61 protein-coding genes (2 of these 61 cut by a window edge) are annotated in these 55,612 nt (G+C 61.1%); 23 read left to right on the top strand and 38 right to left on the bottom strand.

Annotated features, from left to right (window positions below; all coding sequences use genetic code 11):
- The 3 genes from V0U79_RS04415 to rpmE all read left to right on the top strand — a co-directional run.
- On the top strand, positions 1-109 hold the 3' portion of the coding sequence (locus tag V0U79_RS04415; RefSeq protein ID WP_330198260.1) for a hypothetical protein. It extends 884 nt beyond the left edge of the window; only the last 109 of its 993 coding nucleotides appear in the window; its start codon lies beyond the left edge, outside the window; the stop codon is at positions 107-109.
- Positions 110-112: 3 nt separating this feature from the next.
- Positions 113-1,126, top strand: coding sequence for a peptidoglycan -binding protein (locus tag V0U79_RS04420; protein ID WP_330198261.1), 1,014 nt, complete (start codon positions 113-115; stop codon positions 1,124-1,126).
- Between the two features lie 96 nt (positions 1,127-1,222).
- On the top strand, positions 1,223-1,441 hold the full coding sequence (rpmE, locus tag V0U79_RS04425; RefSeq protein WP_330198262.1) for a 50S ribosomal protein L31: 219 nt from the start codon (positions 1,223-1,225) through the stop codon (positions 1,439-1,441).
- A gap of 72 nt (positions 1,442-1,513) precedes the next feature.
- On the opposite strand, the gene rcdA is transcribed toward rpmE, so the two are convergent.
- Together rcdA and V0U79_RS04435 are read right to left on the bottom strand one after the other, a co-directional pair.
- Complete coding sequence (gene rcdA / locus V0U79_RS04430; protein ID WP_330198263.1) at positions 1,514-2,038, bottom strand: protease adaptor protein RcdA; 525 nt, start codon at positions 2,036-2,038, stop codon at positions 1,514-1,516.
- A 54-nt stretch (positions 2,039-2,092) separates the two neighbouring features.
- Positions 2,093-2,287: a DUF1192 domain-containing protein gene (locus V0U79_RS04435; RefSeq protein ID WP_330198264.1), complete on the bottom strand. Its 195-nt coding sequence runs from the start codon at positions 2,285-2,287 to the stop codon at positions 2,093-2,095.
- A gap of 75 nt (positions 2,288-2,362) precedes the next feature.
- On the opposite strand from V0U79_RS04435, the gene V0U79_RS04440 reads away from it, so the two are divergent.
- Entirely contained in the window at positions 2,363-3,349 is a 987-nt protein-coding gene (locus tag V0U79_RS04440; RefSeq protein WP_330198265.1) for an NAD(P)H-quinone oxidoreductase, read from the top strand.
- 148 nt (positions 3,350-3,497) lie between these two features.
- Positions 3,498-4,178 carry a DUF1013 domain-containing protein gene (locus tag V0U79_RS04445; protein WP_330198266.1) on the top strand — a complete coding sequence of 227 codons (681 nt, stop codon included), beginning with the start codon at positions 3,498-3,500 and terminating at the stop codon, positions 4,176-4,178.
- Here V0U79_RS04445 and V0U79_RS04450 read toward each other — a convergent pair.
- From V0U79_RS04450 to V0U79_RS04460, 3 genes are all read right to left on the bottom strand, one after another.
- Positions 4,154-4,963 (bottom strand): SDR family NAD(P)-dependent oxidoreductase, encoded by an 810-nt coding sequence (locus V0U79_RS04450; protein WP_330198267.1) that lies wholly within the window; start codon positions 4,961-4,963, stop codon positions 4,154-4,156. The genes V0U79_RS04445 and V0U79_RS04450 overlap by 25 nt on opposite strands.
- A gap of 14 nt (positions 4,964-4,977) precedes the next feature.
- Positions 4,978-5,844, bottom strand: a complete 867-nt coding sequence (locus V0U79_RS04455) for a tetratricopeptide repeat protein (RefSeq protein WP_330198268.1) — start codon at positions 5,842-5,844, stop codon at positions 4,978-4,980.
- Positions 5,845-5,931: 87 nt separating this feature from the next.
- Entirely contained in the window at positions 5,932-6,102 is a 171-nt protein-coding gene (locus V0U79_RS04460; protein ID WP_330198269.1) for a YdcH family protein, read from the bottom strand.
- Between the two features lie 91 nt (positions 6,103-6,193).
- Here V0U79_RS04460 and V0U79_RS04465 point away from each other — a divergent pair, with 91 nt between their 5' ends.
- Genes V0U79_RS04465 through V0U79_RS04475 form a run of 3 tightly spaced genes read left to right on the top strand, consistent with a single transcriptional unit; the run spans position 6,194 to position 7,532 of the window.
- Positions 6,194-6,796 carry a UbiX family flavin prenyltransferase gene (locus tag V0U79_RS04465; RefSeq protein ID WP_330198270.1) on the top strand — a complete coding sequence of 201 codons (603 nt, stop codon included), beginning with the start codon at positions 6,194-6,196 and terminating at the stop codon, positions 6,794-6,796.
- On the top strand, positions 6,793-7,257 hold the full coding sequence (locus V0U79_RS04470) for a TIGR02444 family protein (RefSeq protein ID WP_330198271.1): 465 nt from the start codon (positions 6,793-6,795) through the stop codon (positions 7,255-7,257). The genes V0U79_RS04465 and V0U79_RS04470 overlap by 4 nt, the downstream gene beginning before the upstream one ends.
- A gap of 59 nt (positions 7,258-7,316) precedes the next feature.
- Positions 7,317-7,532, top strand: a complete 216-nt coding sequence (locus V0U79_RS04475) for a YdcH family protein (protein WP_330198272.1) — start codon at positions 7,317-7,319, stop codon at positions 7,530-7,532.
- A 2-nt stretch (positions 7,533-7,534) separates the two neighbouring features.
- On the opposite strand, the gene V0U79_RS04480 is transcribed toward V0U79_RS04475, so the two are convergent.
- A complete protein-coding gene (locus V0U79_RS04480; protein WP_330198273.1) occupies positions 7,535-8,272 on the bottom strand; it encodes a GGDEF domain-containing protein in 738 nt (245 codons plus the stop codon).
- Between the two features lie 186 nt (positions 8,273-8,458).
- On the opposite strand from V0U79_RS04480, the gene purE reads away from it, so the two are divergent.
- The 3 genes from purE to prpE are packed head-to-tail and all read left to right on the top strand — an operon-like array spanning position 8,459 to position 10,824.
- Positions 8,459-8,917, top strand: a complete 459-nt coding sequence (gene purE / locus V0U79_RS04485; protein ID WP_330198345.1) for a 5-(carboxyamino)imidazole ribonucleotide mutase — start codon at positions 8,459-8,461, stop codon at positions 8,915-8,917.
- Between the two features lie 6 nt (positions 8,918-8,923).
- Entirely contained in the window at positions 8,924-10,000 is a 1,077-nt protein-coding gene (locus tag V0U79_RS04490; protein ID WP_330198274.1) for a 5-(carboxyamino)imidazole ribonucleotide synthase, read from the top strand.
- A 41-nt stretch (positions 10,001-10,041) separates the two neighbouring features.
- Positions 10,042-10,824, top strand: coding sequence for a bis(5'-nucleosyl)-tetraphosphatase PrpE (prpE, locus tag V0U79_RS04495; RefSeq protein WP_330198275.1), 783 nt, complete (start codon positions 10,042-10,044; stop codon positions 10,822-10,824).
- Here prpE and V0U79_RS04500 read toward each other — a convergent pair.
- Positions 10,821-11,477, bottom strand: coding sequence for a COQ9 family protein (locus V0U79_RS04500; RefSeq protein WP_330198276.1), 657 nt, complete (start codon positions 11,475-11,477; stop codon positions 10,821-10,823). The genes prpE and V0U79_RS04500 overlap by 4 nt on opposite strands.
- Positions 11,478-11,593: 116 nt before the next feature.
- Here V0U79_RS04500 and rpsU point away from each other — a divergent pair, with 116 nt between their 5' ends.
- Positions 11,594-11,887 carry a 30S ribosomal protein S21 gene (rpsU, locus tag V0U79_RS04505; protein WP_373696441.1) on the top strand — a complete coding sequence of 98 codons (294 nt, stop codon included), beginning with the start codon at positions 11,594-11,596 and terminating at the stop codon, positions 11,885-11,887.
- A gap of 67 nt (positions 11,888-11,954) precedes the next feature.
- On the opposite strand, the gene V0U79_RS04510 is transcribed toward rpsU, so the two are convergent.
- The 3 genes from V0U79_RS04510 to V0U79_RS04520 all read right to left on the bottom strand — a co-directional run bounded on the left by V0U79_RS04510 (position 11,955) and on the right by V0U79_RS04520 (position 14,948).
- On the bottom strand, positions 11,955-13,436 hold the full coding sequence (locus V0U79_RS04510) for an ABC transporter permease (protein ID WP_330198277.1): 1,482 nt from the start codon (positions 13,434-13,436) through the stop codon (positions 11,955-11,957).
- Positions 13,436-14,368, bottom strand: coding sequence for an ABC transporter ATP-binding protein (locus V0U79_RS04515; protein WP_330198278.1), 933 nt, complete (start codon positions 14,366-14,368; stop codon positions 13,436-13,438). The genes V0U79_RS04510 and V0U79_RS04515 overlap by 1 nt, the downstream gene beginning before the upstream one ends.
- Positions 14,369-14,453: 85 nt before the next feature.
- Entirely contained in the window at positions 14,454-14,948 is a 495-nt protein-coding gene (locus V0U79_RS04520; protein WP_330198279.1) for a DinB family protein, read from the bottom strand.
- A gap of 80 nt (positions 14,949-15,028) precedes the next feature.
- On the opposite strand from V0U79_RS04520, the gene V0U79_RS04525 reads away from it, so the two are divergent.
- Both V0U79_RS04525 and V0U79_RS04530 read left to right on the top strand, forming a co-directional pair.
- Positions 15,029-15,604 (top strand): YceI family protein, encoded by a 576-nt coding sequence (locus tag V0U79_RS04525; protein ID WP_330198280.1) that lies wholly within the window; start codon positions 15,029-15,031, stop codon positions 15,602-15,604.
- A gap of 33 nt (positions 15,605-15,637) precedes the next feature.
- Positions 15,638-15,967, top strand: coding sequence for a TraR/DksA family transcriptional regulator (locus tag V0U79_RS04530; protein WP_330198281.1), 330 nt, complete (start codon positions 15,638-15,640; stop codon positions 15,965-15,967).
- Here the strand turns inward: V0U79_RS04530 and V0U79_RS04535 are convergent.
- The 11 genes from V0U79_RS04535 to V0U79_RS04585 form a co-directional block, all read right to left on the bottom strand.
- Entirely contained in the window at positions 15,964-16,584 is a 621-nt protein-coding gene (locus tag V0U79_RS04535; RefSeq protein WP_330198282.1) for a class I SAM-dependent methyltransferase, read from the bottom strand. The two genes, V0U79_RS04530 and V0U79_RS04535, sit on opposite strands and share 4 nt — an antisense overlap.
- Before the next feature lie 9 nt (positions 16,585-16,593).
- A complete protein-coding gene (locus tag V0U79_RS04540; RefSeq protein ID WP_330198283.1) occupies positions 16,594-16,878 on the bottom strand; it encodes a 7(1) septoil knot domain-containing protein in 285 nt (94 codons plus the stop codon).
- 58 nt (positions 16,879-16,936) lie between these two features.
- A complete protein-coding gene (locus tag V0U79_RS04545) occupies positions 16,937-17,737 on the bottom strand; it encodes an inositol monophosphatase family protein (RefSeq protein WP_330198284.1) in 801 nt (266 codons plus the stop codon).
- Positions 17,738-17,739: 2 nt separating this feature from the next.
- Positions 17,740-18,306 carry an elongation factor P gene (gene efp, locus V0U79_RS04550; RefSeq protein ID WP_330198285.1) on the bottom strand — a complete coding sequence of 189 codons (567 nt, stop codon included), beginning with the start codon at positions 18,304-18,306 and terminating at the stop codon, positions 17,740-17,742.
- A 117-nt stretch (positions 18,307-18,423) separates the two neighbouring features.
- On the bottom strand, positions 18,424-18,909 hold the full coding sequence (locus tag V0U79_RS04555; RefSeq protein WP_330198286.1) for a hypothetical protein: 486 nt from the start codon (positions 18,907-18,909) through the stop codon (positions 18,424-18,426).
- Positions 18,906-19,496 carry a glycoside hydrolase family 108 protein gene (locus V0U79_RS04560; RefSeq protein ID WP_330198287.1) on the bottom strand — a complete coding sequence of 197 codons (591 nt, stop codon included), beginning with the start codon at positions 19,494-19,496 and terminating at the stop codon, positions 18,906-18,908. Before V0U79_RS04560 ends, V0U79_RS04555 begins: the two co-directional genes overlap by 4 nt.
- A 75-nt stretch (positions 19,497-19,571) precedes the next feature.
- Complete coding sequence (locus V0U79_RS04565; RefSeq protein ID WP_330198288.1) at positions 19,572-20,771, bottom strand: tetratricopeptide repeat protein; 1,200 nt, start codon at positions 20,769-20,771, stop codon at positions 19,572-19,574.
- A 12-nt stretch (positions 20,772-20,783) separates the two neighbouring features.
- A complete protein-coding gene (thiE, locus tag V0U79_RS04570; RefSeq protein WP_330198289.1) occupies positions 20,784-21,404 on the bottom strand; it encodes a thiamine phosphate synthase in 621 nt (206 codons plus the stop codon).
- 42 nt (positions 21,405-21,446) lie between these two features.
- Positions 21,447-22,031 (bottom strand): hypothetical protein, encoded by a 585-nt coding sequence (locus V0U79_RS04575; protein WP_330198290.1) that lies wholly within the window; start codon positions 22,029-22,031, stop codon positions 21,447-21,449.
- Positions 22,032-22,055: 24 nt separating this feature from the next.
- The gene (locus tag V0U79_RS04580) at positions 22,056-22,265 is read right to left on the bottom strand and encodes a hypothetical protein (RefSeq protein WP_330198291.1); all 210 of its coding nucleotides are present in this window, start codon (positions 22,263-22,265) and stop codon (positions 22,056-22,058) included.
- 12 nt (positions 22,266-22,277) lie between these two features.
- Positions 22,278-23,048, bottom strand: coding sequence for a hypothetical protein (locus tag V0U79_RS04585; protein WP_330198292.1), 771 nt, complete (start codon positions 23,046-23,048; stop codon positions 22,278-22,280).
- A gap of 169 nt (positions 23,049-23,217) precedes the next feature.
- Between V0U79_RS04585 and V0U79_RS04590 the strand changes: the two genes are divergently transcribed.
- Positions 23,218-23,613, top strand: coding sequence for a hypothetical protein (locus V0U79_RS04590; RefSeq protein ID WP_330198293.1), 396 nt, complete (start codon positions 23,218-23,220; stop codon positions 23,611-23,613).
- Between the two features lie 58 nt (positions 23,614-23,671).
- On the opposite strand, the gene V0U79_RS04595 is transcribed toward V0U79_RS04590, so the two are convergent.
- The 3 genes from V0U79_RS04595 to V0U79_RS04605 all read right to left on the bottom strand — a co-directional run bounded on the left by V0U79_RS04595 (position 23,672) and on the right by V0U79_RS04605 (position 26,930).
- Positions 23,672-24,391, bottom strand: coding sequence for a hypothetical protein (locus tag V0U79_RS04595; RefSeq protein WP_330198294.1), 720 nt, complete (start codon positions 24,389-24,391; stop codon positions 23,672-23,674).
- Positions 24,392-24,589: 198 nt separating this feature from the next.
- Positions 24,590-25,954: a membrane-bound lytic murein transglycosylase MltF gene (gene mltF / locus V0U79_RS04600; protein WP_330198295.1), complete on the bottom strand. Its 1,365-nt coding sequence runs from the start codon at positions 25,952-25,954 to the stop codon at positions 24,590-24,592.
- Between the two features lie 73 nt (positions 25,955-26,027).
- The gene (locus tag V0U79_RS04605; protein ID WP_330198296.1) at positions 26,028-26,930 is read right to left on the bottom strand and encodes a LysR substrate-binding domain-containing protein; all 903 of its coding nucleotides are present in this window, start codon (positions 26,928-26,930) and stop codon (positions 26,028-26,030) included.
- 111 nt (positions 26,931-27,041) lie between these two features.
- Here V0U79_RS04605 and V0U79_RS04610 point away from each other — a divergent pair, with 111 nt between their 5' ends.
- Together V0U79_RS04610 and V0U79_RS04615 are read left to right on the top strand one after the other, a co-directional pair.
- Positions 27,042-27,917, top strand: a complete 876-nt coding sequence (locus V0U79_RS04610; RefSeq protein WP_330198297.1) for a pirin family protein — start codon at positions 27,042-27,044, stop codon at positions 27,915-27,917.
- A 52-nt stretch (positions 27,918-27,969) separates the two neighbouring features.
- Entirely contained in the window at positions 27,970-28,590 is a 621-nt protein-coding gene (locus tag V0U79_RS04615) for an isochorismatase family protein (protein WP_330198298.1), read from the top strand.
- 486 nt (positions 28,591-29,076) lie between these two features.
- On the opposite strand, the gene V0U79_RS04620 is transcribed toward V0U79_RS04615, so the two are convergent.
- The 5 genes from V0U79_RS04620 to rfbC form a co-directional block, all read right to left on the bottom strand.
- Positions 29,077-30,105, bottom strand: coding sequence for a class I fructose-bisphosphate aldolase (locus V0U79_RS04620; RefSeq protein ID WP_330198299.1), 1,029 nt, complete (start codon positions 30,103-30,105; stop codon positions 29,077-29,079).
- A gap of 39 nt (positions 30,106-30,144) precedes the next feature.
- A complete protein-coding gene (locus V0U79_RS04625) occupies positions 30,145-31,335 on the bottom strand; it encodes a phosphoglycerate kinase (protein ID WP_373696442.1) in 1,191 nt (396 codons plus the stop codon).
- Positions 31,336-31,359: 24 nt separating this feature from the next.
- Positions 31,360-32,373 (bottom strand): type I glyceraldehyde-3-phosphate dehydrogenase, encoded by a 1,014-nt coding sequence (gene gap, locus V0U79_RS04630; RefSeq protein ID WP_330198301.1) that lies wholly within the window; start codon positions 32,371-32,373, stop codon positions 31,360-31,362.
- 77 nt (positions 32,374-32,450) lie between these two features.
- Positions 32,451-33,317: a dTDP-4-dehydrorhamnose reductase gene (gene rfbD, locus V0U79_RS04635; protein WP_330198302.1), complete on the bottom strand. Its 867-nt coding sequence runs from the start codon at positions 33,315-33,317 to the stop codon at positions 32,451-32,453.
- Positions 33,314-33,886 carry a dTDP-4-dehydrorhamnose 3,5-epimerase gene (gene rfbC, locus V0U79_RS04640; protein WP_330198303.1) on the bottom strand — a complete coding sequence of 191 codons (573 nt, stop codon included), beginning with the start codon at positions 33,884-33,886 and terminating at the stop codon, positions 33,314-33,316. Before rfbC ends, rfbD begins: the two co-directional genes overlap by 4 nt.
- 128 nt (positions 33,887-34,014) lie before the next feature.
- Between rfbC and V0U79_RS04645 the strand changes: the two genes are divergently transcribed.
- On the top strand, positions 34,015-35,220 hold the full coding sequence (locus V0U79_RS04645) for an NAD-dependent epimerase/dehydratase family protein (RefSeq protein WP_330198304.1): 1,206 nt from the start codon (positions 34,015-34,017) through the stop codon (positions 35,218-35,220).
- A gap of 39 nt (positions 35,221-35,259) precedes the next feature.
- Here V0U79_RS04645 and argE read toward each other — a convergent pair whose 3' ends face one another.
- The gene (gene argE / locus V0U79_RS04650; protein WP_330198305.1) at positions 35,260-36,426 is read right to left on the bottom strand and encodes an acetylornithine deacetylase; all 1,167 of its coding nucleotides are present in this window, start codon (positions 36,424-36,426) and stop codon (positions 35,260-35,262) included.
- Between the two features lie 127 nt (positions 36,427-36,553).
- Here argE and V0U79_RS04655 point away from each other — a divergent pair, with 127 nt between their 5' ends.
- Positions 36,554-38,041: a TadE/TadG family type IV pilus assembly protein gene (locus tag V0U79_RS04655; protein WP_330198306.1), complete on the top strand. Its 1,488-nt coding sequence runs from the start codon at positions 36,554-36,556 to the stop codon at positions 38,039-38,041.
- Positions 38,042-38,138: 97 nt separating this feature from the next.
- Entirely contained in the window at positions 38,139-39,752 is a 1,614-nt protein-coding gene (locus V0U79_RS04660; protein ID WP_330198307.1) for a pilus assembly protein TadG-related protein, read from the top strand.
- Here the strand turns inward: V0U79_RS04660 and V0U79_RS04665 are convergent.
- The 4 genes from V0U79_RS04665 to V0U79_RS04680 all read right to left on the bottom strand — a co-directional run bounded on the left by V0U79_RS04665 (position 39,749) and on the right by V0U79_RS04680 (position 45,839).
- Positions 39,749-40,372, bottom strand: coding sequence for an FKBP-type peptidyl-prolyl cis-trans isomerase (locus V0U79_RS04665; RefSeq protein WP_330198308.1), 624 nt, complete (start codon positions 40,370-40,372; stop codon positions 39,749-39,751). The two genes, V0U79_RS04660 and V0U79_RS04665, sit on opposite strands and share 4 nt — an antisense overlap.
- A 34-nt stretch (positions 40,373-40,406) precedes the next feature.
- Entirely contained in the window at positions 40,407-40,916 is a 510-nt protein-coding gene (locus V0U79_RS04670) for an SRPBCC family protein (protein WP_330198309.1), read from the bottom strand.
- Between the two features lie 99 nt (positions 40,917-41,015).
- Positions 41,016-43,895 (bottom strand): M16 family metallopeptidase, encoded by a 2,880-nt coding sequence (locus V0U79_RS04675; protein ID WP_330198310.1) that lies wholly within the window; start codon positions 43,893-43,895, stop codon positions 41,016-41,018.
- An 84-nt stretch (positions 43,896-43,979) separates the two neighbouring features.
- Positions 43,980-45,839 carry an ABC transporter ATP-binding protein gene (locus V0U79_RS04680; RefSeq protein ID WP_330198311.1) on the bottom strand — a complete coding sequence of 620 codons (1,860 nt, stop codon included), beginning with the start codon at positions 45,837-45,839 and terminating at the stop codon, positions 43,980-43,982.
- 146 nt (positions 45,840-45,985) lie between these two features.
- On the opposite strand from V0U79_RS04680, the gene V0U79_RS04685 reads away from it, so the two are divergent.
- Positions 45,986-47,881, top strand: coding sequence for a PAS domain-containing sensor histidine kinase (locus V0U79_RS04685; protein ID WP_330198312.1), 1,896 nt, complete (start codon positions 45,986-45,988; stop codon positions 47,879-47,881).
- On the opposite strand, the gene V0U79_RS04690 is transcribed toward V0U79_RS04685, so the two are convergent.
- From V0U79_RS04690 to V0U79_RS04705, 4 genes are all read right to left on the bottom strand, one after another.
- Positions 47,878-48,810, bottom strand: a complete 933-nt coding sequence (locus V0U79_RS04690) for an acyl-CoA desaturase (protein ID WP_330198313.1) — start codon at positions 48,808-48,810, stop codon at positions 47,878-47,880. The genes V0U79_RS04685 and V0U79_RS04690 overlap by 4 nt on opposite strands.
- A gap of 137 nt (positions 48,811-48,947) precedes the next feature.
- Positions 48,948-50,846 (bottom strand): polysaccharide biosynthesis protein, encoded by a 1,899-nt coding sequence (locus tag V0U79_RS04695; protein WP_330198314.1) that lies wholly within the window; start codon positions 50,844-50,846, stop codon positions 48,948-48,950.
- An 84-nt stretch (positions 50,847-50,930) separates the two neighbouring features.
- A complete protein-coding gene (locus V0U79_RS04700) occupies positions 50,931-51,458 on the bottom strand; it encodes a DsrE family protein (RefSeq protein ID WP_330198315.1) in 528 nt (175 codons plus the stop codon).
- Complete coding sequence (locus V0U79_RS04705; RefSeq protein ID WP_330198316.1) at positions 51,455-52,825, bottom strand: spinster family MFS transporter; 1,371 nt, start codon at positions 52,823-52,825, stop codon at positions 51,455-51,457. Before V0U79_RS04705 ends, V0U79_RS04700 begins: the two co-directional genes overlap by 4 nt.
- Positions 52,826-53,090: 265 nt before the next feature.
- On the opposite strand from V0U79_RS04705, the gene V0U79_RS04710 reads away from it, so the two are divergent.
- A complete protein-coding gene (locus tag V0U79_RS04710; RefSeq protein WP_330198317.1) occupies positions 53,091-54,797 on the top strand; it encodes an autotransporter assembly complex protein TamA in 1,707 nt (568 codons plus the stop codon).
- Positions 54,794-55,612 carry the beginning of a translocation/assembly module TamB domain-containing protein gene (locus V0U79_RS04715; RefSeq protein ID WP_330198318.1) on the top strand. The gene runs 3,108 nt beyond the window's last position, so only the first 819 of its 3,927 coding nucleotides appear in the window; the start codon lies at positions 54,794-54,796; its stop codon lies off the right edge, out of view. Before V0U79_RS04710 ends, V0U79_RS04715 begins: the two co-directional genes overlap by 4 nt.

The following is a 55,612-nucleotide window of genomic DNA, read 5'->3' on the forward strand; positions in this document are numbered from 1 at the left end:
CGCCGAGGAAGGCGCTTCGGGACAGCAGGAGGCCGCCCGCGCCCTGCGCGAGGAAATCCGCGTCCTGGTCCGCGCCATCGAAGCGCAGAACCGCAACCGGGGCGGCTAGACCATGTCGATCGCCCCGCGGCTATCGCGTTTTGCTGAACAGGATTCCGGCGATCACTGGCCGGGATTCGTTGATGCGCTGGCGACACTGCTTCTGGTCATCGTCTTTCTTCTGTCGATTTTCGTGGCGGGCCAGTTCGCCCTCAGCCGCGCCCTGACCGGCCGCGATGAGCAATTGGCCGCCCTGAACCAGCAGCTTGCCACCCTGACCGACGAGCTGGCCCTGGCCGAAGGCGAGAACCAGCGCCTGGAAGAGGAAATGGTCACGCTGCGTGCCACCCTGTCAGACGTGCAGAATGAGCGTGATCAGCTTTCCGACCAGCTGGTCATCGTGATGGGCCAGATGGAAGATGTTCAGTCCCGCCTGCTGCTGGAAGAGGAAGTCACTGGCCAGCAGCTCGACCAGATCACCGCGCTGAACCTGCAAATGCAGGCCCTGCGTGACCAGATCGCCGAGCTCAGCGGCCTTCTGGATGCCGCCGAGGCGCGCGAGGAAGAACTCGAAAGCCAGATCTACAATCTCGGTGAACGCCTCAATGCCGCTCTCGCCAGCCGGGCCGCCGAACTGGCGCGCTATCGTTCCGACTTCTTCGGCCGCCTGCGGGAAATTCTGGGCAACCGGTCCGGTGTCAGCGTCGTTGGCGACCGCTTTGTCTTTGAAACCGATGTGCTTTTTGCCTCCGGTTCGGCGGCGCTGTCGAATGACGGCCGGGAAAGCCTGCGTCCCATTGCGGCCGCCATCGTCCAGCTGACGCAGGAAATTCCCGACGATATCGACTGGATCATCCGCATTGACGGGCACACCGACCCTCGCCCGATCCGCACCACCTATCCGTCCAACTGGCACCTTTCTGCGGCCCGGGCCATCTCTGTGGTCAACTGGTTCGAGGATCTCGGCGTACCCTCCAACCGTCTGGTCGCGGCCGGTTTCGGAGAGTTCCAGCCGATCGCCGAAGGCAGCACGGAAGAGGCCTATGCCCGCAACCGCCGCATCGAGCTGAAACTGACGAGCCGCTAGGCACAAAGCGGCTTGCCCTTTGCAAACCGCTCGGTTATAAGCCGCGGCTCATTTGGCGGGGATGCCCGCGAGACGCCTGAATTGCCGGAGCGCACAATGCAAAAAGACATTCACCCGGACTATCACTTCATCACCGTGAAGATGAATGATGGCACGACGTTCCAGACGCGTTCCACCTATGGCAAGGAAGGCGATACGCTGACCCTGGATATCGATCCGACGACGCACCCGGCCTGGACCGGCGGCAACCAGCAGCTGATGGATCGCGGCGGCCGCGTGTCCCGCTTCAAGGACAAGTTCAAGGGCTTCGCCTGATCCTTACCGGATATCGGAAACCAGAAAAGCCGCGGTTCGCCGCGGCTTTTTCTTTTGTCTTGTCATTGAAGATTACTGGCCGAACGCGTCCATGAGGCGATTGAGCTGGTCGCCGACAGGGCTGCCGCTTTCCGAGGCCCCCGCCCCGTCAAACAGCGACTCATCAATCCGCTTCAGCCGCGCATAAAGCTGCCGGGACCGGCCGGCCAGATCGGCCAGCACGCCAGGCGCGATATCGCCATCAGCCGGCCACAGCTCTTCGGGATCATCATCGGCCGGAAGCCGGTATTGCCCGTTGACCAGCTGATCGGGGGACAAATCACCTTCGGCAACCTGGCGCTGTGCCAGCAGCCATGACGCGGCCTGCATCAGGCGCGTCGTCAGCTTCATGCTTTCCGCGGCATAGGCCAGCGCTCCGGCGCGCCCCATCGCCTTGGCGTCTTCCCGGCCGGGGCCATCGAGATAGGAAGCGGTCTCCTCGACCATGTCCATGCCATCGCGGAACAGGCGGGCGAAATGCTCGCTGCCGGCAAATTCTGAGACACGGCCTGCAGGCGTGCCGGAATTGAACGCTGTATCGGTCACACTCTCACTCATCACTCGCCTTTACGTCGCTGACCGGAACTGTGCAAGCGCCGGGCCAAGACCGGCCTAGCCTTTCTTGAAAAACGATTCGGCTGCTGCGCGTCCGGATTGCTTGGAATTGATCATGGTTTCAATACGCGCAATCTCGCCCGTCAGCGCCGCCTTGCGCTCTTCCAGTGCTTCGATCGAGAATTCGGAAAGATCCTCACCCGGAATGATGGCATCCGTGTTCGCCTTGGTGGGCAGATCATCCTCGAACATGGCAGCCTCCTCCCCTTGCGGGCAGCGAGACTAGCGCTCACCATGGTGTTTGTCGCCCCCCTGGAGAGAATTTCCATGCCTTTGCCGCAAACCCATCGCATTGCAATCGTTAAGGAACCTGGCGGGCCGGAGGCTATCTCCATCGTCGAACGGGATTTACCGCCGCTCGCCGGCGACGAAGTGCTGATCCGGACCGCCGCCTGCGGCGTCAACAAGCCGGACACGTTCGAGCGCATGGGTTTCTATCCGCCACCGCCGGGTGCGCCGGAAGGTCTGGGTCTCGAGGCCGCAGGCACTGTCGAGGCTGTCGGCACCGCCGTGCGCCGCTTCAAACCCGGAGACCGCGTCTGCGCCCTGGTCACGGGTGGCGGTTATTCCGATTTTGTCATCGCGAGGGCCGGTTCGACCCTGCCCGTGCCGGACGATGTCGATCTGCAGGCGGCGGCCGGCCTGCCGGAAACCGTCTTCACAGTGTGGGCCAATGTCTTCGAAGCGGGCGCCCTCAAGCCCGGCGAAACCCTGCTGGTCCAGGGCGGTGCCGGCGGGATCGGGACGACCGCCATCCAGATGGGCAAGGCTGCCGGAGCAAAGGTCATCGCCACCGCCGGTTCGGCAGAAAAGTGCGCCCTGTGCACACAGCTCGGCGCGGACCGGGCGGTGAATTACCGCGAGGAGGACTTTGCCGAAACCGTCCGCGCCGAAGGCGGCGCCGATGTGATTCTCGACATGGTCGGTGGTCCCTATGTCCAGAAACATATCGATATCGCCAATCATCGTGGCCGGATCGTCCAGATCGCCTTCCTCCAGGGCTCACGCGTGGAGGTCGATCTGATGCGCCTGATGCTGAAGCAGTTGACCCTTACCGGTTCCACCCTGCGGGCCCGTCCCGATGCCGAGAAGGCGCGGCTTGCCGCAGCCATTGAGGAAACCGTCTGGCCCTGGCTGACGGACGGACGTCTCAGGCCGGAAGTGCATCAGACCTTTCGTCTGGACGAGGCCGCAAAAGCCCATGCGCTGATCGATTCAGGTGCGCATTCCGGCAAGCTCCTGCTGATCCCCTGAAGCTGGTCCCTTTTCAGTTGCATCCGGTCACGCTATAGAACGCACAAAGCGCTGGATGGAGTATCGATCCGGCGTCGGAAGCCCAAACGACCCGGCATCCGTGCCGGGTTTTTCTATGGCCGCAGCAAAAGCGCCTGGAGTTGATGACATGACCGAAATTCTGATGCCGAAAGCCACCGCCGTCTGGCTGGTCGATAACACGGCTTTGACCTTCGAGCAGATTGCCGATTTCTGTGGTCTGCACCGTCTGGAAGTGAAGGGTATCGCCGATGGCGATGTGGCCGCCGGTGTGCGCGGTGCCGACCCGGTTTCCAATGGTCAGCTGACCCGCGAGGAAATCGCAAAGGCCGAAGAAGATTCCGATTACCGCATGACCGCGATCAAGTCGCGCTATGACGATCTTCACCAGCCGCGCAAGAAGCGGGGCCCGCGCTACACGCCGCTGTCACGCCGCCAGTCGCGTCCGGATGCCATTGCCTGGCTGGTCCGCAATCACCCGGAACTGACCGATGCGCAGATCTCCAAGCTGATCGGCACGACAAAGACGACGATCCAGGCTGTCCGCGACCGGACTCACTGGAACTCGTCCAATATCAAGCCGACGGATCCGGTGACGCTGGGCCTGACCACGCAGATTGATCTCGATGAACAGGTCCGCAAGGCGTCGTCACGCCGCGAAAAGATGGAAAAGGAACGCGCCGAGGCCGGCGAACCCGCCATCGCGCCGCAACCGGAAACCGTCGAGACCGAACCGGCAACCAGCCTGGACGACATCAATCTGGAAACGCTGTTTGGTGGGTCCAGTCAGGATGATGACGACGACAAATAGTTGAGCGCCAGCCGGCCACCGTCGGCATAGATGCACTCACCCGTAATATAGCTGGCATCCCTGGAGGCCAGGAAGGCTACGACCCCGGCGACCTCGTCGGGGTCGCCTATTTTTCCGACCGGCGTTCGCGACAGGACACGTGACATCGCCTTCCGGTCATCCATCACCGCCTTGAGCACATCGGTATTGATACTGCCGGGCCCGACCGCGTTCACGCGGATACCGCGCGCCGCCAGGGCCAGGGCCATGGACTTGGTCATCTGGTTCAGCGCTCCCTTGGTGGCGCAATAGGCCAGCTGGTCGGGAATCGCGACGACGGCATTGATCGAGGACATGTTGATGATGGCATAGCGCCGGCGGCAATCGTCGGGACGCTCGTCATCCTCGTCGATCTGCTCGGCCATCTGACGGGCAGCGGCGCGCGCCACCAGAAACGCTCCGCGAAGATTGATCGAGATAACCCGGTCGAAATCCTCTGCCTCAAGGTCAAGAATGTCGCCCTTGGCAACAATACCGGCATTATTGACCAGCACATCGAGCCGGCCGAAGGCCGAACGCGTCTCGGCCAGCAGATTGGCAACCGACAGCTTGTCAGCCACATCGCAATCAACGAAGAGCGCCTTTTCCTTGTCGGCGCCCAGCTCGTCGGCCAATGCGCGGCCAGCTTCCTTGTCGCGATCGGCGATCACAACCTTGAACCCGTCTTCCGCGAAACGCCGGGCGCAGGCCTTGCCGATACCATTGGCGCCGCCCGTGACAATCGCTACACGATCCGAATTGGCCATGACCTGTCCCCCGCTTACTCGTCACCCGGATGGGTACGACGGTAATCATTCTCGACGGTTTCGGAATCCGGAAACAGCTCATACGCCCGCGCATATAGCTCGCGGGCTTCTTCCATCCGGCCCACACCTTCCAGCGCCGATGCCCGGGAGTGAATGATAGCGCCATTATCGGGCTCGGCTTCGACGGCCTGATCGCACAATGGAAGTGCCGTCTCGAACTGCTGGTCCACGACGAGCGCCCAGCACAGGGCATTCAGGGCAAAACCGCTCTCCGGGTTCAACTCGACAGCGCGCCTGGCATGATCAATGGCCTGGTCATTCATACCGAGCTCGAGAAGCGCCCCTGACAGATTCACCCAGCCGCCCGGCCATTCCGGTTCAATTCGCGTGACCGCGTCGAATGCGGCCACGGCCTCAGCCTCACGGCCGAGATAGGAATAAACGCCGCCCAGATTCAGCTGGGTCGTAATATCGTCGGGCAGGTCCAGCGCCGCAGCTTCGAGGTCCTCGAGTGCGCCCTCCAGCTGGCCGACATACCGGCGCGCAATGCCGCGATTGCGCCGGACGTAAGGATTGTCGAATTCCACGCCCTGTGTGTCGGCAATCGCATAGGCCAGATTGAATTCCTGGAGCGCCTCTTCAAACCGGTCGACATAGAGGTAAGCGCCGCCCAGCCGGGTATGGATGATGGCTTCCTGTTCCGGATCGAGTTCCGCGGAATTGAGGCAGGCCTCGAAAGCCTCGATGGCCGCCTCGGAATTACCTTCGGTCAGGGAATCCTCGCCGGTCTGGCAAGGATCGCCGGCAACGGTTTCAGGCTCGTTCGGCGTACAGGCCGTAACAGCGGCCATCAGACATATCGCGATTATGGCGCGGATCATTCGAAACTCCGGATCATTTCTACCCGATCATGCAAGCAGGGCGGCCTTTCGCAAGGCCGCCCTACCGTAATTTCCATCAATTTGCCGTCAGTGACTTCGTCGAAGCGTCTCTATCTGCTCCTTAAGTCGCAGCTTTTCCTTCTTGAGAGAAGCAATCTGAAGCGTATCTGATCCGGGGCGCTTGCATTCGGCTTCAATCCTGTTGTCGAGTTCGTGGTGCCGAGCGTCCAGTTCACGGATGTGCGCTTCAATCGTCATAAGTCGCCTCCTTGCGTTAAATACGACGGGAAACAAGAGTGAAGCACTGAAGTCGGGAAGAGTCACTTCACATTTGGTATCGAGGATAAAAATGGCTGAACGGCCGCGGATAATTGTCGGAATTTCAGGTGCTTCGGGCGTCATCTACGGAATACGCGCGCTTGCTGCCCTGCGCGAGCTGGGTGTGGAAACCCATCTCGTCGCATCGAAAGCCGCCGAAATGACGCTGGGATTCGAAACCCGGGTGACCCCCGCAGAGCTCAAGGCGATGGCCGATTACGCCTACAAACCCTCCGACATTGCCGCATCGATTGCTTCGGGATCATTCCGCACATTGGGTATGTTGATTGCACCCTGTTCGGTACGGTCGATGTCGGAAATCGCGACCGGCGTCACAAGCGGGCTCATCGCCCGGGCCGCAGATGTCGTCCTCAAGGAACGCCGCCGCCTGGTCATGATGGTCCGCGAGACGCCCTTCCATCTGGGCCATCTGCGTACGATGACACAGCTGACCGAGATGGGGGCCGTCATCCATCCGCCTCTGCCCGCCTTCTACACCAATCCGGAAACCCTCGAGGATATTGTCGACCAGTCGGTTGGCCGCGCGCTGGACCTGTTCGGGCTGAACTGGAAACCGACGAAACGCTGGGGCGAGGATCTGATCGGTGGCAGGCGTCCGGCCTCGAATTCATGAGCCACGCCTTCTGGGACTGGTCGCTGGAGGTCTACGACCAGCCGGCCATGCGGGAAGCCTGCCTGTCCTTGCAAGACACCCATGGCCTGAACGTGAACATCTGCCTCTGGTGTGCCTGGCTGGCGCAAGAGGGGCGCGACCCGCGGGGCCTCCTTCCGGACGCCATTGAACGCCTTGAACCCTGGTCAGCGGACATCACCAGAGCCATCCGGAAGGTCCGCCGCCAACTCAAGGATGCCGGCGGGAATCCCCAGCTCTACAAGGCCATACTGGCATGCGAGCTCGATGCCGAACATATCGAACAGGATCTGTTGTTCGAATTGTCTGAAACCGCCCCACCCGCCGGTGACGCGGAAAGTCTGGCAGCGGCGGCACTGGGAGACTATGCGCGCCTGGCGGGCGTGAACGCGGATTTTACCGAATTTCTCGAATCCGTTTTCCTTGGCGTCAAAAAAGTGTAAGAAACCGGCCTCCCGGCGAGCGGGAGGCGATTCCCGTTAATCGAAAAACCTGCCAGGTCATGAGCGAAGACGAATTCCTCGAACAGTCCACTATTCGGGCCAAGATTGACGAACTCAAGTTCCGCCACCGGTCACTCGATTCAGAAGTGCTGGCGCTGCAGGAGATGGGCGTGGCTGATCAGCTGAAAGTCGCGCGCCTCAAGAAGGAGAAACTTCTCCTGAAGGACCGGATCGCCTCGCTGGAAGACCGGCTCACGCCCGACATCATTGCCTGAGACTAGCCCGTCGCAGACGCCTTGATCTGCTGCTTGCGCGCATACATGGCCGCATCGGCCTGCGCCATGGCGGAATCGACCGGTACGCCTGCCTCGATCGGGTGAACCCCCCAGGCGGAATTGATGTAGAGCTCGTTGCCATCATGCGAGAAGGCCGTTTGCCGGATCATCTCGGCCAGCTCACCGGCCTTGGCTTCGGCCTGGCTGACCGTGGTCAGCGTCAGAACCACGCCAAACTCGTCTCCGCCCAGCCGGCCGACCGAATCGGTCTCGCGCAGATTAGCGGTCAGTGTCGTGGCCACATGGTGGAGAGCGGCATCGCCCGCCGCATGGCCGAAATCATCATTGATCTGCTTGAAGCCGTTGAGGTCGAAATAGACTAGAGCCGACGGCGCGCCATGCCGCTCGGCCAGCGCCTGCGCCCGAGAGACCTCGCGGACAAAGGCCCGGCGGTTCAGCACCGGCAACAAAACATCATGATCGGCCAGTGATTCCAGTTCACGCACACGATTGCGCAGGCGTTCGGTATCCTTGCGCAGCTGATCCACCTCGCCCATCAGCGTCAGCAGAGCGCGTTGGACATTGGGTGTCAGCTCGTTTTCCGGCACGCCCATGATCTGCGCGGCATCGCGCGGAGCCTGCGCGGCGCTGGCCGCGCTGGCGGCCGATCCTGAGGACGCCTTGCTGGCGTCTCCGGTCGAGCGAAGCTTGTTGAGCGCATCAAAGGGGCGAATTCTCATGAGCCCGGTCCTGGTCAGATGGTTCCGGATTCCAGCTTCGCCTTGCGCAGTTAAGAAAGAGTCAAGGTTAACAAGGCCGCACTCCGCTTTTCCTTGACCTGAAGCCGCAGACCAGTATGTTCCCGCGCTTCCTGCGAGCCGAGGAGGCTTAACGTGAGCGCCACAGCGCCCCGCATTGCCATCATCATGGGGTCCCGGTCGGACTGGCCGACGATGAAGGCGGCTGCCGACATTCTCGATACACTTGGTGCCGATTACGAGACCCGAGTCGTCTCGGCTCACCGCACGCCTGACCGCATGGCGGACTTTGCAAAATCCGCAAAAGACCGCGGCGTTCAGGTCATCATTGCAGGAGCGGGCGGCGCTGCGCATCTGCCGGGCATGGTCGCCTCGATGACGACTCTGCCGGTGCTGGGCGTGCCGGTTGAATCCAAAGCGCTGAAGGGCATGGACAGCCTGTTATCCATCGTTCAGATGCCCGGTGGCGTTCCCGTCGGCACGCTGGCGATCGGGGAGCCGGGCGCCAGGAATGCCGGCCTGATGGCGGCGTCCATTGTCGCCCTGTCCGATATCACCCTCGCGGCGCGTCTGGCAGAGTGGCGCAAGGCCCAGAGCGATTCCGTTCCTGAAACCGTGGAAGACTGACCGCCCATGACCCAGCCGCTTGCGCCCGGTTCTGTTATCGGCATTCTTGGGGGTGGTCAGCTGGGACGGATGCTGGCCACGGCTGCCGCAGAACTGGGCTTTGATGCCCACATCTTCGATCCCGAATCCGATTGTCCTGCCGGCCGCGCCGCCGCCCGCGTCTGGTCGGCGCCCTGGGATGATGACGGTGCCATCCAGGCCTTTGCCGGCAAGTGCGATGTCATCACTTTCGAATGGGAAAATGTGCCCGCCTCGGCCATCGACGCCGCCGAGAGCCGCGCCCCTGTCCGTCCGGGCCGCAAATCCCTCGAACTGACGCAGGACCGTCTGGTCGAGAAAAGCTTCATCCGCGAAGCCGGCTGCCAAACCGTCGATTTCGCCGAGGTGAATTCTCTGGCGGATCTAGAGAACGCCGTGGCCCGCATCGGCCGCCCCTCCATCCTGAAGACCCGGCGTTTCGGATATGACGGCAAGGGCCAGGCTGTCGTGAAAGCCGGGTCGGGCCTTGCAGAAGCGTGGGCATCCATTGGCGGACAGCCCGCCATCCTTGAAGCCTTCGCACCTTTCCAGCGCGAATTGTCCGTGGTCGCCGCTCGCACCGTCAATGGCGACCTGAAAACCTTCCCGCTGGCCGAAAACCAACATTCCGGCGGCATCCTGCGTGTATCCACCGCCCCGGCACAAGCCTCGGCCGGACTGGAGGCGGATGCGCTGAAGATCGCCGAAGCCATCGGCAACGGGCTTGAGCATGTCGGTGTTTTCGCGGTCGAACTGTTTGATGTCGGCGGCCAGCTGATCGTCAACGAGATCGCACCGCGGGTTCACAATAGCGGTCACTGGACCATGGATGCCTGCGCCTGTGGCCAGTTCGAACAACATATCCGCGCTGTCGCCGGCTGGCCGCTCGGCAACACCGCACCGCATTCGGCCTGTGAAATGACCAATCTCATCGGCGAGGATGTGTCCCCCTGGCTGGACCTCGCCAGCGAGCCGGATGTCTGCCTGCATCTTTATGGCAAGCGCGACACCCGGCCTGGCCGGAAAATGGGACATATCAACCGGCTTTTCCCGCTGGAGCGCTGATCTTCACTTGATCTCGCGCTTGGCCCCTTTATGGGAAAAGCATGATTCATGACGAGCCGCTTGTCTGGCAGAAAGAGGACGGCCCCTTCGACATTATCGGGGACGTGCATGGCTGCATGCGCGAGCTCGAAAAACTGCTCGAAAAGCTCGGCTACGAGGTCCGGACCCGCGGGCCGCGCGGCAAGCGCTCAGCCGAAATTTCCCACCCGGAAGGGCGGCGGATCATCTTCGTCGGCGATCTGGTCGATCGCGGCCCCCATTCGATGGATGTCCTGCGTCTGGCCATGAAGGCCGAGAAGGACGGAATATCCCGCTGCGTGGTCGGCAATCATGACGACAAATTCCTGCGCTGGCTGAAAGGCCGCGACGTTCAGGTCGGCGCCAGTCTGAAGACGACAATCGTCGAATCGAAATCGGAAAAGCCCAAATTCCTCGAAAAGGTCCGCAAATATCTCGACGGCCTGCCCAGCCATCTGGTGCTCGCCGGCGGCCGTCTGATCGTCGCCCATGCCGGCCTGCCCGAGCGCTATCACGGCATCGAGAACCGTACCTCGCGGGCGCTGGCCATGTATGGCGAGACAACGGGTCAGACGGATGATCTGGGCTTTCCCATCCGCCTCGACTGGGCGCGCAATTATCGCGGCGCAGCGACCGTGGTGCACGGCCATGTCGCCGACCGCAAGGTCAGGACCAAGAACAATGTCTGGAGCCTCGATACCGGCTGCGTCTACGGCGGCAAGCTGACCGCTCTGCGCTGGCCGGAAATGGAACTGGTTCAGGTCAAGGCCAAGCGCGACTGGTTTCCCAATCCGCGCTGGAACTAGGCGCGCCGCCGCGGATAGCGCAGCCCGGCGAGGATTTGCGCCGGATCCGGCAGATCGGCCGTCATCTTCCGCCAGCCCGCCTTGGCCTTCTCGAACTCCATCACATTCTGGATACGCCGGTCGAGGAAGGCCCTGGCCTTCGCCTTGTCCGGGTTTTCATCATTCAGCCAGGCCGACAGGCTGGAGACATAGACGCCCGACAGAATCGCCCGCTTCGAATACCAGTTGAAATCGGTCGAGGGATCGTTCAGCGACCGCCAGATCAGATCCGAGGTCTGCCAGATCAGTTCCGCGCCCAGCGTTCCGGCATCATGCAACATCAGCCGCGCCCGCGCTCTACGGGCCGCTTCCTCGTGCCGTCCGATGGCTTCCAGCCGCGCCTGCACGCCCAGCGTGACCCGGTCGCGGATCTTCATGGATTTGAGGTCGGCGGCTTCCAGACGCGCCACCATCGCTGCATCCATGCGCGAAGACCAGTGAGACAACAGGTCCAGAACGCCTAGTGGCGCAGCAATCTGCGCCGCTTCCGGGGTGATCCTGGCGGCTGAAACAGCTCGCCGGAAAACATCATCCGACCAGCCATCGAAGGCCGCCAGCGGCAGCGCGGCATCAAGAATCCGGTCGAGTTCGGAAGGTTCGGTTTGACGGGCCATGATGCGTATCTAGAACATCGTGCTGAAAACGTCGATGCGCATTGCGTCACAGGCGTTCAAGAGGTGTGGACAGGCCGCTCTGGCTCTGCTAATAGCCCCGCCTCTCGGCAAGAGGCCTGCGGTCGCAACGAATCTGTGCGGCTGCGCAACAGATTTGGAAAGACACAGGAGAGCGGACCATCGTTCAGATCATCGTACGCGAGAACAACGTGGAGCAAGCGCTCCGCGCGCTGAAAAAGAAGATGCAGCGGGAAGGTACTTTCCGCGAAATGAAGCGTCGCAACCATTTCGAGAAGCCCTCGGAAAAGCGCGCGCGTCAGAAGGCCGAGGCGATCCGCCGGGCCCGCAAGCTGGCTCGCAAGCGCGCTCAGCGCGAAGGTCTCATCGGTGGCGCCAAGGGTCGCCGCTAGGATACCGCAAGCCCAAGCCGAACGGGTTTAAATGAACAACGCCGCGCTGGTCCCAGCGCGGCGTTTTCTATTGGCCCGAGCCCTTGTTGACCGGATCGGCCACACGGCCGAAACGCAACAGCTTCCTGATCGAGGACGCATTCGCCCGGCCCAGCGAGCCCTGGCGGAAGATATAGCTGGCCGCACTGATGATCACCATCGCCGTCACGAGCATGACCACGCTGGTGCCGATGATCTCGAACAGGCTGGGATCGGTCTGCAGGCGCGCCATCATCAGGAAGGGCGTCCACAACGGCACCCAGGAGGCCCATTGCAGGAATTGGGAGTCCGGATTTTCCATCGTCGACATGATGATAACGAAGGGCACCATCATGATCAGGATCATCGGGCTCATCAGCGACTGGGCTTCCTGCAGCGTGTCGCAGAGCGAACCGATCGCCAGATAGACCGTGCCGAACATCACATAGCCGACGATAAAATAGCCGATCGCCGGGATTAAGAGACCCGGATCGAAAACCGCCGCGGCAATCTCCGCAATCGGCACATCGGTGGCCACGGCCAGCGCCTGAAGACCGACAATCCCGCCAGACCCCAACCCGCCCCATGCCAGCATCAATGTCGCGGACACGGCGGCGAGCCCCAGAAGCTTGCCGACCAGGATTTCATGATAGCGCGCCGTCGCCAGCAGGGTTTCGAGAATCTTGTTGCCCTTCTCCTCGATCATCGCGGTCAACAGCATGTTGGTGACCGAGAAGATGACCATCCACAAACCGATCGAGAACACGATACCGACAATAAAGGGAATACGGTCGGCTATGCCGACTTCTGCTGTTGCGCGGCCCCGTTCGGGTGAATTTTCCTGCACCTCGGGATTGATGGCGTTGATCTCGTCGAGCACGGTCTGCGAGATCCCGGCCTCGGCCAGCGCCTCGCCGCGCAGGAAGTCCCGCAGCGCATTGCGCACACCCGTTTTCAGACCCTGGCTGGTGCGGTTCGTGCTCCAGTATTCGGCATCGACGCCATAATCACCGCCCGGACGCAGGATGATGGCGGCAAACAACTGAACGTCATCACCGTCAATCGACAGCGTGCGCTCGCCCAGCAGGTAGGGCCGCAAGCCTTCAATATCGCCGGCCGGCGCGTCCACGCGAATAAAGTTCTGGCGGAACTGGCCCTCGGGGATGCTGACCGGAACGCCCAGCGCCGCAACCGCCTCCGGCACACCCTCCGCACCCGGTTCCGCCCGGATCGCGGCTTCAGCAGCGGGAAGGCGATCGGTTGCATTCATCTGTTCGGCAACAAGGCGGAGGAAAGTGATCGCCTGTTCCTGGACGCCTTCATTCAGTTCACGGTCCACGCGTTCCGTCAGACCCAGCCCGGTTTCATCGACAATGGTGAAATAGCGGGTTGGCTGGGAGTTTTCGGCCAGGATCATGATCCCGGCGAACGCCCCCATGATCAGCGGCACGCTCAGCAGCGACAGCCAGAAGCCCCAGGTCGCGACATAGGAGAGATATTCCCGGCGGGCGATGAGATAGATAGCGCGCATCACACGGCCTCCCGGCTGGAGCCCTGGACAAGCTCGACAAAGACATCATGCAGATGCGCCCGCATCGGCTCGAAGCGCGCAAGCCTCACACCGGCCTCCACGCAGGCCTTCAGAACGTCCTGGGCGTCCTTCCCGGCGGCCAGGTCCACCACCCAGCCCTTCAGCCCGTCAGGCGCGTCCTGCGTGCTGACAGAGCCGGTATCGGCCAATAGCTGACCCAGATCATGATCGCCTGATGTTTCGATGATGACGCGGCGGGGAACTTGAGACAGCGCTTCCGGCACGGAACCGTCAAACACTTTCCGGCCCTTGGAAATCAGCACGATCTTGTCGCAAAGCCGCTCGGCATGCTCCATCACATGGGTGGAGAACAGGACCGTCTTCCCGCGCCGGGCTTCCTCGCGGATCATGTCCTCCAGCATTTTCTGGTTCACCGGGTCGAGACCGGAAAAGGGTTCGTCCAGGATGATGAATTCCGGATCATGCGCCATGGTGGCGATGATCTGGACCTTCTGGGCCATGCCCTTGGACATTTCCTTGATCTTCTTGCCGCGCGCATCGCCCAGGCCGAAGCGTTCCAGACCGTCCACCGCAGCCTTGCGGGCCGCCGCCATGGTCATGCCCTTCATGCGGCCGAAGAAGACGATCACATCCTCGGCTTTCATCTTCTTGTAGATGCCGCGCTCCTCGGGCAGGAAGCCGACGCGCTCCAGCACCTTGGCGCCCGGCGTCTTGCCGAACAGGTGCACTGCGCCCGCATCCGGCCTGATAATACCCAGCGACATGCGCAGCGAGGTCGTCTTGCCCGCCCCGTTCGGTCCGAGGAAGCCGGTGATCTCGCCGCGCTTTACCTCGAGGTCGAAGGCATCGACCGCCGTCTGACCGGAATAGCGCTTGGTGACGCCGTCAAGCGATAGAATGGTTTCGGTCATGGCTTTCCCTGTCCAACCCGATTTGCGGGCAACCTAGGCCCCCGGCCGCGGCAAGGCCACGGGGAAGGGCTGTAGGTGAATCCCCTCACGCCGCCGGCAGCACGAAGTAGAGCAGATCCAGCGGCGGTGGGTCCTCCCCCTCTGCCGACAGCATGTGATGCACCTGGCCACGATGATGGGTCTGGTGATTGAAGAGATGGGTCAGGATGAAATGCCTTGGCAGGGCGTGCGGTTCGCCCCGCGTATTCCTGTAGTGGACCATCTCTGCAAGCGCGTCCTCATCGAGGGAAGCCAGCATGGCAATGATCCGCTGATCCATTGACTGGCGCTCTTTCCAGAGCACGGTCAGGTCGTCACAGGGGCGTTCGCGAAGGTCATTCGTCACCGGTCCTTCCCCGGTCAGCCGGAACATCCAGATGCGGTCAGCCACCAGGAGATGGCTGAGCGTCCCGAAAATGCTGCCGAAATAGGCCCCAACATCGGCATCGACGCGCTCGGCCGGCAACTCCGCCACCATCGAATAGAGCCGCTCATTCGCCCAGGCATTATAGGCGCCGAGGCGTTCGAAATGTTCACGCATCTGTGCTCAATCCTTCAAAAGCTTTATTTGCCCGCCTCCGGACCGGTCCTCTAGCGTCAGCCTTCAATGGGGAGGCTAACATGCAAAGAGCAATACTGGCACTGATCCTGACGATGTCCGCTACGGCGTCTGCCATGGCTACGGACAGCTATGAAATCGACCCTGCACATACCCAGATCGTGTTTTCGGTCGATCGGTTCGGATTCACGACAATCTTCGGAAGCTTCATGGAATCCGGTGGCACCATAACTCTCGACGCGGACCATCCTGAAAACTCCAGCGTCCAGGCCTTTGTCGGAACCGGATCGGTTTTCGCCGGTGATCCGACCCGGGACGCACACATTGCCGGCCCACACTGGCTGAATGCCGAGGAATATCCAAGGCTGACATTCGATTCGACCGCCATCGAGCTGACCGGTGATGATACGGCGCGCGTGACGGGAAACCTTACAATCTGGGGCGTTGCCCGGGAGGTCATTCTGGATGTCCGGCTGAACCGGCTTGGAACGGATCCGGCGACGCGGCGGCAGGCTGTCGGCTTCACGATCACAGGGGAGATCGATCGTTCGGATTGGGGACACCAGACGGCCGCGTCCCTGATTGGACAGGAAATCGGCATTCGCATCGAAACCCTGGCATATCTGCTGGAGGAATAGCGGCCACCGGGGCGCGAGTGCTAGACTGCTTCAATGGACGCTTCAATAAACACAGCCCGCCAGCGCCTGCTGGCCCTGAAGGAAGAATTGCTCGCCCTGTCTTCCGGGTCCGGCGATGATCGCAAGCCGGTCGAGCTGGACCAGCAATCGGTTGGCCGCCTGTCGCGTCAGGACAGTCTGCAGGTGCAAGCCATGGCCAAGGCCGCCGATGCCCGCCGCGCCATGGCGCTGCGCCGGATCGAGGCGGCGCTCAGACGCGTCGATGAGGGTGATTATGGTTGGTGCGTGGAGTGCGGCGAGGAGATCGCGCCAAAACGGCTGGAATCCGATCCGGCCGCCCCGCGCTGTGCAGCCTGCGCCTAGGCCGGGCGGGCAATGCCGGTATAGTCATAGCCAACGAATTTCGGCGTCTTCTTCACATATTCGGTGACCAGGCTGTCGAAGCGGAACCCGCCCGCTTCAACCATCTTGTCGATCGGCCGGGTCAAATGGCAGCCGCCTCCGATCAGCTTCCAGACCGGTTCGAGCCGCCTTTGCCATTTATAGACATCGGCATCCGGCGCTGCGCCATGCTCCAGAACCAGCAGTTTGCCACCCGGCTTCAGGATCCGCCTGATCTCCGAAAACGCGCCTGGCACATCTTTCAGCGAACACAGCGTATAGGTCAGTAGCACCGTATCCGCAGAGCCATTATCGAGCGGCAGTTTTTCGGCAAATCCCTCGACCAGCTCGATCGGGATCGACTGACCCTCAATCGCCCGGCTGGCCTTCTTGCGCATACCCGGATTGGGTTCGACACCAATCAGCGCCTTGACCTTGCCGGGGTCATAGAATTGGAGATTGGGCGCAGCGCCCATGCCGATCTCGGCGACGACGCCTTCGGCCTCGGGCACGATTTTCGAGCGCTGCTTCATGATCGGCCCCATCTTGCAGGAGGAATCGATCAGGTTCGGAAGGATGAAACGGTTATAGAAAGCCATGGACGGACGCTAGTCGACGCCGGGAAAGCTCTCAACAAATTTGATGCGGATATCCGGGAAACTGTCGACGAAACGGATGGTGAAATCCGGGAATGAATCGACGAATTCCCACTCGCCACAATCATCGGCAAAGCTGCTGACGGTCTTCACGCGCAGATCCGGAAAGCTCTCCACCACCTGCACGTCGATATCGGCGAAACTGTCGACCACCTGCACCTCGCCATAAAGCGGGATGCCATTCCAGGTGCAGTCCTCGGAGACGTCGAGATTGGCCAGTACAAGCATGTCCAGCATGGGCATGGTCCTCCCCATTCGAGAGGAAGCCACAACCACGCTGAACGCAAGATGAGTGCTAGGCGGCGGCCTTGAGTTTCCCGGCCAGCTGCCGGGCCACCGATTCATTGCCGGCGATGATATGCCCGGTCTCCAGCGGAAGGCCGGCGTCGACGTCGTCGGCCTCGACCGCATACCCGCCTGCTTCGCGCACCATGATCATGCCGGCAGCAATATCCCAGGCCTTGAGGTCACGTTCCCAGAAGCCGTCAAACCGGCCGGCCGCCGTCCAGGCGAGATCCAGAGAGGCAACGCCATAGCGGCGGACACCCGCCACGCTCGGCATGATCTGGTGCAGCTCTTTGAGGAAGCGGGCATGGCCGCGCTTGCCGAAAAACGGCGTGCCCGTCGCGATCACGCATTCCGACAATTCCTTGCGGCCGGACACGCGCAGGCGGCGGTCATCCAGCCAGGCCCCATAGCCTTTTTCGGCATGGAAGAGGTCACCCGTCACCGGGTTGTAGATGACGCCGGCAACGATCTCGCCCATGCGCTCCAGCGCCACCGAAACCGCGAAATGCGGCTGGCTGTGCAGGAAGTTCAGCGTGCCGTCCAGAGGATCGACAATCCAGCGGTGGGTCTTGTCCGTGCCTTCCACTTCACCGCGCTCTTCCATCAGGAAGCCATAGCCCGGACGCGCCGCGCCAAGTGCCTCATAGAGGATGTCCTCGGCCTTGCGGTCCGCCGCGGACACGAAATCCGCCGGCCCCTTGCGCGAGACCTGGAGATGCTCGACTTCGCCGAAGTCACGGGCCAGCGCCCGCCCGGCCTTGCGGGCGGCATTCTGCATGACTTCCATCAGCGCGGTGACACGGGCCATATCTAGTCGGCCCGCTTCTGGTAGCTGCCGTCTTCGGTGGAGATGATCACCCGCTCGCCAACGCCGACGAAGGGCGGCACCGAGGTGCGCACACCATTGGAGAGAATGGCCGGCTTGTAGGAATTGGCCGCCGTCTGGCCTTTGACCACCGGCTCGGTATCAGCGATTTCCAGCTCGACGAATTGCGGCAGGGTCAGGCCGATCGGGCGCTCCTCGTAGAATTCCAGCGTCACTTCCATCCCGTCAGTGAGATAGGCGCCGGTCTCCTCGCCGATGAAGTCCATCGACAGCTCGATCTGCTCATAGCTTTCCGTATCCATGAAGGTCGCCATGGTGTCGTCCTTGAACAGGAACTGGAAGTCCTTCTGTTCGAGGCGGACACGTTCCACCTTGTCAGCCGCCCGGAAACGTTCGTTCAGCTTGCGCCCGTCGAGAATGTTCTTCATCTCGACCTGGGCGAACGCACCGCCCTTGCCCGGTTTCACGGCATCGGCTTTCACCACGGTCCAGAGCGTATCCTGGTGCTGCAGCACCATGCCCGGCTTCACTTCATTCCCGTTGATCTTCATGGACGGCAATCCTGTCGGCTGTCTTCACGATGTAAAACCGGCCCCCGCTGTTGGCAGGGGCCGGTCAGGTCGCGCGGGTCCTATCAGGATGCGCTATGGGCGGCAAGCGCTGTCGGCTTAAAAACCGTCCTGCTGCGGCAGGCGGTATCCGCCAAACAGCCAGTCAAAGACGTCCTTCACCAGGAAGCTGGCACCGCCCAGCGCGGCAATCGCCGCATCGCGCGTGGCACCGCCCTGCAGGAAGGCCGGCAATTGCGCTTCGATCTCCGGGAAGAACTGACCCAGGAACATCACCGCGATCACCGCAGCCCCGACCCAGGCCAGCGCCAGGATGAAGCCCTTGCGGCGGCCCCGGCGGCGGGCCACGCCGAACCGGTCGCTTCTGTCGGCATCGCTGATCATGGAGCGGACAGCGCCCCGCAGTTCCGGGCTCTCCATCAGCCGCGTGCCGATCTGGTTGAAATCATCCTCGCCCGTGGCCGTGGCGGCCAGGGACAGGACCTGCTGACCCTGCCGGCCGGACCGCACGCGGCGAGCCATCGTGTCGTCGAATCCCGCCAGCATCATCAGCTCGCGGGCCTGATTGCGTCTGCGATTGATCATGCCCAGGCTCCATTATTGGCGTTGTCGGGAAGGTCGGACGTATCAAACGGCGGGGGCGTATCGGAATAGCCCGCATATTCGTCCGACGGCATGGCCAGCGAGAAGGCGCTCATCAGGCGCCGCGACCAGCCCAGGCCGAAGACCGAAAAGGTCGACAGCTTGCCGTAGAAATTCATCCGCTGCGCGGCATATTCCTCGGTCAGCGAGGCTTCGTCCGCGCCATTGACCGCGCCCAGCGTCTGCGGGCCGATCACACCGTCATCCGGCACCCCGGCCGCCTGCTGCAGGAACAGGGTGGCGCGATAGGGACCATGGTTCACCGCCGCATCGAACAGCATGAAGGCGATGCCCTTGGGCATCTCGTCACAGCGGCAGGTGTCCCAATAGCGGGCCTTGTAGATCTGGCCGGCTTCCTGGAGGGTCAGATTGCGGACATCCTCCTTGGTGACCGGCGTGCCGCGCCAGTCGGCCAGCGTCCCGATCGTGATGCCCATATTGGTGGCCCCGCCCGGATCGGACGGATGATCCACATAGCCGCCTTCAAACTGAAGAACGTGCTCCAGAGCGGCGTCGAAATTGGTGCTCATGTCAGCCTCCCCTTGTGTTGTCTGACACTGGGGAGGCTTGCCGCCGGTCAAGGCATCAAAAGGACCCGATAAAGGTTATCGCGCCCGATATGCGGCAATTTGGGAGCGGACCTGTTCAGCTTCTGTTGGGGTTAGAGCAGTTTCAAGCTGCGCCTGGAGCCGGTCGCGATCGACATTCCGCGCCGGCAGACCGTCCATTTCATACTCGGCCATCAGCGCCCAATAGTACGCCCGCACCAGATCCCGCTCGGTGCCCTGTCCAGTCGCCGAGACATAGGCATAGAGGAATTGCGATTCGGCATCGCCGCCGATCGCGCCCTGCGCAAACCATTCCGCCGCATTCGTCAGGTCCGGCTCGCCGCCATCCCAGCCCTGATACAGCATCAGCCCGTACTGGCCCATCGCCGGAGCAAACCCGGCCTCTGCTGACTGGCGGATCAGCTCCATCGCCCGGTCCGGATCGGCCTCACCGCCCTCGCCGGCGGCCAGCATCAACCCGGCCTGCAGCGCCGCCTCGGCATGATTGTTCTCCGCCGCCTGAACATACCAGTCGCGCGCCGCGGACGCTTCCTGCGGGCCGCGCTCCCAGCCATCATACATCTGGGCCAGCTGGAACATGGCTTCGACATTGCCTTCCTGCGCGGCGCGCTCGGCCCATTCAATGGCCAGCGGCGCATCTTGCGGAACGGGCGAAGCCTTCAGCAACAGCGCATAGGCCAGCATGGCAGGCACATGCCCGGCCTGTGCGGCGCGCTGGAAGAAGCTGCGGGCCTCGGCGGGTGCCAGCCCGGCGCGCGCGGCCTGTGCCATCAGGCCCAGACGGTAATTGCCCACCGGCTCGCCCTGGCTGGCGGCACGGCGATACCAGCGCACGGCCTGAACGTCGCTGGCCGCTTCGATCTCGCCATTCTCATGCATCAGCCCGGCCAGCGTGGCGGCCTGCGCATGACCGGCCGCGGCAGCTGTGCGTGCCTGCACATGGGCGGTCTCGAACTCGCCCGTCGCATAGGCCAGCTGGGCGCGATTGAAAATCTCGTCCACTTCGGCCGCCGTCGATGGCAGATCGGTTTCGGGAACTTCCTCCAGCGCCAGCGCATTGTTCTGCGCCTCGGCATCGATCAGTTCCAGATTGCGCAGAAGCGGCGCAGGCGCGTCATCCTCTGACGCCGCCTCGTCAGACGGCGTGTCGGCGGCAGGGTCAGCCTCCTGCGCGGACGCCTGCCCGGTTACCACTAAAAGGAAAAGAAACAGCGCGGCCAATACGCGACAGACCATGGTCAACCTCGTCTACTCGCCCCGCATCAATGCGTTGAAGGCTATAACGGCATTTGCCGGACCGTCCACATGCGACCACACACCCGAGGACACGGCGAGGAAATCCGCTCCCGCCTCGATCAGCGGGCGGGCATTTTCCACCGTGATGCCGCCAATGGCGACGCAGGGCAGTTCGAAGATTTCCGACCACCAGGTCAGGATATCCGGATCAGCCGTGGTCGGCGCGTCCTTGGTCGTCGTCGGATAGAAGGCGCCGAAGGCGACATAATCCGCGCCCGCCTCGCCCGCCTGCATGGCCAGATGCCGGCTGTCATGACAGGTCACGCCCAGCATGCGCTTCGGCCCGATGGCGGCGCGCGCCTGTTTCGCGGACGCATCGCCCTGCCCGACATGGACGCCATCACAGCCCAGCGCCACCGCCAGTTCCGGATCATCATTCAGGATCACCGCCACGTCGCGGTCCTGCGCGGCGGCAATCAGCGGCGGGGCGAGCGATTTGATCTCGTCAACGGAATGATCCTTCAGGCGGATCTGCAGCGCGGCCACCTCGCCGGCCTCCAGAGCCGTAACGAGCATATCCACAAATTCCGCATCAATGCGCGGCGGTGTGATGAGATAGAGCTGGCAGGTCATGGGCCTGCTCTTAGCGCGGAAGACCGGTCGCAAGGAAGCCCTTCAGAGCGCGAAGCTCCAACCAAACTCATCCGACCATTCAGCCCGATAGCACGTATAATCATTGCCAAGCGCATCGTCCAAATGGCTGAAGCGAAAGGGAGTTACGACAGGCTGGCCCTCAGGAGACCAGGTTTCGCAAACTGCAGCGAGATTTTCATTTTCGATCCCGACGAGCACAACGGCTTGCGTATCGGCCGGAAACATGTCGTCCAGACGGGTACGGAAAGGCTGGTTCAATTGATCGAACTCGGCGAGGACGGCCTCTCGCTCCTCGACAGTCGCGGCACGCAGTTCCGGAGGCAAAGACGCCTCGTAATTTGTCGATGGTCTCGACGATATCAATCGAACAATCGCTGAATCGGTAATCTCGTAAAATGGCCCCAGCGAGCAAACCGACTCGAGTTCATCCATTCCCGGAAGCTGGTCTTGCATCTGGTCAACCGGAACGCATTGCGGAAGACCGCGATACACAGCCTCCAGAACGACAGTGTTATGGCTCGCCAATTGTGCGCCAAAATCGTCACCGATAAGCCGGATGCGCGCGCAACGGCTCTCGCGCCATTGTGCAACTGTTTGCGGGGCCATGGAGAGCTCATGATCGCCAGCCGGTCAGGTGAATTCTTCTGATGCGTCGTCTGGCACGTCGCAAACCTGGCAAGGCGAGTTACGGCATTCGGTAAAATAGCCAATCATTCTGATGGGCTGACCATTCCAGCCATCAGGATCGCGATGCAATTGCTCGATCGTCACCAGCGGCGGCACGGTCTCCGTCACTTCCGCGTCCTGCACCAGCAATGCCGCCAGCATAAATACGATCATCGGCTGCCCTTTCTATTGAAGCGGAAACACCCAGCTGCCGTCTTCGCGCTGGACGGCAAAATAGCAGGTGTAGCTATTGTTCTCACCTGCATAGGTGTGAGCTATTCGCCGCGGCCAGTTTTCATCCGGGCAGCTGGAATAATTGCACTCACAGGCCCCGGCGCCCCCCGCGGAAACGGTTCGTTCGCTGGCCAATCGGGCACGATTTACCCAGAAAAAGACCTCTGCCGGCGATCCTTCTCGCCACCAACCCCAGGCAACATTTGCATATGCTGCCTCAAGGTTTGCTCTCATTTCTCCATCGGCTTCGAACACTGTTTGCGGCTGGTCGGATTCGTAATAAGAAGGCGGCCAAACCTGCGCAATCGACAACACAGACGCGTTGTACAGCTCCGTTGCTCGATCCGAGCAGATCACGAAGCTGTCGGTGCCGGGCTGCATAACCCTCGAACACGTTGCACTATAATCTGCTTCAATTCGCACAGTGCTGAATCGCACCATTCTGTCTGCCAGTTCGCCGCCTATAAATGTCACGCCCGCACACATGTTTCGTCTAGGATCCGATGGGATTCTTGGTTCCGGCCAAGGCTCGCCAGAATCGGTTTCATCACAAACCAGACAGTTGAGATCACTGCACTCATCGACCCTCGCGACAACTCGAACGCGCCGCCCGTCCCAGGCCCACGGGTCTGCATGGATTTCCGCAATCGTCACCAGCGGCGGCACGGTCTCCGCCGCTTCCGCGTCCTGCACCAGCAAGGCCGCCAGTATAAATCCGATCATCGCGACTCTCCCGCCTGCCGGATGAACTCTAGCGGGCCGCGGCGTGTCTTTACAAGCCGAGGCTGCGCCACACCGCCGGGAAGAATCGACTCGCCCGATTGGAGAAACCGTTTGCTATCGGCAGCTTATGGATTCTAGCGTGCCTGCCGGGTGGGGAGGACATACACGAATGCTGCGTCTTCTGAACATGCTGATCCTGGGGGGATTGGCGATCTGGGCTGCGTCCTTTTTTCTGAGCGGATCGGCCTCCAACGCAGGCACGTCAACCACGCTTCCAATGCATGAACGCGCCGCTTTTGCGGACAATGCCTGCGCCGCGGCGTGGGCGGCTGTGCCCGGTTTCGGACCGGTCACGGCGCAGGGCGCGGATGTGCGGGAAGATTATGACGAGGTCTATGCCTGCACGGGTATCGTGCCACAGGCCGGGGAAGTTTTACTGGTCGCGCGCTATGCCGGCGGCCCGCGCGAGGAGGCGGTCAGCTACCGCATCGATGCGCTGTGCGATTCCACGGGCAAATCCCTGCTGGAAGATGGCGGGCGCATGCCGGAGGCGTGTGAGGTCTAGGGGCAACGCTGTCCGGCAATCACATGCACGAAGGGCGCCGGATGGCGTCCGGGCCGGTTCAGGAACGGGCGTCTGCGAGTGCATCAAGGGCAGCCCTGAGCGCTTCGTTCTCACGCTGGCGAAGGTTCAGCAGCGCGCCAAGGCGATCATAATTGTTCGAGATCGCGTTGAAGACCGCCGGGTTTTCCCGCATGCCCTGCCAATCGCAGGAAAGCGGCCATTCATTGTCTTCGATTTCGCCTTCGGTAAACGGCAATACGGTCAGCAAGTCCGGAAACTGCAGGCGGATAATGCTCTCGACGCTTCGGATGGTCGCGGCCCGGTCGCGGGACGTGTTGTTGCTGATATCGAGGGCCACAAGCGCGTTCCTGGCCCGTGCATTCGTCAGGAGCCGGATATCGCCCGTATCCCTGATTTCCTCCAGCACGGGAATGCGGACCGCGCCCCAGATGTAGATGTGGGAATCATCGATCGCATTGCAGAGCGCGTCCGACCCTTCCTCTTCCGAGCCGGGCGTCAGAACCGCGTTGAACCCGGCAAGGATTCGCTGGCGGGCTTCAAAATATTCGAGCGCGCCTTCGCGCTCGGCGAGCACATCGGTGATCTCGGCCTCCAGGCGGTCCAGCAAGGCGGCGGCTCTGGCATTGTCTTCGCGTTGCGCGTTCCAGGCTGTGATCTGGAAGCCGATCACAACCCCCAGGATGACAATCGCGAACTCGAGAAAGACCGCATAGTAATTCTGTTCGCGGACGGCTTTCACCAGATTGGCCAGAATCATCTCACTGCCCCCTCACCTCGCGCCAGAATGACCGGGCCGGCGTTTTGAGACAAGTTCGGCAGAAAGGAAGGGACGCTTGGGGGCTGGAAGGTTAATGAACATGCGGGATAATGGTGTGTGTCCCTGTTTTTCGTCGTGTGTCCCTGTTTTTCGTCCCCGATTTTCCACCCACGACCCGTTCTGTGCCCTGAGCACCCGTCAGCGCAGATTGGCCTCCAGCATGGCGCGATAGGTGCGCACCCGCTCGACATAGCGGACCGGCTCATGACCGCGCGCATAGCCGTAACGAACGGTGGAATAGTATTCCGGCCGGGTCAGTAGCGGCAGCACCTCTTCCATCACCTCCCATGAATTCTTGTCGCGGCCCTGCCGTTCGGCCAGCAGGCGCGCATCATAGATATGCCCCATGCCGACATTATAGGCGGCCAGGGCAAACCAGAGCCGGTCATCGCCTTCAATACCGTCAGGCAAGCGATCATAGAGATCGGCGAGATAGGCCGCCCCGCCCTCCACCGACTGGCGCGGATCGAGCCGGTCGGTCACGCCGACACGCTCAGCGGTGGGCAGGGTCAGCATCATCAGGCCGCGCACGCCGGTCGGACTTTCAGCATCCGGGTCCCAGTGCGATTCCTGATAGGCCTGCGCGGCGAGCAATTCCCAGTCGAAGGGCGTGTCCTCTGCCGCATCGCGGAAATAATTGCGGAACCGGGGCAGGCGATTGTCCACACGCCGCACAAAGCGCGCGGTCTCGACATAGTCGAACGCGCCAAAATCACCGAACCAGTCCTCTTCGATCTCCTCGATCAGGCCGAAGGCATGCGCCTCGGCAAACCAGCTATCGAGCGCCTCGGCCAGCCCCTCCACCCGGCCGGAATGGGCCCAGGCAAGGGCGGATTCCTCTGACAGATTGAGCGGGGTGATCAGCTCGGGATGGCGCCGCCGGGCGAAGGTGACGAGATGGGAATCGGCGATGGTGCAATCGATGCTGCCCTGATCGACGGCCTCCAGCAGGGGCATGGCCGAGCCGGCCGGCCGCTCGTCGAATTCAATGCCGGGATGCGCCTGCTGCAGCTGCCGCAGCGTGTCGGCATAGGAAGAATCCTCAACCACGGCCAGGCGAAGACCGGCCAGATCCTCAACCGTGCTGGCGCTTTCGCCTCCACGGCGGCAGACCAGCCGCTCGCGGACATTCTTGTAGGCCGGTCCGAATGTGATCCGCCCGGCACGGGCTTCATTGATGGTCAGATTGGCCGCGGCCAGATGGCCTTCGCCATTTTCCAGCGCATCGATCAGCGCGCCGATATCGCGCATGACGCGGAAGCGCACGCTCAGCCCGTACTCGTCGGCGAAGGCAGAGACGAGGTCGACCTCGAAACCCTCCGCCGCCCCGTCGCGGCGCTCATGGATCGTCGGGCCGTCCAGGGTCAGAACGACCAGCTCGCCGCTTTCAACAAGTGTTTCGAAACTTGTCTCCTCTTCGGCCGGGCCGGAACACTGGACGAGAACAAGGGCACTGGCGGCAATCGCCAGACCCGTCCATGTCTGCAAATTCGTTCGGGTCATGCTCTGAAGGGTAGAGCGTAAGGTGGCCGTGTCAAAGAAAGGGTGGGCACGCAGCTCACAGCGCAGGCCTTCGTCAGGCCGCACAGATGACCGGCACCGCTTCTCGCAGAAAACCTGCAAACGCCTCGACCGCAGGAGGCAGCCCTCGTCTTGAGGGCATGAGAAGGCTCAGCTGCGCGTCGCCGGCCGTCCAGTTCGGCAATACCCGCATCAGCCGTCCACGTTCCACATCCGGCCTGCACACATAGGCCGGAAGCGCGACGATCCCCATCCCGTCGGCGGCGACCTCCTTGAGCGTGACCATGTCGTCGCTGCAAAGCCGGGGCTCGAACGGGACGGACACAGTAGTTTCATCCTGCCCGCGCAATATCCAGTGACCATATTCCGGCCGCCACCCAAGTTTCAGACCGGCATGGTTTTCCAGGTCTTGCGGGCTGGCAGGCACACCATGTTTTTTCAGATACCGGTGACCCGCGAACAGATGCCATTCGACCGGCGTCAGGCGGCTCTGGATCAGACTGGAGTCCGGCAACGGCCCGGTGTGCCCGCGTATGGCCATATCCACACCCGATTCAATAAGGTCGACCGTCTGGTTGGTCACCTGCTGAATGATTTTCACATCCGGATTCCGGCCGAGGAACGTCGAAACGGCCTCGCGGACGGCGAACTGTGCGACGCCCACTGAACAGGAGAGGCGGACAGAGCCGGACAGCATTTTCGTCTGACGCAGCACACTTGCCTCCGCGGCCTCGACTTCATCAAGCGCCGCCCGCGCGTGCCGATAGAAAGCTTCGCCGGCATCGGTCACGGTGAATTGGCGGGACGTGCGCTGGATCAGTCGCGTTCCGAGGCGGTCTTCGAGTTGCCGCACATGCCGGCTGAGCCTCGATTTCGGTACATCGAGCGCCCTGCCGGCCGGCGCGAAACCGCGTTTCTCGACGACGTGTACAAAGTAGAAATAGTCATTCAGATCCATGTGGCCACTCCGGCTGTATCGTTCCATATATAGAACAATACTTTCCGATTACGCTACTTTTCGAAGTGATCGTTCCGTTGATATCTCCATTCGCAAGACATGGAGACCGTTATGAACACTCAACATCCAGAATTCGAAGCCCGGACACGACCCGCGATTTCAGAGCTGGTTCCGGGCCAGCCCCTGGCCATCGGCAGCGGTTTCGAGGCGCTCGGCTTCAAACATGACCGGTTCGATGGCCTGATGGATCCGCTGGTGATGGTGGATCATTTCGTCATGACCGAACCAACCTTCGGGGTTCATCCGCATGCCGGCATGTCCGCCGTTTCAGTTGTATTCGAGGACAGCCAGGGCCGGTTTCATAACCGGGATTCACTCGGCAATGATTTCGATATCTCTCCGGGCGATCTCTACTGGCTGAAGGCCGGCCGCGGCGCCGTGCACGATGAAGCCCCCTTGCCCGGAGCCCGAATTCACGCCTTGCAGGTTTTTGTGAACCTGCCAGCGAAGCACAAGGCGGACGCGCCGGCCTCGCTGCACGTGCCGGCCGAACAGATGCCCGTTATTCACGGTGACACGCATCGCGTCCGTGTCGTTCTGGGTGAAAGCCAGGGCGTGAGAGGCGCGGCCTCTCCCGCGCTCCCGCTGACCATTCTCGACATCAAGCTTGCCAGGGGCGGCTCATTCACGCAGCCGGTGGCAGCACAAAAGGCCGCATGGATCCTCGCGGTGCGCGGCAAGGCACACGTGCAGGTCGGAGACACCGGCCTGAGCCTCCCCGAAGGCGCTGCCATCGCCGTACGGACCAGCGCAGACGCCACACCGATCAGCTTGCACAGCGAAAATGGCGCTCAGCTCGCGCTGTTCATTGGAACACCGGTTCGCGAACACTTCGTCCAGCAGGGCCCGTTCGTGATGAGCACGATCGACCAGATCGAGGCCGCGAAGGCCGCCCATGCCGCCGGCGAACTCGGCGCCATCGATTGATTTTTCAACCCGCCAATTCCGGCACCAAACGCTTCTGACAAAGGAGGAAGCCATGACCAACATCCATAACCCCGAACCTCTGACAGCAGAGAACGCAGCCCTTGTTCTGGTAGACCACCAGGTCGGCCTGATGACCGGCATCCGCGATTTCCCGGTCGCCGAGCTCAAGCACAATGTTGTCGGTCTCGCGAAAGCCGCAAAAGCGCTCGGCTTGCCGATCGTGACGACAACGACATCAGCGGACACGCTGTGGGGGCCAGCCTTTCCAGAACTGACCGAGGCCTTGCCTGGCCAGGATTTCATCGACCGGACCACGGTCAACGCCTGGGATGACCCACGTGTTGAAGCTGCAATCCGCGCCACGGGCCGGAAAAAGCTGATCTTTGCCGGGGTCTCGCTCGAGGTCTGCGCAGCCTATCCCGCCATGCGGGCCGTGCGCGAAGGATTCGAGGCCTATGTCGCCGTCGATGCAAGCGGAACCTTCAACATCACCAAGCGCGAGACGGGCCTGCTGCGGCTCGCCCAGAGCGGCGTTGTTGTCGCTGACGGAGCCAGCCTCATGGTCGAGATCCTGGCCGACAATGCGTCACCGAAAGCCGGCGAGGTCTACGGCCATCTCGATATGGACTGGGCGAAGCTCGTCGGGCAGGTCCGCGAGAGCGCTGAGGCGTGAACCTCCAGACCGGCGTCAATGTGACGGGGCGTGTTGGACAGAGACCTGAATCTGCCAACACGCACCTCTCGCATCTGCGCCGCCCACGGGAAAACAGGGACACACGAAAAACAGGGACACACACCAATTAATTCTCATCCTCACGCGGGCGGCCACGCCGGATAGCCATCCAATCCCCGCGCCCGCCTTCCCGCCTAGACTCTGCGCCTGATCTTGCCCGTCACGCCTCTCCCGCTACCGGCACCCGCCGGTGAAGTTATAGGAGACTCTCCGGAAAAAACCGGAGACGGGCCGGAGACAGGCCGGAGCCCGTTCATGACCGCATTCTTCTATACAGACAGGCTTTCCCGGCGGACGAGCCCGTCCGTCGCCGGTCCAATCGTAGTAGTAGTAGGAGACGAAATTCCGGAATCGGAGAAGTTATCCACGCAAACACCCGCCGGACGGGATGTCATCCGGCGGGCGCTGCGATGGTTAGAAATTCTGCTAGCCGGCGTTTTCCAGCGCCTCTGTCCACTCGCCCTTGGCCGCCAGACCATTCATGCGGGCGCGGTGATTGAACGCCTTTTGCCCGGCTTCGACATCCTTGCCACCCCAGGCCTTCAGCGGCGCGGCCTGCAGCGCGCGTCCGTACGAGAAGGTCAGCGGCCAGGGCAGGTCATAGGCGGCATTCATGGCGTTGAGGTGCGCGGTGGCTTCCAGATCGGACTGGCCGCCCGACAGGAAGGCGATGCCCGGCACGGCCGCCGGCACACAATTGGCGAGGCATTGCACCGTCATGTCGGCGACTTCCTCGACGCTGGCCTGTTCCGGACATTTCTTGCCGGGGATGACCATGTTGGGTTTCAGGATCGTGCCTTCCAGCTGGACACCCTGAGCATAGAGCTCGCGGTAAAGCGCCTTGAGACCGTATTCGGTGACTTCATAGCAGCGCTCGATGGAGTGATCGCCATCCATCAGGACTTCCGGCTCGACGATTGGGACGATGCCGGCTTCCTGGCACAGCGCCGCATAGCGGGCCAGCGCGTGCATGTTCACATCGATGCAATAGGGCGACGGGATGGAGTCATCACCACCGCGGCCGATATCGATCACGGCGCGCCATTTGGCAAAGCGGGCACCGATGGAATGATATTCGTTCAGGCGCTCGCGCAGACCGTCGAGACCCTCGGTGATCTTCTCGCCCGGCGCACCGGCCAGATCCTTGGCGCCGGTATCGACCTTGATGCCCGGAACCGCACCGGACGCGGCGATCAGCTCGGCCAGCGGTGTGCCGTCAGCAGCCTTCTGGCGAATGGTTTCGTCATAGAGGATGACGCCGGAAATACACTCATTCATCGCCGGCTGGGTTCTGAACAGCATTTCGCGCCAGTCGCGTCGGCTGTCCGCGGTCGATTCCAGCTTGATGGAATCAAAGCGCTTCTTGATCGTGCCGGTGGATTCATCCGCCGCCAGAATGCCCTGTCCGTGCGCCACCATGCGATTGGCAATGTCGTTGAGTTCTTCCAGATTCATGATTGTCCCCAGCAGATCGATTTGGTCGAAAGTCTAGACTTATTCCGTGACAGCTTCCACGCCCGGCAGCGTTTTGCCTTCCATCCATTCAAGGAAAGCCCCGCCTGCAGTGGAAATGAAGGTGAAATCGCCCGAAACGCCAGCCTGGTTCAACGCAGCGACCGTATCACCGCCACCGGCCACGGCGATCAGCTTGCCTTCGCGGCAGCGCTGTCCGGCATATTTCGCGGCCTCGACGGTGGAGGTCTCGAAGGGCGGGGTTTCAAACGCGCCCAGCGGCCCGTTCCAGATCAACGTCTGGCAGGCATCGATAGCATCGGCCAGCGCGTCCACGGTTTCCGGACCGGCATCCAGCGCCATCATGTTCGCCGGAATGGCATCCGCGGGAACGGTCTGCGTGTCCGGATTGGGCGCGAACTCGGCCGCACAGACAAGGTCACGCGGCAGGATCAGCTCGCAGCCATGGGTGCGCGCGGCTTCCATGATGGCCTTTGCGGTATCGGCGAAATCCGCCTCGTAAAGGCTCTTGCCGACATTATGCCCCTGCGCGGCGAGGAAAGTGTTCGCCATCGCACCGCCGACAAACAGCTTGTCGACCTTGCTGACCAGGTTCTCCAGAAGCGCAATCTTGGTCGAGACCTTGGCCCCGCCGACAATCGCGATGACCGGGCGGCGCGGATCGTTCAGCGCCTGCCCGATATGATCCAGCTCGCGTTGCATGGCGAGACCGGCATAGGCCGGCAGGAGTGCTGCCACACCAGCGGTCGAACCATGGGCACGGTGGGCCGCCGAGAAGGCATCATTGACGTAGATATCACCCAGCTTTGCCAGCGCCGCGGCAAAATCCGGATCATTGGCTTCCTCGCCGGCATGATAGCGGGTGTTTTCCAGAAGCAGCACACCGCCCGGCTGCAGCGCCTGAACGGCGGCTTCGGCCTCCGGACCGAAACAATCGGCTGCGAACTCGACCGGCGAGGCCATCAGATCGGCCAGCGCCGGGGCGACGGGCGCCAGCGACGCATCCGGCACGCGCTGTCCCTTGGGACGGCCGAAATGCGCCAGCAATATCACCTTCGCCTTTTCGCGCTTGAGCCATGTGATCGTCGGCAGCGCCGCCATCAGGCGGGTGGCATCGGTGACCACGCCATCCTTCATCGGCACATTGAAATCGACGCGGACCAGAACCCGCTTGCCGTGAACATCCGCGTCTTCAATCCGGCGCAAACCCATCATCGCCCCCGCTTGACTGGCTGGTTAGAGGAACCGGCCCATCGCCGCTGCCGTATCGATCATGCGGCAGGCAAAGCCCCATTCATTGTCATACCAGGTCATCACCCGCACCAGACGCTCATCGATCACATTGATCTTGTCGACGGCGACGATGGAGGAGCGGCTGTCATGATTATAATCGATCGAGACCAGCGGAATATCGTCATAGCCGAGAATGCCCTTCATCGGGCCGTCGGCGGCCGCCTTGATGGCATCGGTCAGCTCTTCGGCTGTCGTCGCGCGGCCCGGCGTGAACACCAGATCGATCAGCGACACATTCGGCGTCGGCACGCGCACCGCCGCACCATCCAGCTTGCCCACCAGTTCCGGCAGGACGAGGCCCACGGCTTTCGCCGCGCCGGTCGAGGTCGGGACCATGGACATGGCCGCTGCGCGGGCGCGGTGAAGGTCCTTGTGGTTTCTATCCAGCGTCGGCTGGTCGCCGGTATAGGCGTGAATGGTGGTCATGTGACCGCGCTCGATACCAACCGCATCGTTCAGCACCTTGGCCACCGGGGCCAGGCCGTTCGTGGTGCAGGACGCGTTGGAGACGACGACATCATCTGCCGTCAGCGTGTCATGGTTCACGCCATAGACGATCGTCTTGTCGGCATTCTTGGCCGGGGCCGAGCACAAGACTTTCTTGGCGCCGGAGCCTTCGATGTGCGCCATCGAGGCTTCCTTGGAGTTGAACTTGCCCGTGCATTCCAGCACCAGATCAACGCCCATATCGCCCCAGGGCAGTTGCGACGGATCACGGTTGGATACTTTCTGGATCTTGCCAAAACCGGCATCGATCCAGTCATCGCCGACCTTGATCGTGCCCGGATAACGGCCGTGCACGCTGTCATAGGTCAGGAGGTGCGCATTGGTTTCCGGCGTCGAGGAATCGTTGATCGCAACAATCTCGACCTCATCCCAACGCTTCTCTTCCAGAACGGCGCGCAGCGCCAGACGGCCGATGCGGCCAAACCCCGTAATGGCGACCCGTACAGCCATGCCAAACTCCCTGTTGATCCGGACGTTCGCGAGCCGTGCAGCCCGCCAAGAAAGATTTGCGCGCCGTTTAGCGTCTCTTATGCGCGGCGTCCACTGACGCCCATCATTTCAAGGCATCTGTCCAGAGACTCCCGCCAGTCCGGCAGGACGATGCCGAAGTCCCGCTCGGCCTTGGAAATATCCAGCCGCGTATCACCGGGGCGGCGCGCCGGGGTCGGGTATGCGCTGGTCGGGATGCCGGCAATCGGCGTCGACAGGCCTGCCCCGCGGACGGCCGCTTCGGCGAGATCGCGCCAGCTGGCTTCACCGGCATTGGTAACGTGGAGAAGCCCGCCCTCTGCCCCGCCGCGCAGATGTTCGGCCAACACCAGAAGGGCATCGGCCAGCGCATGGGCTTCGGTCGGACGGCCGATCTGGTCCTCGACCACGTTGAGCTGGTCGCGCGCCGCCGCCAACCGCAGCATGGTCCGGACGAAATTCTGCCCCTCGGGCGCATAGACCCAGGAGGTTCTGACAATCAGCGCCGCCGGATTGACCGCCAGCACCGCTTTCTCGCCATCGGCCTTGGTCTGGCCATAGACATTCAGCGGCGCGGTTCCTGCAGTCTCGGCATAGGGCGCTCCGCCCAGCCCGTTGAAGACGTAATCCGTCGAGATGTGGATGAAGGGCACCGCCAGTGCCTGCGCTGTCCGCGCCAGCGCCGCCGGGCCGGTCTCGTTCAGAGCCCGCGCAGCGGCGATGTCTTCCTCGGCCTTGTCCACCGCCGTATAGGCCGCAGCATTGATAATCGCATCCGGCGCTGCCTGACCGATCAGATCCGCCAGCCCGGTGGGGCTGGCCAGATCAATCTGCGGGCGGCCGGCACGGATCACTTCATGGCCACCGGCCTGCGCCGACAGGGCCCGGGCCACCTGCCCGCTGGATCCGATCACCAGGATTTTCATGCGCCATACTCGAACAGACGGGGAAAATCGGCGAGTTTCGGGGCCGCCTTGTCCTTGTCCGACAGCACGGCGCTGGCCGTGTCGAACGGCCATTCAATGCCGATCGCGGGGTCATTCCAGAAAATCCCGCCATCATGCTCGGCGGAATACGGATTATCGACCTTGTACGCGATCTCGCTGTCGGGCTGCAGCGTCGCAAAGCCATGGGCAAACCCGCGCGGCACCCAGAGCTGCAACCCGTTCTCCTCGGACAGGGTCACACCGGCCCATTTCCCGAATGTCGGCGAGCCATGACGGATATCGACAATGACATCATGGATGGCCCCGCGCGGACAGCGCACCAGCTTGGCCTGCGCCATAGGCGGGGATTGGACATGCAGGCCGCGCACCGTTCCGGCAGCCTTCGAGCGGGAAGCATTATCCTGGACGAAATCCGTTTCGACCCCTGTCTGCTCGCGGAACCGGGCCGCATTCCAGACTTCCTCGAACCAGCCCCGATCATCACCGAAGCGTTTCGGGTGGATCAGAAAAGCATCCTCGAAGGGTCCAAACGGTTCAATTTCCGTCATTTCCCCATTCTCCAAAAGGTCTTTACGTTCATCCTACCTGCTTCAATAATACAGCAAAGCCTTGTCATCAGGCTTTCACCTTGCGAGAAGGCACAAAATTTGAGCTCCGAACAGTCCAGGTGTGTAAAATGAAAGTGATCGTACTCGGCGGCGACGGTTTTTGTGGCTGGCCTACAGCCCTTCACCTGTCCAATCTCGGCCATGACATTGTCATCGTCGACAATCTTTCACGCCGCAAGATTGACGTTGAACTTGAAGTCAATTCGCTGACACCCATCCGGCCGATGAGTGAGCGGCTGGCGGCCTGGCAGGAAGTCTCCGGCAAGGAGATCCGCTTTGTCGATCTGTGTGTCGGCAAGGACTACCAGGAACTTCTTGATCTCCTGAATTCGGAACGTCCGGACGCGATCGTGCATTTTGCCGAGCAACGCGCCGCCCCGTATTCGATGAAGACCGCCCGCCACAAGCGCTACACTGTCGATAACAATCTGAATGCCACCAATGATGTGCTGGCCGCCATCGTCGAGTCCGGCCTCGACATCCACCTTGTCCACCTCGGCACGATGGGCGTCTATGGTTATGGCACCGCCGGCATGAAAATCCCCGAAGGCTATCTGCGCGTGACCGTCGATACGCCTGTGGGTCCGGTCGAGCAGGATATCCTCTACCCGGCCAATCCGGGCTCGATCTATCACATGACGAAGACGCAGGACGCGCTCTTCTTCCATTTCTACAATAAGAATGACGGGGTGAAGATCACCGACCTTCACCAGGGCATTGTCTGGGGTACGCAGACCGCCGAGACCCGCAAGGACGAGCGCCTGATCAACCGGTTCGACTATGATGGCGATTATGGAACGGTGCTGAATCGCTTCCTGATGCAGGCCGCCATTGGTCATCCGCTGACGGTACACGGAACCGGCGGCCAGACCCGCGCCTTCATCCACATCCAGGACACGGTGCATTGTATCGAACTGGCGTTGAAGAACCGACCGCAACCGGGTGACCGGGTGCACATCATGAACCAGATGACCGAGACCCACCGCGTCCGGGAACTGGCCGATCTGATCTCCCAGATGACGGGCGTCGAAATTGCCAATCTGCCGAATCCGCGCAACGAAGCTGACGAGAACGATCTTCACGTCGAGAACGAGACCTTCCTCTCACTCGGCCTGAAGCCGATCACGCTGGAAGCTGGTCTGCTGGAAGAAGTCTCCGAGATCGCGAAGAAATACGCGGACCGCTGCAACAAGTCGAAAGTCGTCTCGGTATCCTACTGGAACAAGGACCGTGAGGCCGCCCAGAAGGATTCCAAGCTGAAAGCGGTTTCCTAGGACGCGTCTTAACCGGGCCGGACCACCGGCCCGGCGGGATCATTTATCCATCAGGAATGATGGCAGCTTGTTGAGGAAGCCCAGACAGGCTTCCAGCTGTGAAATGTCGACGAATTCATCCGGCTTGTGTGCCTGTTCGATGTAGCCCGGGCCACATACAACGGTCGACAGGCCTGCCGACTGGAACTGCCCGGCCTCGGTGCCGAACGAGACATATCGCTTCGCATTGTCACCGGTCAGACGCCGCGCCAACTCCTCTGCTGCACCATTGTCTTCGGGCCTCAGGGGCGGTGCATCGGAGCGCTGGAACACCTCGACCCGCGCTTCGGGCGCATGGCGGCGCATCTTTTCCTGCACTGCGGCCGCACGCCGGCGCAGCTCCGCACCAACTTCGCGGGCATCATCCCAGGGCGCGGGGCGCATCAGGCTTCCAAAGCTTGCCTTGCGCGCCAGGATGTTCAGCGCCGTCCCGCCGCTCATTTCGCCAATCGTGATGGTCCCATAGGGAGGCTCGAACGGACTATCCGCCGGAGCCGCCGCCTTCCAGGCGTCCGCGGCATCGACGAGGTATTGCATCAGCGGCACAGCATGGGTGACAGCGCACGCCCCGTCCTCGACTTTTGAGGAATGGGCTTCCAGACCTTCGACCACGACTTCGACCGAATACAAGCCTTTGTGACCAGTGACGACTTTCATGCCCGTCGGCTCGCCAATGATGGCAATGGCCGGCTGCGGGCCGGATGCCGTCATTTCGCGGATCATGTCAGGGGCGCCCAGACACCCCACTTCCTCGTCATAGGAGAATGCGAAATGCACCGGCCGGTCGAGATCGAGCCGCGCATAATCCTCGGCCGCCACGAGTGCGCAGGCGATAAAGCCTTTCATGTCGCACGTGCCGCGTCCGAAGAGCCGGCCGTTCATCTCGATCATCTCGAACGGATCACTGGACCAGTCCTGATCATCGACCGGCACCACATCGGTATGCCCGGACAGCACAACGCCGCCATCCGTATCAGGGCCAAGAATGGCGTGCAGATTAGCCTTGTTGTGCGTGGCATCACTGGTGCGGAAACAACGCGCACCCAGGGCGGTCAGGCGGTCTTCAAGATAACCGATCAGCTGCAGATTGCTGTCGCGCGATACCGTCGCCATTGCGATCAGATCGGCAAGGCAGGCTTTCACCTTGTTCAGCGACTGGGCGGTCAATGGCAGACTCCTGAAACTCTGCCATCACTAGCCCGGCGTTAACTCGCGGGAAACCCATAATTTCCATGGGATTTTAATACTTCCCGGTCAGTTTCCGCCACTCTTTGGTGAATGTGAGGTTAGGCCGTTGGTTCGGTTTTCGGAATTCCTTTCGCGCGTCCTGCGTGCCAGGGACGGCAATGTCGCGACCTTCTTTGCCATTGCCCTGGTTCCGATTGCCGTGCTCGCCGGCGGAGCGCTGGACTTTTCCCAGGCCATGAATGCCCGCGGGCGGCTGGCAGAGGCGCTCGACGCAGCCGCACTGGCTGTCGGTTCAGACGATTCGCTTGCCGGTGAATCAGCGTCGCAGCTGGCGATGGAATTCATCGAGGCCAATTATCCCCAGGGGGAAATCGGCGACGTCCAGAATGTCGTCGTCTCTGTCGATGAGGAGTCCGGTCAGGTCACAATCACCGGTTCGTCCCGGGTTCAGACCATTCTGCTGGGCATTATCGGCATGCAGTATATCGACGTCGACTGGACCAGTGTAGTCGTACGGGCCCAGAACGCGCTGGAACTGGTCATGGTACTCGACAATACCGGATCCATGAGCGGCACGAAAATCAGGGCCCTCAGGGACGCGGCTTTGACGCTCAATGACTTGTTACACGACAGCGTCACCAATCCGGATGACCTCCGCATTGGCCTCGTCCCTTTCGCCGCCAGCGTGAATGTCGGCACCGGGTTTGAACGCGTCTGGTGGCTGGATGCCGATGCAGAGCATCCGCTTCATTCGGAATGGTTCGAGCCTGCCGCCAATCGATGGGATTTGTTCGACACTTTGAGCGGTGTCGAATGGGAAGGCTGCGTCGAAGCCCGCGAAATGCCGATGGACATTGATGACACACCGCCAAACCTTGGCGATCCGGATACGCTCTTCCTTCCATTTTTTGCGCCAGACGAACCGGACGTCGGACGGTTCGGCAACAACTATCTCGATGACGGGCTGCGCAACGGCAATCCGGTCACCCTTCTGATGAATTCGGACAAATACTGGGGCCAACGCCCCAATCGGGGCGGCCCGAATGATGGTTGTACCACCACGCCGATCACACCGCTGACGAGCAGCCGCTCGGAAATTGACGCCGCCTTGAGCGCCATGAATGCCAGAGGCACCACGAATATTCCGATGGGCGTCAGCTGGGGTATCCGCGTGATTTCGCCTCAGGAACCCTTCACGGAGGGCACGCCTTATGACGAGCCGAACACGATCAAGGCGATGATTATCCTGACCGATGGCGAAAACGTAATCCCGACCGCCGGCGCGCCCCTGCACAGTGAATATACATCCTATGGCTATCTCACGACGGGACGGATGGGCATAACGTCTGCCAGCCGGGTGCAGGCAAACCGCGCGATGAACGACCGCACGGAGCTGGCCTGCGAATATGCACGGTCCCAGGGCATCCGGATCTATACGATCACCTTTGGCACGGTCGATGCCGACACTGAAGCCCTGATGGAGGGCTGTGCCTCGCACCCCAGCCTCTACTTCAACAGCCCGACACCGGAATCCCTGCAGCAAGCCTTCGAGCTGATTGCGGGCGATCTGTCCAATCTCCGCATTTCGCGCTGACATCGCGAAATCTTAAGGTTCGGGAAACCGTGTCTTTCCACCCGAATTTAAGAGGTTTGCGTCATGGTCCGCGCAAGAATTGATTGGGGTGGATCACATGCGTGCAGTTCTCTCAAATCTGGGCCGTTTTCTCCGGGCCAAAGGCGGAAATGTCGCGACAATCTTCTCGCTGGCCCTGATGCCGATTGCCGTCATGGGTGGCGGAGCGATCGATTTCGCCCAGGCCATGAATGCGCGCGGCCGCCTGGCGGAGGCCTTCGATGCTGCTGCATTGGCCGTTGGTTCCCAGACCAGCCTGTCCACCCAGGACGCCGAACGCGTCGCCCTCGAATATATCGAAGCCAATTACCCTGCTCATGAAATCGGCACGGTCCAAGCGGTCACCGTAAATATGGATGCGGCCAGCGGCACCGTCATCGTATCCGGCCAGTCGCGCGTCAACACAACGCTCCTGGGCCTGGTGGGTATGGATTATATCGAAGTGGACTGGACCAGCGAGGTCCAGCGGGCTCACCAGAATCTCGAACTGGTCATGGTGCTCGACAATACAGGCTCCATGGGCGGCTCACGGATCCAGTCCTTGCGGAGCGCCGCAGAGATGCTGACCGATATTCTCTATGATGGCGCACGCGATCCCGATGATGTGATGGTCGGCCTCGTGCCGTTCGCCGCCACCGTGAATGTCGGCCGCCAGTATGAACGCGAATGGTGGCTGGATCCTTATGGCGAAAACCCGATCCATATGGAGTGGGCGGGCGACAATAATATGGGACACGGCAATGATGCCGATGGCTGTGACGATCCCAATCCCGGCCTGGGACAAGGCCCGGGCAATGGCCGCGGCCAGCGCGACCCGAACAGCCCGGAATGCAACAATGAGAGCGCGGCCCAGTCGCACTGGGACCTCTATGACATGCTGGCCAATGAATCCTGGGACGGCTGCGTGGAAGCCCGCGCTCTGCCTTATGATATCGAGGATGTGGAACCGTCGCGCTCGCGTCCGGAAACCCTCTTCGTGCCCTTCTTCGCGCCGGATGAGCCGGATAACGGGAATTTCCGGAACAGCTATTTGAGCGATGGCCGCGGCTTGAACGGCCTGCTGCAGATCATGAGCAGTCTTGACCGTTACGATGGCGGCCGTGTCTCGCGCGGCGGGCCCAATTCTGGCTGCACGACGACGCCGGTCACACCAATGACCAATGACCGCCGTACCGTCCAGGATGCCATTTCCGCCATGGGTGCCAGCGGCAATACAAACATCCCGAACGGGATTTCCTGGGGTATCCGTCTTCTGTCACCACAGGAGCCGTTTACGGAAGGCGCCGCCTATGACGACCGGGATACGGTCAAGGCCATGGTGATCCTGACCGATGGCGACAATGTCCTCAGCGGTCACAACTCGGCACTGATGTCGCGCTACAATGCCTACGGATATATCGCGGACGGTCGGCTTGGTGTCCGGACCTCGTCCAGCAGCCGGCTTTCGGATGCGCTGGATGAACGCACAGCCGCCGCTTGCGTCTATGCCCGGCAACAGGGGATCCGCGTCTATACCATCACCTTCCAGGTCAGATCGCAAAGCACACGCGAGCTGATGGAGGCCTGCGCATCGCATCCCAGCCTTTATTTCGACAGCCCGTCGAACGAGGCCCTGCAGCAGACTTTCGAGGTGATCGCCGGTGATCTCAGCAATCTGCGGCTGACGCGCTAGTCCGCGCAGCCGCCCTCTTCCCGCGACGGCAGGCAGATCAGTTCCATTCGGAAATAAAGCGTCTCGCTAGGGCCAATCGGGCCGCCCGGCGTGCCGCGTTCTCCATACGCAAGATCCGGCGGGATGAAGAGTTCCCATTCCTCGCCGGTGCGCATCAGTCCCAGCGCCTCGACCCAGCCCGCGATCAGCCGGCCAGACGGAAACTCTGCCGGTGCACCACGCTCATAGGAAGAATCAAACGTCTGCCCGTGAATGTCCTGTCCATCATAATGGACGCGGACCAGCTCACCGCCTTCGGGCGTCAATCCCTCTTCGCCGGCGGCCCGCAAAATCCGGAAATTGAGACCGGAAGGTAGCTCATAGACACAGGGCTGCAGGCTCATCCGCTCTATGAACAGGGCGCCATAGACCTCATTGCGCTGGGCCTGCGTCGGATTGCCGCCAAACTCCGGCTGGCCGACATCCAGCATCGGCTCATCGGCGAAATCCTCGACATGACACTGACGGGCAGCCGCGACCACCGACAGGGCGTCGTCCGGGTCTTCAGGCATCGGGCGGGTTGCGGGTGCACTGCTGCAGGCCGACAATGTCAGGATTCCGGTCAGGACAAGCGCGCGCATCTTGATCTCCTCGATTTTTCGCCGCGATGGCAGCCTATTCGGCTGCCGGCGTCAATGCATCCGACATGGCGGAGAGCACCAGCGGCCAATTGCGTTGGAAATAGGCATAGGCGTCGTCCCATTCCCCGCCCTCGCCCCATCCGGTATGGGTGATGGTCACCGATGTGGTGGTGTCACTGACAGGTATGATTTCAATCGTCAGCGGCGTCAGATAGGGACGGACGTCCGGCATATAGGGCGGCAAGGCCCAGGTGATGGTCAACATCCGGTTTTCCTGGAAACCGAGGATTGTCGTACCCTCGGATCCGCGCTGCCCTTCGGGCGCATCCGGCAGGAAATAGACCTCGTAGGCCCCGCCGGGCCGCAGATCGATATTCGAAGCGGGCGCAAAAAAGGACAGACCGTCCTCCGTCGTCCACATGTCCCAGATCGTCCCGGGACTGGCCTCGACCTCGACCGAAGCAACGATGATCCGGTCGGTTGCCGCAGCGGCAAACGGCAGGCTCGCAAAAGCGGCCAAGGCCGCCACCAGAACGCGGAACATGAAACTCACCCTGTCAGCTATGCTGTCCCTGACGCTAGCCCAGCAACCGGGAAGCGGCGAGCAAAAACTTTGGGTCGAGGACAGCTGATCTAAATAGGTTTAGCGGTCTTCATTCGGCACAATGCTGACCCGGTACGCCGTTTCTGGCGACAGATATTCCTGTGCAGCCGCGATGATTTCCTCCAGCGAAATGTCCGAATAGTCACCGGTAATGGTGCGAATCCGGTCGAGGCGTTCGGGGTGTTCCCAGGAGTTTGTCAGCCAGGCCATCCAGACCCCGTTGCTTTCAAACGCATTCTGGATCTGCTCCTGAAGCGGCCGCCGTGCCCGGAGCAATTCATCATCGGTGATCTCGCCATTCGCCATGTCGGCGGCGATCAGGTCGATGGCCTCATACACAGGCTCGACATTCTCGACCCGGATATCGGCACCGACATAAAGATATCCATAGCCCGGATGGTAGAAGCTCTCGACATTCGAGGACGCCGCCGAATAGGTGAAAGCCTCCCCTTCCCGCAGACGTTCAGTCAGCTTCAGATCGAGCACGGCCCGGAGAAGGCGCAGCGTCCTCGTCCGGCGGATATCGGTGTCATCGGTCGTGGGCCAGTACACATTGACCAACGCCTGGTCGGCACCGCCATTGTGGGTAAGGGTGATGGGCGTTTCAGTCGGCGCCGGGAACACGACATTGCGGTTCTCTTCATATTCCGGCCAGTCGTCCGCGCGTTCGGGAAGAGCGCCGAGCGTTGCCGCGAGAGCCGTCAGTACGTCACTCTCGTTGAAATCCCCCACAATGGTGACCTCAATCGGCGCGCGCTCCAGAGCCGGCGACAGGAAGTCACGGACATCGTCAAGGTCGACCGCAAAGGCTTCCTCCATGGAGGGCACGCCATAGCGGTCATCTCCGGATCGCAGCATGCGCGCGACATCACGGGCGCGGACACCAGCCGGCGTCGATCCCAGATTGCGGAGATATTCCGGCATCTGAGCGCGGAATTGCGCGAGACTTTCTTCACGGTAGCCGGGCGACGTCATGTAGGCGGCGATCAGTTGCATCTGCAAGCTGAAATCGGCCGGTGTCGTCGATGATGAAAAGGAAAATGAGCCGGTATTGACGCTGAAACTGCCGCTCACATTCCGGCCAGCCAGAATGCGCTGCAATTCATCAACCGAATGCGCTTCCAGACCACCAGAGGCGAAAACATTTCCCGCAACCGTATCGACAACCGGAACATTTCGCGGCTCCAGATCACCCCGGCCAAAGCTCACATTCACGCGGATCACATCATTTTCGAAATCCGTCTGTTTCAGCGTCACACGGACACCGTTTTCGAAAACAATCCGTGTCAGACCGAGGTCTTCGATGTCACTGCGCCGGGCGATTTCACCCGACGGGCCAAAATCCTCATAGGCCCAGGCAACAAGCTCGCTCTCTTCCATGGCTTCGACCGGCGTCGCGGCGCTGTTCTCCCAGACCTCCGCCACCCGCTCTTCGGCATTCTCCAGGTCCAGCGATGTCGCCAGGAAGACCAGCGGTCCATTACCATCCCATTGCGCGCGGAACGCCGCATTCACAGCCTCCAGCGTCACCCGGTCCTCTAGCGAATTGTAGCGCTCAAGTGCCGACGAAGGATGACTGAAGACCGACCCATATCGCCAGGCTGACCACAGGGCATCCGCAAGACCGGAAGAGCTACGCGTATCGGCTTGCTCTACAGACGTCTCCAGACTGGTGCGGACATTGGCCAGTTGCTCGTCAAGCTCCGCCTGCGTGAAACCATGCTCGAGCGCCCGCCGCAATTCCTGCTCGGCAAGCGCCAGGCCTTCTTCCCATGCATCGGGTTGGGCAACCGCCAATACGGTCGCGCGCGCAGCAAAACCGTAATCTTCCGTCGTATAGCTGGCGCCACCCTGAATAAGAGGGGAGGTGCCAGAATTGATGATCGTCGAGAACCGGCGGGTCAGAATGGCGGCGCCCAGCGAATCCAGCAGCGATGCGAACCGCGCGTCTGCGGTATCCGGCTCGATTTCATCAGGATGAACCGATTCAATGGTCAGCACGGTGTAGAACTCGGGATCGTGGAAATAGCCGGTGTCAAAGCCACGGTCAGGGTCAATCTCGCCCGCGACAATTTCCGGGGCCTCTGCATCCGTCGGCTGCCAGTCCGAAAATCGCTCGATCAGACTTGCTTCCATCGCGTCCACATCCACATCACCGACGATCGAGATGAAGGCGCGCTCGGGCGTATAGTACATGTCGTAATAGCGGGCGAAAGCCTCGCGCGGCGCTGAGGAAATGACATCCGGCAAACCGATCGCATCGCGCTCCGCGATCAGCGAACCCGGATAGCGGAACTCTGCCAGAGCATTGCTCCAGCGGCGGATCGGCGTGTTCCTGACCCGCTCCTCGGACAGGATGATATCCCGTTCCCGGTCGATCGCCTCGATATCCAGCGTCAGGTTTGATGCGGTTTCACGCATCAGGAACAGGCCGGTATCCATCGTCTCCGCATCGGTCTCCGGCATGTCGAGCTGATAGACAACATATTCGCGGCTGGTTCCGGCATTCGTATCCGGTCCGAACTCCAGGCCGAACCGTTCCAGAAGCGCGACCATCTCGCCCTCCGGCACATTCTCGGATCCGTTAAAGGCCATATGCTCGATGAAGTGGGCCAGCCCCCGCTGATCCTCGGCCTCGACCATGGATCCGACATCCAGGGCCATCCGGATAGACGCGGTATTCGGCGGTGTTTGGTTCCGCATGATCGCGTAGCGAAGGCCGTTTTCCAACTCGCCATAACGGACCGCGGGATCAGGCGCGATATCGCTGTTATCATGAGCAAATCCACCAGTCGATACTTCGACCGTGCTGCCGCCTTGCGGGGCCTCGACACAGGCCGCCGGCGTCAGGACCAGAAGCGCGGCAAAGGCCAGCTTTTGCGGCGTGGACATCAGAATGGATGGCAGGCTGCGGAACATGTCGATACCCCATACGGAATGGATGGGCGGCAACCTATCGGCACCGCTCTGTCAAACGAAATGAAATATAGGTCAGGAACCAAGCTAGGCCGGATCGGCTTCGAGTACAGCCTCGATAGGATCGTGTTCGGCCACCAGATGACCGGGCTCCACCTCGATCAGCTGCGGCCGGTATTGCTCGGCGCCTTCATCGTCCACCAATCTGGACTTCAGGAAGCGCAATTGGGCTCGCGGGTCCATTGGCGAGGGTAAGTCACCTTCCAGCTTCAACCGCTCCCGCGTTTTCTCTACCGCCGGATCCGGAATCGGGACCGCCGAGATGAGCGCCTGGGTATAGGGGTGACGCGCATCATCATAGATCTGCTGGCGGTCAGCCAGTTCGACGACACGGCCCAGATAAAGCACCATGACCCGGTGCGAAACTTCGCGAACCACCGAAAGGTCGTGCGAAATGAAGATCATCGACAGATCCATCTCCTTCTGGAGATTGATCAGCAAATCGATAATCTGGGCCTGGATCGAAACATCCAGAGCCGAGACCGCCTCATCGCAAATGACCAGTTTCGGGCCCAGGATCATGGCCCGGGCAATACCGACACGCTGGTTCTGACCACCCGACAATTCATGCGGATACCGGTTGATCATGTTCGGATCGAGCCCGACCTTGACCATCATCTCCCGAACCCGGTCCTGCCGCTGCGAGCGGTTGAGACGGTTTTCATAGGTCAGCAATGGTTCAGCGATCGATGCGCCGACTGTCATCCGCGGATCGAGCGACGCCAGCGGGTCCTGGAAGACGATCTGGAGGTCGCGGCGTGACTTGCGCAGCATGCGCTGGCTCGAACGGGTCAGATCACGGCCCAGCCAGGCCACACTGCCCTGTGTTGCCGGAACAAGTTGCAAGACAGCGCGAGCAAGGGTCGACTTGCCGCAGCCGGACTCGCCCACCACACCAAGCGTCTCACCCTTGCGGAGGTTGAAAGAAACGCCGTCAACAGCCTTCAGAGGCTTTCGTTTCGGAAAAATTCCTCCACCGACAGTGATCGGGAAGTGGACCTTCACATCATCCACTTCAAGCAGTGGATCTTCTCCCGGCCGGTCGACATAAGCCGGCAATGCCGCATGCCCCGCCTTGTCCGGCTGGTCGATGCGCGGCATGGCGTCCAGGAGCATCCGTGAATAGTCATGGCTCGGCTCGTGGAAAATCTTATCAACGGTGCCGCTCTCGACATACTCGCCATGCCGCATCACTTCGACGCGATCCGCCATACGCGCCACGACACCCATATCGTGGGTGATCAGCGCAATGGCTGCGCCGGTTTCGCGCTTCAGATCGTCCATGATGTCGAGGACCTGCGCCTGAACCGTCACATCCAGAGCCGTCGTCGGCTCGTCAGCGATCAGGAGATCCGGCTCGCACAACATGGACATGGCGATCATGACGCGCTGGCGCATGCCGCCTGATAATTCATGCGGGTATTGCTTCAAGCGCCGCCCGGCCTCGGGGATACGCACCCTTTCCAGCCAGTCCAGGGCCCGCTTGTCAGCTGCCGCACCGGTCAGCTTCATATGTTTTTTCAGGACTTCGCGCATCTGGTCGCCAACACGCATATGCGGTGTCAGAGACGTCAGCGGGTCCTGGAAGATCATCGTCATCGACTTGCCGCGGATCCGATTCAGCTTCCCGGCAGAGAGATTGAGAATCTCCTGACCGCGATATTTGATCGAACCCGTTGCACGGCCATTCGAAGCCAGGAGACCCATCGCCGCAAGGAATGTCTGGCTCTTGCCCGACCCTGACTCACCGACCACGGCAAGGCATTCACCCGGATTGATCGACAGGTTGATACCCCGCACGGCCTCTACCTCGCCATCCGGCGTGGTGAAGGTCACCGCGAGGTCCTTGACCGACAGGATGGGGCTCGAATTGTCAGAACTGGGCACGCAAACTTCCTTCCGGCTGTCCGGGAGAGGATAATAATCATCGCTGATTTGACCAGTGCCGGACACAGACGCCTTGCACTTTGCACCATGGGGTTACTTGGCATGCGGCTCCGCCTATCATGCCAGACGATTCGATACGGTGTTTCATGACATCAAAGCCATCCCCGCCAGAGCCGTATTCGGCAGACGCACAGCAAATGTTCGTCGATGCGCTCGATTCCAGCGGAGAAACCGCCTGGCGGCTCGATTTTGCATCTATGACGCTTGAGGTCGCGGGACCGTCGGTACCGGAAATGTTCGGGATCAGAAGCCGCACCCACCAGATGCCGATGAGCGAATGGAGGGCTCGGCTAACTCCGGAAAGCGTGCCCCGTTGCGAGGCCTGCCTGGCGGATCTCAAAGCCTGGGGTATCGGAAGCACCGAACTGACATTTGTCGCCGCAAATGGACGTGAAATCGTCCTGTTGGATCGCGGGCGCGTCACCCGTCGACAAGAAGGCGGCGAACCGCAGGTGGCGACCGGGCTTTTCACGGACATGACCGAACAGCGTGCGCTGGAACGCCGCTTTGATGAGGTCGGCGCGTTTTTGACGGCGGCCATGGAAGCGGCCGATCTCGCGACATGGCGTTTTGACTTCGCGAGGAATATTGCTGTCATCGATGGACCATTGATGCGCCACATCCAGATGGAAACCGATGCCAGGGGAGAGGTAACAGGCGAACACTGGTCGAGCTTCGCTCATCCGGAGGATCTGGATGAAATCATTCGCGGAATGCAGGCCATGGCCGACGGAAGGACATCGTCAGTCGATGTCATTTACCGCCTTCGCGACGACAAGGGCGCCTGGCGCTGGATTCATTCTTTCGGGCGTGTGACCCGGCATACACCGGACGGCAAGGGGCTTCTGGCCGTCGGCATCCTGAAAGACGAGACCGAGAACGTCCGCCTCCGCGAACAACTCGAGGCCTCAAAAGGCTATTTCGAGACGATTGTGCGCAAGGCTCCGGCAATGATCCACCAGACCGACGGTGACGGCACGATCATGAGTGTCAGCGATTTCTGGCTTCAATTCATGGGCTATGAACGCGGCGAGGTGATCGGCCGCAATTCGGCAGAATTCCTCACACCGGAGTCGAAAATCTATGCCGAAACGCACGCTTTTCCCGAATTCCTGCGCAAGGGAGAAACGCGAAATGTGTCTGTCCGGTTCCGCAAGAAGAACGGCGAAGTCTTCGACGCGCTTTTCAATGGGCGGCTGATCAAGAACCCCGCCTTCGGGGAGACGCACGGAATTGCGGTGATCAGTGATGTGAGCCAATTACGGAAGGCTTTTCGCAACCTCGAAAGGTCCAATCGGGAACTCGACCGTTTCGCAACGGTGGCATCGCATGATCTGCAGGAACCCTTGAGAAAAATCGGTGCATTCGCGCACCTGCTTCGCAGCCGTCATTCCGCCGCGCTGGATGATGACGGGATCAGCTGTCTCGATTTCCTGCTCGATGCCGCAAATCGCATGCAGGACATGATCGACAGTCTTCTGGAATATTCCCAGATCGAGGTCCGGCCCCTGCGCCCCCAACCCATATCGATGATCGAAATTGTCGACGAAGTCCGCCATCGGCTCGCTGACCGGATTAAGGATTCCGGCGCAGTCATAAAAGTGGCTGGGGATGATGCACTCGAGGCGGATCGTTTCCTGTTGGGTCAGATTCTCCAGAACCTGATTTCCAATGCAATCAAGTACCGGTCGGACCGTGATCCGGAAATCCTGATCCACCTTTCGGTGAACAGGGCGCAGTTCGAACTGACCGTCACGGATAACGGTATCGGATTCGATCCGAAGTTTGCCGATCAGGTTTTTGAACCCTTCCGCCGGCTGCACCCGCGGGGTGAATTCGACGGTGCCGGCATCGGCCTGGCCATCGTACGCCAGGCCGTGGACCGTCAGGGCGGCGCCGTTTCGGTGGAAAGTCAGCAGGGCAAAGGAACGATGTTTGCCATCACCCTGCCATGTTCCAAAGGTGACGAGGCGGCCGCTTAGGCCCGGACCGCCGCGGGCTCCGGCAGAAATTGCGGAGCGATCTTCAGGTCACGCGCCAGCTTGAGCTTGGTCAGCACCAGAAGGGCCGTTCCGTTATAGTCCACAATCCGGTTCCAGATACCACGCTTGGGCAGATGCAGAGCGCTACGCGGAAAATCATGATGGTGGCCGTGAAGCGCTTCGCCACCGGTCAGGAAGGCCAGCACATAGTCAAACCAGCGAGGCGTTTTCAGGTGACCGAAGACATTCACCCCGAGCGTCGTTGCATGGAACTGGATCCCGCGTCCGATCACGAGGGCCGCATGCAAGATGGCGATCAGCACGATCGGACCACCCAGCGCCCAGGTCACTGCATAGGCAATCAGTGGCAGCACCAGATGAGCCAGCAGATAAAGCCAGATGAAGTGTTTGTCGTGAAAGACCACAGCCTTGTAGCGTTCCAGCCACCGCGCCATCGGACGCTCCAAATCAGCTTCATCGCGCCAAAGCAACCAGCCAACCCACGCCCACAACTTGCTTTCATGGGGATTATGCGGATCACCTGCGCGGTCGGACCAGTGATGGTGCTGGGTGTGATAATTCACCCAGTCCTTCACCCGGCCCTGCATCGCGATGACACAATTGATGACCACCATGACTTGCGCTGGTGCTGACAGGTAACCGGCACGGTGCTGCCAAATCCGGTGCAGAGGACCGATACCCATATTGCAGATGAAGATCGCAAAGGCGGTTGTGGCAATCGCCAGCGGTGCATACCACCAGTGAAGTTGCACGCTTTCCAGCGCCAGGCCGAGGATGACCGCAACAAGAAGCGTCGTCACGCCCAAGGCAGGGTAGGCAATCGCAGAAAACACGCTCGGCCAATCAAGCGTCTTCCATGATTTGAGGATGGCTTCCGAGCGGGCGATGATAGAATCGTCAGGCGTCATCAATGTCGTCCTTGTGTGGCTCCGGTCACTGACCGGGTTTATGCGAAATTTGTGTATAGAGGGTTTGCCGGTTCGACGGTTTTTGACAAGAGGCTGAATACTGTCCGTATACGCACTATTGCCGAATTCGATTGCAATTACTGCTGTTTAGATATTTCAGAATTTGTCCGGATACGCCGGACCTCGGCATGAATTCGATCTGACAGCTCCACTGAACTCTTCGACTTTGAATACGCCACAAGGGCTTCAACGTCTTTTAGCGAGAAGCGGCTGTTGGGATTTGGCTTAACCTTTTGAAGGCCGTCGAGGACGGACAGGAGCGCCTCTCCTTCATCGACCAGGTCTTCACGGAGCTTTTCCCCGGGGCGCAAACCAATCGTCTCGATCTCGATATCGGATTCCTTGCCAGCCGGGGCGCAAAGCTCGATCAGCCGCTGTGCCATATCCATGATCTTCACAGGCTCGCCCATATCCAGCACATAGACGGCGGGTTCACCACCATTCTTCGCGGCCTCGATCGTCGCATGCAGCACCAGCTGCACAGCCTCGGGCACCGTCATGAAATATCGTTCCATGTCTGGATGGGTAATGGTGACTGGTCCTCCGGACTCGATCTGCGAGCGGAAGATCGGGACAACAGAGCCATTCGAACCCAGAACATTACCGAACCGGACCACGCCAAATCGCGTTGAGCCAGGCTCGTCCTCGGCCATCTTGTGGATCACACCTTCAGCAAGACGCTTGGCGGCCCCCATGATGTTGACGGGCTCGACAGCCTTGTCGGTCGAGATCAACACCATTTGCGAGACGCCAAACTCCCGGGCCGCCTTGGCGACATTTGCCGTACCCAGCACATTTGTCTCGACAGCCTGGCGGGGGTGATCTTCCATCAGCGAAACATGCTTCAGGGCCGCCGCATGAAAAATCACTTCAGGCCGGGTTGCGCTGATCGCTTCGCGAATGGCACGGCCATCGCGGATATCCCGCAACAAGGCCCGCCGTTTAACCGAGGTAAAGCGCTCGGATATCTCCCGATCAATGTCAAACAGCGGCGTCTCCGCCAGATCCAGCATGATCAGTTCCGAACAACCCAGCGCCGCAGCCTGCCGGCACAGCTCAGACCCGATTGTGCCGCCCGCACCGGTGACCATAACGCGGCGATTCCGGAAGCCCGAGCGCAACGGGTCCAATGGCAGATTGACTGGCGCCCGGGAAAGAAGGTCTTCCAGTCGCAGCTTTCGCAAACGGAAGCGCCGATGATCACTTTCCGACAATTCTGCCGTTCGCGGCAGCGTCAGAATGCGGACATCCCGCTTGCGCAAACGCGCGATCGCGCCGCGGTCGAGTCCGGTCAATGATGCCGGTGGCGTGGTGAAAACCAGGGCAAACCCGCTATCGCCGCCATCTGTCTGTGCATCGACAATGGACTCAAGCACGCGGGTGCTTCCGAGGACACGGACGCCTCGAATGCCCTGCCCCATCATGCTGTCATCGTCGAGAACGATACCGGCAGGCACATAGCCAAAGTCCTGCCGGTCCACCACTTCACGCAGCGTTGCGTCGACATCGGCAGGATTGCCGATCAGGACCATGCGCGGAAGGCCTTCGTGGACATCCTTCACCGGCAAGGGCAACAGCAATTCGGTCAGCCTTTGCTCCCGTACAGCGCGAACCGCCGTACGCACCAGCATCATGCTGCCGGTCGCGAGCATCCAGGTGAAACCATAGAATTCTCCGGGACCCATCGCTGACGGCAAAAGGAAATAGTCGATCAGGGCGAGCCCGAGGGTGGCGAAAAGCGCGACCTGAACAATGCGAAGCAGATCGGGCGGCGAAACGTACCGCCATGAATGCCGATAAACCCGCGCAGGCAACTGCACCGCCACGATCAACCCAGCGAAGATCAGCGCATTCAACGCCCAGGCGACCGCCCCCCCGGCCGGCCAGCCATCTGATGAGGCCAGAAACCAGCCGCCCGTGAACGCAACCAGCGCAATCAATACGTCGATCAGCAGCTTGGTCGAAATTGTCAGCAAGAGAGCCCCCGCCCTACCTTTCCGTATCGTCAACGCGGCTCATGCGGACATCCCTCCGCTTCGCCCCAGAATCTCTGCAGCCCGTCAGAACGGATTCAGCGTGTATCCGCGCTGCTGCAATTGTGCATGAGCTGTCATGGCGGACAACGACATCGTAACGCCCGGCAGCAAATCCTCTGCGGTCACCTCATAATAGGCCGCTGACTGACCGCACACATATATTTCCACATTCTGCTCCAGCAGCGCCGCGATCAGACCCTCATTCGGGTTTTCTTCGCCTTCCGCCGGGTGTGTTACGTCCTGAACGGCACGGCCATGCAACACGATAGCGACATGAACATTGTCCGGGTCCACCCCGGCCCGGCCATGCATGTTAATGAAACGAGCTGCCGATGCCAATGTCCGGTTGAGCTGGGCATCCTCCGCAGGTGTGGCAGTGTCAAACGCGACCTGGAAGACCGCATCCGCCGCGATCGGGCTCGCCCCGGGCACTTCGGCAACCGGTCCGTAATCTGCAATCACCGGTCCCGTCGAAAACGCCGACGGCAAATCCTGAGCAGACACGGCGGCACCACTCAGTGCCACCGCCATCAAAACGCTTGCGAACTTCATCGTGCAGCCTCCCAGTCCTTGCTGACATGCCTTGCTGCCCACAGGAAGAGCAGACCGGCGGGAATAGACAGCGCCGCGATCGCCAGCAACGCAATGCGCAAAGCGCCCGATCCGTAGGTTTCCCGGAAGAAGTCGCTCAGCGCGCCAACAGCGAACGGTCCGATACCCAGCCCGATAATGTTGATGATGAAGAGCAATATGGCAGGAGCCATGGCGCGCATACTGGGCGGTACCAGATTCTGGACGACTGCCCAGACCGGACCATACCACATGGCGCCCAGCGCCGTCGCAGCGCCCAGAACAAGGAAAGCCAGTGTTCCCGGAGGAATTGAGAGCGAGACGTAATAGAGCGGCAAGCCGATCAGAATGCCGGCACCGGGAATGGCCACATAGGCCCCCAGGGAATTCTTGGAGAACCGGTCCGTCAGAAAACCACCGGCCAGAGTCCCGATGAAGCCGCCGCCGCCGATCACGAACGAGTAGGGAATGGCGGCATTGGCAAGCGCATCCTGCGGGGCAGACCCCGCCTCCATGGCCAGACGGATGAAATAGCTGAGCAGCCAGGGGAAAAGACCATAGCCCACCAGTGAAGCAATGGCGGCCGCAAAGGCAATCAGCCAGAAGGACGGCTTCTGGCCGAGTGTTCCGAGCACTTTCCAAACAGATGGCCGATTCACCGTTGCAGGCGCAACGTCATGCTGGCCTCGTGGTGGTTCCTTGATCGTAAGCTTCACAATTATGGCGAGGATCACGCCGGGAATACCGATCATCAGGAAGGGCACTCGCCACGCCTCATCGGCGCCGATTGCGGCCAGCCATCCAGGCGCACCATTGGTCTCATAGAAATCCACCACCCAGCGATAAAGGATTGCGGTGGTCAGAATGCCAAGAACCGATCCGATCGGAATGCCGAGCGAATAGATGGCCAGGGCACTCGACCGCTTTCGCGGCGGGACATAATCGGAAATCAGCGAATGCGCCGGCGGTGAACAACCAGCTTCGCCGATACCCACACCGACGCGCATCAGAACCAGCATGAAATAAGAATTCACCAGTCCGAAGAAGGCCGTGAAGGCGCTCCAAATAGCGAGCGATATCGAAATGATGGAGACACGGTTCCAGCGGTCCGCGAGAAATGCAATCGGGATACCGAGAATGGCATAGAGGAAGGCAAAGGCCGTTCCGGTCAGGACGCCAAGTTGCCAGTCCGCGAGTCCGAAATGCGCCCGGATCGGCTCCTGCATGACGCCGACAATCTGCCGATCGATGAAATTGAATGTGTAAACGACAAACAGCGTCAACACGACATAAGAGGAATAACCCGACCCTTCTTTCTCGGCCGGCCGGGCACTTGCTTGGTCCGTCATGATATCTCCCCGCGAAACCGCTGATGCGGCTTTTGGCGACACATTAGACCAACCAAAACTCCTGACAATCCGGCCTTGCGGGCAGATATCCGGCTTTGCTGCCATAACCTTTCAGATCCTTGGCAAATTGGTTGCACCGAATGGCCCTAAACACCTGTCGCAACACAATCCGGCCATATAGAGTGAATAGAGCGCGCCGTCTGGACAGCTGCGTTCCACAACTCTGTCCGGCATGCGCTCTTGGCATGTCTTATGGGACCTCTGGATGATCAGCCGGGTTTTGATCTTGCTTGTGTTCTTCGCCGCGCCCGCCTGGAGCGACGGTCCGCTGGCGCGCCTGGAAGGCATTCCCGATCCCGCGCTTGAATCAGCGCTCTATTCGGTTCTCGGCGAATCGAAGGCTGACGCTGACGATGATATCGCGCTGCGCCGGGACCTCCGCTCTGCCCGCGATCGCGCCATGCGTTTTCTTCGGGCAAGCGGATACTATGCCGCCGAGATAGACGCGGAAATCGGCGACGATCGCCAGCCGGTTCTGACTTTCAGGATCGGCCCGATTTTCACGCTGGGCGAAATGGACATCGAAACCGGTGCACCGGACTCCGACATCATCGTCGCCGAAGCGCTCGACCATCAGCTGCGCGAGGCGCTCACCGCTGATGGCGTGCTGGAAGCAGAAGCCATGGGTCTTGCGGCGCTCCGCAATGCAGGCTGGCCTGAAGCCCGGCCGCTGGAACGCTCCGTTGTCATCGACCATGCACGAACCGAGGGCGATGTGATCTTCCGGTATGCGCCGGGCCTTTTTACCCGGTTTGGCGGCGTCATTCTTCAGTCGGAAGGCTGGCGGCCCGGATACATCGCCCGCCTGGCTGGTCTTGATGAGGGCGAACCCGCCCGGTTTGACGCGCTGGAGGCCTTTGATGCCCGGCTGGAAGGGTTGGCCAGCGTTCGCGATGCGCAAGTCCGGCTAGGCAGCATTGACGGTGATCTCCGCCCCTTGCTCGTCGAGCTGGAACGAGCACCGCGCCATGCGGTTGAAGCGACACTGAGCGCCTCGACAACGGAAGGGGCGGGTATCGCCGCTGCCTGGTCGCGGCGAAATCTTTTTGGCGGAGACGAAACCCTGACCCTGTCGGCCGAACTGGCGACACTGACCCAGCTGCTCACTGCGGAACTTGCCATTCCCTACTGGCGGCGTCTGGACCAGCGGCTGATCATCACGTCCGGGCTCAGATCAGAAGATACCGATGCCTATCAACAGGATGAGATCGGCGCGGGCTTCAGCCTGTTCCGGGAGTTGACTGACGATCTCGACCTCAGACTTGGAGCCAATGGCGATTTCTCGCGGGTCACTGATGCGACCGGTGTGCGCGACATCACCTCGCTCCGTTTCAATTCGACCCTGGCCCTGGATCAGCGCGACGATCCGCTGGATCCGCATTCCGGAGTTCTCGCAGCGGTGATTGTGAATCCGGGCTTCAGTTTTGGCGACACCAGCGCAAACTATGTGCAGACCGAATTCCGTGGCAGCACCTATTACCCGTTTTCCGAGCACCTCTCTGCCGCGCTCCGCGTCCGTTTCGGCAGCATTATAGGAGCCAGCGCAAGCGAACTGGCCGCCGACCAGCGCTTCTATGCAGGAGGTGGCGGCTCCGCACGCGGATTCGAATACCAGTCCCTGTCTCCGACCGGCTCCAATGGCGCGCCCTTCGGAGGGCTCTCGGTAACCGAACTCAATGCCGAACTGCGCTGGCGCGGAGAGGGACGATGGGGCGCCGTTGCCTTTGTCGATACGGCTTTCGCCAGCGCCAGCCGCACACCGGATTTTGGCGATCTGAGAACCGGTGTGGGTCTGGGCCTGCGATATCATTTCGATTTCGCTCCGGTTCGTTTTGATGTCGCCACGCCGCTGGACCGGCGGTCAGGCGAAGACCCGGTCCATGTCTATATCAGCCTGGGTCAGGCCTTTTGATATTCGCTGCCCGCCCCCTTTTGCGTCTCTGGCTGATCCGCATCGGCATCGGGTGTGGCGCAACCCTGCTCGCGCTGCTGCTGTTTTTATGGGCAGCTACCGGACCGCTGGGGCGCTGGGCCGTCATGTCTCTGGCCGACGGGCGGAGCTTGCCGCGCGGTCTTGTCCTCGACATTGAAGGCTTGAGCGGAAATGTGCTCGCCCGGCCGCGGCTGGACCGGCTCATCCTGACTGATCAGGACGGCGAATTCATCACCATTGAAAATCTGGCCATCGACTGGGACGGTCTCGCTATCCTCGCCGGGCGAATTGATATCGATGAGCTCACGGCTGACCGGGTGGGTATTGCCCGTCAACCTGTCCTGGCCGCCAGCGATGGGGGTGGCGGTGGTCTGCCCCGTATCCGGATCGGCAGCATCAACATCGCTGAAATTGCGCTGGACGAACCGGTTCTCGGCGCGGCGGCCAGCATCTCGCTGGCCGGAGAAGCCCGGCTTCTCACCGGCGTTGTCTTCCGGGTAGAAGCGCTGCGCACCGATATCGAGGGAGATTACCTGACCGCCAGCGCAAGATGGGACGAGGCCGGCGACATCAGCGGATCTGCTGACCTGTTCATCTCTGGTGAAAGCCCGATTGCCGGCCTTCTCCGGCTGAACGGGCTGGATGCCCGGGTGACCGGACAGCTCAGGGGCCGTCCGGAGACCGGCAACATCATAGCAGCCCTGACCCTGGGCCAGTATGAGCCGGCTGAGATCACCGGCCAGTGGAATGATGGCCGTTGGACGGCCGGCATCGCCATCGACGGAAGGCAGATA

Source organism: Hyphobacterium lacteum, assembly GCF_036330345.1.
GTDB lineage: Bacteria > Pseudomonadota > Alphaproteobacteria > Caulobacterales > Maricaulaceae > Hyphobacterium > Hyphobacterium lacteum.

Coding starts and splice junctions, on each gene's coding strand:
- V0U79_RS04705 (WP_330198316.1), bottom strand. CDS start 52,825: ATGACGGACCAAGCAAGTGCCCGGCCGGCCGAGAAAGAAGGGTCGGGT.
- V0U79_RS04660 (WP_330198307.1), top strand. CDS start 38,139: ATGCGTGCAGTTCTCTCAAATCTGGGCCGTTTTCTCCGGGCCAAAGGC.
- V0U79_RS04420 (WP_330198261.1), top strand. CDS start 113: ATGTCGATCGCCCCGCGGCTATCGCGTTTTGCTGAACAGGATTCCGGC.
- V0U79_RS04460 (WP_330198269.1), bottom strand. CDS start 6,102: ATGACGATTGAAGCGCACATCCGTGAACTGGACGCTCGGCACCACGAA.
- V0U79_RS04665 (WP_330198308.1), bottom strand. CDS start 40,372: ATGCGCGCGCTTGTCCTGACCGGAATCCTGACATTGTCGGCCTGCAGC.
- V0U79_RS04625 (WP_373696442.1), bottom strand. CDS start 31,335: ATGGGTTTGCGCCGGATTGAAGACGCGGATGTTCACGGCAAGCGGGTT.
- V0U79_RS04540 (WP_330198283.1), bottom strand. CDS start 16,878: ATGCTGGACATGCTTGTACTGGCCAATCTCGACGTCTCCGAGGACTGC.
- rpmE (WP_330198262.1), top strand. CDS start 1,223: ATGCAAAAAGACATTCACCCGGACTATCACTTCATCACCGTGAAGATG.
- V0U79_RS04470 (WP_330198271.1), top strand. CDS start 6,793: ATGAGCCACGCCTTCTGGGACTGGTCGCTGGAGGTCTACGACCAGCCG.
- V0U79_RS04435 (WP_330198264.1), bottom strand. CDS start 2,287: ATGTTCGAGGATGATCTGCCCACCAAGGCGAACACGGATGCCATCATT.
- V0U79_RS04645 (WP_330198304.1), top strand. CDS start 34,015: ATGAAAGTGATCGTACTCGGCGGCGACGGTTTTTGTGGCTGGCCTACA.
- V0U79_RS04595 (WP_330198294.1), bottom strand. CDS start 24,391: ATGATTCTGGCCAATCTGGTGAAAGCCGTCCGCGAACAGAATTACTAT.
- V0U79_RS04475 (WP_330198272.1), top strand. CDS start 7,317: ATGAGCGAAGACGAATTCCTCGAACAGTCCACTATTCGGGCCAAGATT.
- prpE (WP_330198275.1), top strand. CDS start 10,042: ATGATTCATGACGAGCCGCTTGTCTGGCAGAAAGAGGACGGCCCCTTC.
- rcdA (WP_330198263.1), bottom strand. CDS start 2,038: ATGAGTGAGAGTGTGACCGATACAGCGTTCAATTCCGGCACGCCTGCA.
- rfbC (WP_330198303.1), bottom strand. CDS start 33,886: ATGACGGAAATTGAACCGTTTGGACCCTTCGAGGATGCTTTTCTGATC.
- V0U79_RS04500 (WP_330198276.1), bottom strand. CDS start 11,477: ATGGCCCGTCAAACCGAACCTTCCGAACTCGACCGGATTCTTGATGCC.
- V0U79_RS04510 (WP_330198277.1), bottom strand. CDS start 13,436: ATGCGCGCTATCTATCTCATCGCCCGCCGGGAATATCTCTCCTATGTC.
- V0U79_RS04605 (WP_330198296.1), bottom strand. CDS start 26,930: ATGGATCTGAATGACTATTTCTACTTTGTACACGTCGTCGAGAAACGC.
- efp (WP_330198285.1), bottom strand. CDS start 18,306: ATGAAGATCAACGGGAATGAAGTGAAGCCGGGCATGGTGCTGCAGCAC.
- V0U79_RS04685 (WP_330198312.1), top strand. CDS start 45,986: ATGACATCAAAGCCATCCCCGCCAGAGCCGTATTCGGCAGACGCACAG.
- rfbD (WP_330198302.1), bottom strand. CDS start 33,317: ATGAAAATCCTGGTGATCGGATCCAGCGGGCAGGTGGCCCGGGCCCTG.
- thiE (WP_330198289.1), bottom strand. CDS start 21,404: ATGACCTGCCAGCTCTATCTCATCACACCGCCGCGCATTGATGCGGAA.
- V0U79_RS04675 (WP_330198310.1), bottom strand. CDS start 43,895: ATGTTCCGCAGCCTGCCATCCATTCTGATGTCCACGCCGCAAAAGCTG.
- V0U79_RS04575 (WP_330198290.1), bottom strand. CDS start 22,031: ATGGCCCCGCAAACAGTTGCACAATGGCGCGAGAGCCGTTGCGCGCGC.
- V0U79_RS04700 (WP_330198315.1), bottom strand. CDS start 51,458: ATGAAGTTCGCAAGCGTTTTGATGGCGGTGGCACTGAGTGGTGCCGCC.
- V0U79_RS04480 (WP_330198273.1), bottom strand. CDS start 8,272: ATGAGAATTCGCCCCTTTGATGCGCTCAACAAGCTTCGCTCGACCGGA.
- V0U79_RS04535 (WP_330198282.1), bottom strand. CDS start 16,584: ATGGCTTTCTATAACCGTTTCATCCTTCCGAACCTGATCGATTCCTCC.
- V0U79_RS04710 (WP_330198317.1), top strand. CDS start 53,091: ATGATCAGCCGGGTTTTGATCTTGCTTGTGTTCTTCGCCGCGCCCGCC.
- V0U79_RS04565 (WP_330198288.1), bottom strand. CDS start 20,771: ATGGTCTGTCGCGTATTGGCCGCGCTGTTTCTTTTCCTTTTAGTGGTA.
- V0U79_RS04455 (WP_330198268.1), bottom strand. CDS start 5,844: ATGATCCGCGCCATAATCGCGATATGTCTGATGGCCGCTGTTACGGCC.
- V0U79_RS04450 (WP_330198267.1), bottom strand. CDS start 4,963: ATGGCCAATTCGGATCGTGTAGCGATTGTCACGGGCGGCGCCAATGGT.
- gap (WP_330198301.1), bottom strand. CDS start 32,373: ATGGCTGTACGGGTCGCCATTACGGGGTTTGGCCGCATCGGCCGTCTG.
- V0U79_RS04585 (WP_330198292.1), bottom strand. CDS start 23,048: ATGATCGGATTTATACTGGCGGCCTTGCTGGTGCAGGACGCGGAAGCG.
- V0U79_RS04690 (WP_330198313.1), bottom strand. CDS start 48,810: ATGACGCCTGACGATTCTATCATCGCCCGCTCGGAAGCCATCCTCAAA.
- V0U79_RS04545 (WP_330198284.1), bottom strand. CDS start 17,737: ATGGCCCGTGTCACCGCGCTGATGGAAGTCATGCAGAATGCCGCCCGC.
- V0U79_RS04615 (WP_330198298.1), top strand. CDS start 27,970: ATGACCAACATCCATAACCCCGAACCTCTGACAGCAGAGAACGCAGCC.
- V0U79_RS04580 (WP_330198291.1), bottom strand. CDS start 22,265: ATGATCGTATTTATGCTGGCGGCATTGCTGGTGCAGGACGCGGAAGTG.
- purE (WP_330198345.1), top strand. CDS start 8,459: ATGGGGTCCCGGTCGGACTGGCCGACGATGAAGGCGGCTGCCGACATT.
- V0U79_RS04440 (WP_330198265.1), top strand. CDS start 2,363: ATGCCTTTGCCGCAAACCCATCGCATTGCAATCGTTAAGGAACCTGGC.
- V0U79_RS04465 (WP_330198270.1), top strand. CDS start 6,194: ATGGCTGAACGGCCGCGGATAATTGTCGGAATTTCAGGTGCTTCGGGC.
- V0U79_RS04670 (WP_330198309.1), bottom strand. CDS start 40,916: ATGTTCCGCGTTCTGGTGGCGGCCTTGGCCGCTTTTGCGAGCCTGCCG.
- V0U79_RS04620 (WP_330198299.1), bottom strand. CDS start 30,105: ATGAATCTGGAAGAACTCAACGACATTGCCAATCGCATGGTGGCGCAC.
- V0U79_RS04525 (WP_330198280.1), top strand. CDS start 15,029: ATGCAAAGAGCAATACTGGCACTGATCCTGACGATGTCCGCTACGGCG.
- V0U79_RS04560 (WP_330198287.1), bottom strand. CDS start 19,496: ATGAGCACCAATTTCGACGCCGCTCTGGAGCACGTTCTTCAGTTTGAA.
- V0U79_RS04530 (WP_330198281.1), top strand. CDS start 15,638: ATGGACGCTTCAATAAACACAGCCCGCCAGCGCCTGCTGGCCCTGAAG.
- V0U79_RS04610 (WP_330198297.1), top strand. CDS start 27,042: ATGAACACTCAACATCCAGAATTCGAAGCCCGGACACGACCCGCGATT.
- mltF (WP_330198295.1), bottom strand. CDS start 25,954: ATGACCCGAACGAATTTGCAGACATGGACGGGTCTGGCGATTGCCGCC.
- V0U79_RS04490 (WP_330198274.1), top strand. CDS start 8,924: ATGACCCAGCCGCTTGCGCCCGGTTCTGTTATCGGCATTCTTGGGGGT.
- V0U79_RS04520 (WP_330198279.1), bottom strand. CDS start 14,948: ATGCGTGAACATTTCGAACGCCTCGGCGCCTATAATGCCTGGGCGAAT.
- V0U79_RS04515 (WP_330198278.1), bottom strand. CDS start 14,368: ATGACCGAAACCATTCTATCGCTTGACGGCGTCACCAAGCGCTATTCC.
- V0U79_RS04555 (WP_330198286.1), bottom strand. CDS start 18,909: ATGATCAATCGCAGACGCAATCAGGCCCGCGAGCTGATGATGCTGGCG.
- V0U79_RS04590 (WP_330198293.1), top strand. CDS start 23,218: ATGCTGCGTCTTCTGAACATGCTGATCCTGGGGGGATTGGCGATCTGG.
- V0U79_RS04445 (WP_330198266.1), top strand. CDS start 3,498: ATGACCGAAATTCTGATGCCGAAAGCCACCGCCGTCTGGCTGGTCGAT.